At 30.4% G+C, this 57,671-nt stretch carries 54 protein-coding genes and 1 other annotated feature (2 of these 55 running past the window's edge); of the genes, 42 read left to right on the top strand and 12 right to left on the bottom strand.

Annotated elements, in window-relative coordinates:
* Positions 1 to 828, top strand: partial view of a phosphotransferase enzyme family protein gene (locus ACSYT2_RS14660; RefSeq protein ID WP_438385096.1) — the 3' portion only. Its footprint begins 279 nt before the window's first position; 828 of the gene's 1,107 nt are visible here — the last part of the coding sequence; its start codon lies off the left edge, out of view; it ends in the stop codon at positions 826 to 828.
* An 86-nt stretch (positions 829 to 914) separates the two neighbouring features.
* On the opposite strand, the gene ACSYT2_RS14655 is transcribed toward ACSYT2_RS14660, so the two are convergent.
* Positions 915 to 1,874: an LCP family protein gene (locus ACSYT2_RS14655; protein WP_438385095.1), complete on the bottom strand. Its 960-nt coding sequence runs from the start codon at positions 1,872 to 1,874 to the stop codon at positions 915 to 917.
* A 171-nt stretch (positions 1,875 to 2,045) separates the two neighbouring features.
* Here ACSYT2_RS14655 and galE point away from each other — a divergent pair, with 171 nt between their 5' ends.
* The 6 genes from galE to ACSYT2_RS14625 all read left to right on the top strand — a co-directional run bounded on the left by galE (position 2,046) and on the right by ACSYT2_RS14625 (position 10,891).
* Entirely contained in the window at positions 2,046 to 3,056 is a 1,011-nt protein-coding gene (gene galE / locus ACSYT2_RS14650) for a UDP-glucose 4-epimerase GalE (RefSeq protein WP_438385094.1), read from the top strand.
* 65 nt (positions 3,057 to 3,121) lie between these two features.
* Positions 3,122 to 4,309 (top strand): DegT/DnrJ/EryC1/StrS family aminotransferase, encoded by a 1,188-nt coding sequence (locus tag ACSYT2_RS14645; RefSeq protein ID WP_438385093.1) that lies wholly within the window; start codon positions 3,122 to 3,124, stop codon positions 4,307 to 4,309.
* A gap of 132 nt (positions 4,310 to 4,441) precedes the next feature.
* Positions 4,442 to 5,629 (top strand): DegT/DnrJ/EryC1/StrS family aminotransferase, encoded by a 1,188-nt coding sequence (locus ACSYT2_RS14640; protein ID WP_430856891.1) that lies wholly within the window; start codon positions 4,442 to 4,444, stop codon positions 5,627 to 5,629.
* Positions 5,630 to 5,640: 11 nt separating this feature from the next.
* A complete protein-coding gene (locus ACSYT2_RS14635) occupies positions 5,641 to 6,957 on the top strand; it encodes a nucleotide sugar dehydrogenase (RefSeq protein ID WP_430856890.1) in 1,317 nt (438 codons plus the stop codon).
* Between the two features lie 32 nt (positions 6,958 to 6,989).
* Positions 6,990 to 7,880, top strand: coding sequence for a UDP-3-O-(3-hydroxymyristoyl)glucosamine N-acyltransferase (locus ACSYT2_RS14630; protein WP_430856889.1), 891 nt, complete (start codon positions 6,990 to 6,992; stop codon positions 7,878 to 7,880).
* Between the two features lie 140 nt (positions 7,881 to 8,020).
* Entirely contained in the window at positions 8,021 to 10,891 is a 2,871-nt protein-coding gene (locus ACSYT2_RS14625; protein ID WP_438385092.1) for an N-acetylmuramoyl-L-alanine amidase, read from the top strand.
* Between the two features lie 39 nt (positions 10,892 to 10,930).
* On the opposite strand, the gene brnQ is transcribed toward ACSYT2_RS14625, so the two are convergent.
* Positions 10,931 to 12,178 carry a branched-chain amino acid transport system II carrier protein gene (brnQ, locus tag ACSYT2_RS14620; RefSeq protein WP_430856887.1) on the bottom strand — a complete coding sequence of 416 codons (1,248 nt, stop codon included), beginning with the start codon at positions 12,176 to 12,178 and terminating at the stop codon, positions 10,931 to 10,933.
* A gap of 312 nt (positions 12,179 to 12,490) precedes the next feature.
* On the opposite strand from brnQ, the gene galU reads away from it, so the two are divergent.
* A complete protein-coding gene (gene galU / locus ACSYT2_RS14615; protein ID WP_430856886.1) occupies positions 12,491 to 13,357 on the top strand; it encodes a UTP--glucose-1-phosphate uridylyltransferase GalU in 867 nt (288 codons plus the stop codon).
* Positions 13,358 to 13,415: 58 nt separating this feature from the next.
* On the opposite strand, the gene trpS is transcribed toward galU, so the two are convergent.
* Entirely contained in the window at positions 13,416 to 14,423 is a 1,008-nt protein-coding gene (gene trpS, locus ACSYT2_RS14610) for a tryptophan--tRNA ligase (protein WP_438385091.1), read from the bottom strand.
* A gap of 172 nt (positions 14,424 to 14,595) precedes the next feature.
* Here trpS and ACSYT2_RS14605 point away from each other — a divergent pair, with 172 nt between their 5' ends.
* The 3 genes from ACSYT2_RS14605 to ACSYT2_RS14595 all read left to right on the top strand — a co-directional run bounded on the left by ACSYT2_RS14605 (position 14,596) and on the right by ACSYT2_RS14595 (position 18,217).
* Entirely contained in the window at positions 14,596 to 16,446 is a 1,851-nt protein-coding gene (locus ACSYT2_RS14605) for a winged helix-turn-helix transcriptional regulator (protein ID WP_430856884.1), read from the top strand.
* Positions 16,447 to 16,457: 11 nt separating this feature from the next.
* On the top strand, positions 16,458 to 17,390 hold the full coding sequence (locus ACSYT2_RS14600; RefSeq protein ID WP_430856883.1) for a DMT family transporter: 933 nt from the start codon (positions 16,458 to 16,460) through the stop codon (positions 17,388 to 17,390).
* A gap of 266 nt (positions 17,391 to 17,656) precedes the next feature.
* The gene (locus tag ACSYT2_RS14595; RefSeq protein ID WP_438385090.1) at positions 17,657 to 18,217 is read left to right on the top strand and encodes an ECF transporter S component; all 561 of its coding nucleotides are present in this window, start codon (positions 17,657 to 17,659) and stop codon (positions 18,215 to 18,217) included.
* Between the two features lie 47 nt (positions 18,218 to 18,264).
* Here the strand turns inward: ACSYT2_RS14595 and ACSYT2_RS14590 are convergent, their stop codons facing one another.
* Complete coding sequence (locus ACSYT2_RS14590) at positions 18,265 to 18,426, bottom strand: zinc-ribbon domain-containing protein (protein ID WP_430856881.1); 162 nt, start codon at positions 18,424 to 18,426, stop codon at positions 18,265 to 18,267.
* A 185-nt stretch (positions 18,427 to 18,611) separates the two neighbouring features.
* Positions 18,612 to 19,679, bottom strand: a complete 1,068-nt coding sequence (locus tag ACSYT2_RS14585; RefSeq protein ID WP_430856880.1) for a GerAB/ArcD/ProY family transporter — start codon at positions 19,677 to 19,679, stop codon at positions 18,612 to 18,614.
* Positions 19,680 to 19,791: 112 nt separating this feature from the next.
* Between ACSYT2_RS14585 and ACSYT2_RS14580 the strand changes: the two genes are divergently transcribed.
* The 8 genes from ACSYT2_RS14580 (at position 19,792) to ACSYT2_RS14545 (ending at position 28,754) form a co-directional block, all read left to right on the top strand.
* On the top strand, positions 19,792 to 21,213 hold the full coding sequence (locus ACSYT2_RS14580; RefSeq protein WP_438385089.1) for a spore germination protein: 1,422 nt from the start codon (positions 19,792 to 19,794) through the stop codon (positions 21,211 to 21,213).
* Positions 21,194 to 22,309, top strand: a complete 1,116-nt coding sequence (locus ACSYT2_RS14575) for a Ger(x)C family spore germination protein (RefSeq protein ID WP_430856878.1) — start codon at positions 21,194 to 21,196, stop codon at positions 22,307 to 22,309. Before ACSYT2_RS14580 ends, ACSYT2_RS14575 begins: the two co-directional genes overlap by 20 nt.
* Before the next feature lie 164 nt (positions 22,310 to 22,473).
* The gene (locus ACSYT2_RS14570) at positions 22,474 to 23,553 is read left to right on the top strand and encodes a GGDEF domain-containing protein (protein WP_438385088.1); all 1,080 of its coding nucleotides are present in this window, start codon (positions 22,474 to 22,476) and stop codon (positions 23,551 to 23,553) included.
* Between the two features lie 255 nt (positions 23,554 to 23,808).
* Positions 23,809 to 24,219 carry a hypothetical protein gene (locus ACSYT2_RS14565; protein WP_430856876.1) on the top strand — a complete coding sequence of 137 codons (411 nt, stop codon included), beginning with the start codon at positions 23,809 to 23,811 and terminating at the stop codon, positions 24,217 to 24,219.
* Positions 24,220 to 24,443: 224 nt separating this feature from the next.
* Positions 24,444 to 25,664: a tyrosine--tRNA ligase gene (gene tyrS / locus ACSYT2_RS14560; RefSeq protein ID WP_430856875.1), complete on the top strand. Its 1,221-nt coding sequence runs from the start codon at positions 24,444 to 24,446 to the stop codon at positions 25,662 to 25,664.
* Between the two features lie 129 nt (positions 25,665 to 25,793).
* Positions 25,794 to 27,731, top strand: a complete 1,938-nt coding sequence (locus ACSYT2_RS14555; RefSeq protein WP_430856874.1) for a flagellar hook-length control protein FliK — start codon at positions 25,794 to 25,796, stop codon at positions 27,729 to 27,731.
* A 65-nt stretch (positions 27,732 to 27,796) separates the two neighbouring features.
* Positions 27,797 to 28,060, top strand: coding sequence for an EscU/YscU/HrcU family type III secretion system export apparatus switch protein (locus tag ACSYT2_RS14550; protein ID WP_430856873.1), 264 nt, complete (start codon positions 27,797 to 27,799; stop codon positions 28,058 to 28,060).
* 7 nt (positions 28,061 to 28,067) lie between these two features.
* Positions 28,068 to 28,754, top strand: a complete 687-nt coding sequence (locus ACSYT2_RS14545) for a metallophosphoesterase (RefSeq protein ID WP_438385087.1) — start codon at positions 28,068 to 28,070, stop codon at positions 28,752 to 28,754.
* 40 nt (positions 28,755 to 28,794) lie between these two features.
* Here the strand turns inward: ACSYT2_RS14545 and ACSYT2_RS14540 are convergent, their stop codons facing one another.
* Positions 28,795 to 29,748: a methyl-accepting chemotaxis protein gene (locus ACSYT2_RS14540; protein WP_430856871.1), complete on the bottom strand. Its 954-nt coding sequence runs from the start codon at positions 29,746 to 29,748 to the stop codon at positions 28,795 to 28,797.
* Positions 29,749 to 29,839: 91 nt separating this feature from the next.
* Positions 29,840 to 30,517 carry a DUF2225 domain-containing protein gene (locus tag ACSYT2_RS14535; RefSeq protein ID WP_430856870.1) on the bottom strand — a complete coding sequence of 226 codons (678 nt, stop codon included), beginning with the start codon at positions 30,515 to 30,517 and terminating at the stop codon, positions 29,840 to 29,842.
* Positions 30,518 to 30,663: 146 nt separating this feature from the next.
* On the opposite strand from ACSYT2_RS14535, the gene yjbM reads away from it, so the two are divergent.
* From yjbM to ACSYT2_RS14510, 5 genes are all read left to right on the top strand, one after another.
* Entirely contained in the window at positions 30,664 to 31,458 is a 795-nt protein-coding gene (gene yjbM, locus ACSYT2_RS14530; protein ID WP_430856869.1) for a GTP diphosphokinase, read from the top strand.
* Positions 31,459 to 31,787: 329 nt separating this feature from the next.
* On the top strand, positions 31,788 to 32,567 hold the full coding sequence (locus ACSYT2_RS14525) for a hypothetical protein (RefSeq protein ID WP_430856868.1): 780 nt from the start codon (positions 31,788 to 31,790) through the stop codon (positions 32,565 to 32,567).
* A gap of 15 nt (positions 32,568 to 32,582) precedes the next feature.
* Positions 32,583 to 33,665 carry an AAA family ATPase gene (locus tag ACSYT2_RS14520; RefSeq protein WP_430856867.1) on the top strand — a complete coding sequence of 361 codons (1,083 nt, stop codon included), beginning with the start codon at positions 32,583 to 32,585 and terminating at the stop codon, positions 33,663 to 33,665.
* 8 nt (positions 33,666 to 33,673) lie between these two features.
* Entirely contained in the window at positions 33,674 to 35,011 is a 1,338-nt protein-coding gene (locus ACSYT2_RS14515; protein ID WP_438385086.1) for a vWA domain-containing protein, read from the top strand.
* 70 nt (positions 35,012 to 35,081) lie between these two features.
* Positions 35,082 to 35,735, top strand: a complete 654-nt coding sequence (locus ACSYT2_RS14510) for a hypothetical protein (RefSeq protein WP_430856865.1) — start codon at positions 35,082 to 35,084, stop codon at positions 35,733 to 35,735.
* A 54-nt stretch (positions 35,736 to 35,789) separates the two neighbouring features.
* Here ACSYT2_RS14510 and ACSYT2_RS14505 read toward each other — a convergent pair whose 3' ends face one another.
* Positions 35,790 to 36,119 carry a HesB-like protein gene (locus tag ACSYT2_RS14505; RefSeq protein ID WP_430856864.1) on the bottom strand — a complete coding sequence of 110 codons (330 nt, stop codon included), beginning with the start codon at positions 36,117 to 36,119 and terminating at the stop codon, positions 35,790 to 35,792.
* Between the two features lie 215 nt (positions 36,120 to 36,334).
* Between ACSYT2_RS14505 and ACSYT2_RS14500 the strand changes: the two genes are divergently transcribed.
* Positions 36,335 to 37,096 carry a methyltransferase gene (locus ACSYT2_RS14500; RefSeq protein ID WP_438385085.1) on the top strand — a complete coding sequence of 254 codons (762 nt, stop codon included), beginning with the start codon at positions 36,335 to 36,337 and terminating at the stop codon, positions 37,094 to 37,096.
* A 36-nt stretch (positions 37,097 to 37,132) separates the two neighbouring features.
* On the opposite strand, the gene leuS is transcribed toward ACSYT2_RS14500, so the two are convergent.
* The 3 genes from leuS to ACSYT2_RS14485 form a co-directional block, all read right to left on the bottom strand.
* Positions 37,133 to 39,583, bottom strand: coding sequence for a leucine--tRNA ligase (gene leuS, locus ACSYT2_RS14495; protein WP_438385084.1), 2,451 nt, complete (start codon positions 39,581 to 39,583; stop codon positions 37,133 to 37,135).
* A gap of 76 nt (positions 39,584 to 39,659) precedes the next feature.
* Positions 39,660 to 39,865, bottom strand: a binding site (T-box leader).
* Between the two features lie 63 nt (positions 39,866 to 39,928).
* Positions 39,929 to 40,678, bottom strand: coding sequence for a hypothetical protein (locus tag ACSYT2_RS14490; protein ID WP_438385083.1), 750 nt, complete (start codon positions 40,676 to 40,678; stop codon positions 39,929 to 39,931).
* Positions 40,679 to 40,686: 8 nt separating this feature from the next.
* Complete coding sequence (locus ACSYT2_RS14485) at positions 40,687 to 41,223, bottom strand: sigma-70 family RNA polymerase sigma factor (RefSeq protein ID WP_438385082.1); 537 nt, start codon at positions 41,221 to 41,223, stop codon at positions 40,687 to 40,689.
* 151 nt (positions 41,224 to 41,374) lie between these two features.
* On the opposite strand from ACSYT2_RS14485, the gene ACSYT2_RS14480 reads away from it, so the two are divergent.
* Positions 41,375 to 41,737, top strand: coding sequence for a YccF domain-containing protein (locus ACSYT2_RS14480; protein ID WP_430856859.1), 363 nt, complete (start codon positions 41,375 to 41,377; stop codon positions 41,735 to 41,737).
* A 237-nt stretch (positions 41,738 to 41,974) separates the two neighbouring features.
* Here ACSYT2_RS14480 and ACSYT2_RS14475 read toward each other — a convergent pair whose 3' ends face one another.
* The gene (locus ACSYT2_RS14475; RefSeq protein WP_430856858.1) at positions 41,975 to 43,306 is read right to left on the bottom strand and encodes an amino acid permease; all 1,332 of its coding nucleotides are present in this window, start codon (positions 43,304 to 43,306) and stop codon (positions 41,975 to 41,977) included.
* Positions 43,307 to 43,568: 262 nt separating this feature from the next.
* Here ACSYT2_RS14475 and ACSYT2_RS14470 point away from each other — a divergent pair, with 262 nt between their 5' ends.
* The 16 genes from ACSYT2_RS14470 to ACSYT2_RS14395 all read left to right on the top strand — a co-directional run.
* Complete coding sequence (locus ACSYT2_RS14470; protein WP_430856857.1) at positions 43,569 to 44,114, top strand: NADH peroxidase; 546 nt, start codon at positions 43,569 to 43,571, stop codon at positions 44,112 to 44,114.
* A gap of 100 nt (positions 44,115 to 44,214) precedes the next feature.
* The gene (locus ACSYT2_RS14465; RefSeq protein ID WP_438385081.1) at positions 44,215 to 45,123 is read left to right on the top strand and encodes a helix-turn-helix transcriptional regulator; all 909 of its coding nucleotides are present in this window, start codon (positions 44,215 to 44,217) and stop codon (positions 45,121 to 45,123) included.
* Positions 45,124 to 45,185: 62 nt separating this feature from the next.
* Positions 45,186 to 46,271, top strand: a complete 1,086-nt coding sequence (locus tag ACSYT2_RS14460) for a pyridoxamine 5'-phosphate oxidase family protein (RefSeq protein ID WP_438385080.1) — start codon at positions 45,186 to 45,188, stop codon at positions 46,269 to 46,271.
* 154 nt (positions 46,272 to 46,425) lie between these two features.
* Complete coding sequence (locus ACSYT2_RS14455; RefSeq protein WP_430856854.1) at positions 46,426 to 46,971, top strand: NADH peroxidase; 546 nt, start codon at positions 46,426 to 46,428, stop codon at positions 46,969 to 46,971.
* A gap of 225 nt (positions 46,972 to 47,196) precedes the next feature.
* A complete protein-coding gene (gene cls / locus ACSYT2_RS14450; RefSeq protein WP_438385104.1) occupies positions 47,197 to 48,630 on the top strand; it encodes a cardiolipin synthase in 1,434 nt (477 codons plus the stop codon).
* A 155-nt stretch (positions 48,631 to 48,785) separates the two neighbouring features.
* Positions 48,786 to 48,917, top strand: coding sequence for a hypothetical protein (locus ACSYT2_RS14445; RefSeq protein WP_430856853.1), 132 nt, complete (start codon positions 48,786 to 48,788; stop codon positions 48,915 to 48,917).
* A gap of 106 nt (positions 48,918 to 49,023) precedes the next feature.
* Positions 49,024 to 50,037, top strand: a complete 1,014-nt coding sequence (aroF, locus tag ACSYT2_RS14440) for a 3-deoxy-7-phosphoheptulonate synthase (protein ID WP_430856852.1) — start codon at positions 49,024 to 49,026, stop codon at positions 50,035 to 50,037.
* A gap of 18 nt (positions 50,038 to 50,055) precedes the next feature.
* The gene (gene aroB, locus ACSYT2_RS14435; protein WP_430856851.1) at positions 50,056 to 51,120 is read left to right on the top strand and encodes a 3-dehydroquinate synthase; all 1,065 of its coding nucleotides are present in this window, start codon (positions 50,056 to 50,058) and stop codon (positions 51,118 to 51,120) included.
* Positions 51,120 to 52,418, top strand: coding sequence for a 3-phosphoshikimate 1-carboxyvinyltransferase (aroA, locus tag ACSYT2_RS14430; RefSeq protein WP_438385079.1), 1,299 nt, complete (start codon positions 51,120 to 51,122; stop codon positions 52,416 to 52,418). The genes aroB and aroA overlap by 1 nt, the downstream gene beginning before the upstream one ends.
* Positions 52,396 to 53,490, top strand: coding sequence for a chorismate synthase (aroC, locus tag ACSYT2_RS14425; RefSeq protein ID WP_430856849.1), 1,095 nt, complete (start codon positions 52,396 to 52,398; stop codon positions 53,488 to 53,490). The genes aroA and aroC overlap by 23 nt, the downstream gene beginning before the upstream one ends.
* Positions 53,478 to 54,614: a prephenate dehydratase gene (gene pheA, locus ACSYT2_RS14420; RefSeq protein ID WP_430856848.1), complete on the top strand. Its 1,137-nt coding sequence runs from the start codon at positions 53,478 to 53,480 to the stop codon at positions 54,612 to 54,614. Before aroC ends, pheA begins: the two co-directional genes overlap by 13 nt.
* Positions 54,615 to 54,622: 8 nt before the next feature.
* Complete coding sequence (gene aroE / locus ACSYT2_RS14415; RefSeq protein WP_438385078.1) at positions 54,623 to 55,432, top strand: shikimate dehydrogenase; 810 nt, start codon at positions 54,623 to 54,625, stop codon at positions 55,430 to 55,432.
* Positions 55,433 to 55,481: 49 nt separating this feature from the next.
* The gene (locus ACSYT2_RS14410) at positions 55,482 to 56,000 is read left to right on the top strand and encodes a shikimate kinase (protein WP_430856846.1); all 519 of its coding nucleotides are present in this window, start codon (positions 55,482 to 55,484) and stop codon (positions 55,998 to 56,000) included.
* Positions 56,001 to 56,006: 6 nt separating this feature from the next.
* On the top strand, positions 56,007 to 56,441 hold the full coding sequence (aroQ, locus tag ACSYT2_RS14405; protein WP_438385077.1) for a type II 3-dehydroquinate dehydratase: 435 nt from the start codon (positions 56,007 to 56,009) through the stop codon (positions 56,439 to 56,441).
* A 147-nt stretch (positions 56,442 to 56,588) separates the two neighbouring features.
* Entirely contained in the window at positions 56,589 to 57,602 is a 1,014-nt protein-coding gene (gene aroF, locus ACSYT2_RS14400) for a 3-deoxy-7-phosphoheptulonate synthase (RefSeq protein ID WP_430856844.1), read from the top strand.
* 11 nt (positions 57,603 to 57,613) lie between these two features.
* Positions 57,614 to 57,671, top strand: partial view of a prephenate dehydrogenase gene (locus tag ACSYT2_RS14395; RefSeq protein WP_438385076.1) — the start only. The gene runs 779 nt beyond the window's last position; the window shows 58 of its 837 coding nt (coding positions 1–58); it begins with the start codon at positions 57,614 to 57,616; its stop codon lies off the right edge, out of view.

The following is a 57,671-nucleotide window of genomic DNA, read 5'->3' as shown; positions in this document are numbered from 1 at the left end:
TTAATTAAAACTAGGGATGATAAATTATATTATAAAACTGAAAATGGAGATTGTTTTAGAGCATATCATTTTATTGAGGGTGCAAAAACATATATGAAGGTTGAGAACCCTAATGATTTCTATAAATGTGGTAAGGCTTTAGGAAAGTTCCAAGAACAACTTTCTGATTTTCCGGCAGATACAGTATTTGAAACTATTCCGGATTTTCATAATACCTATAAGAGATATGAAGCATTTATGGAGGCAGTGAAAAATGATCCATTTAACAGAGTTAAAGACGTACAAGCTGAAATAAATTTTATAAGATCAAGAGCAGAAGAAACTAGTAAATTAGTAGACTTATTAAATGAAGGAAAACTTCCTTTAAGAGTTACTCATAATGATACTAAGTTTAATAATATAATGATTGATAATAAAACTGGTGAGGCTATATGTGTAATTGATTTAGATACAGTTATGCCAGGGCTATCATTGTATGATTATGGAGATTCAATTAGATCAGGGGCAACAACAGCTTTAGAGGATGAGGCAGATTTATCAAAGGTGAACTTTGATATTAATTTATTTGAACTATTTACTAAAGGATTCCTAGAATCTTGTGGTAAATCATTAACAGATACAGAGATAGAGTATCTGCCATTTTCAGCAAAACTTATAACTCTTGAACTTTCAATGAGATTTTTAATGGATCATATAAATGGAGATAAGTACTTCCAAATACATAGATCAAATCACAATCTAGATAGAGCAAGAAATCAACTAAAACTAGTTAGTGATATGGAAGATAGAATGGAAGAAATGAAGGACATAGTAAAAAAATATAGCTAAATTAAAGGGTAATTCAAAATAATTGTTTATTTTGAATTACCCTTTTTAGTAGTATCTTTTATAAGTCTATAATCTGTTTAAGTAAATTATTTATCTTCAAAAATATAATTACTAATTTCAGTAGCAGTTTTATCTATATCAAATACATAGTAGTAAACTCCACCTATCATTTCACCTTTTCCAACATTATCTTTAGGGAACCTTGCTTGTATTAAATCATTAGATGATAATGAACTTACATCCATTGCTAGTGATAAGATTTCAGATGTACTTAAATTAGTATCCACTAGAGGAAGTAAATCATTTAATATGGATGGATAGGAAGCAACAGATAAAGATTTAAACTTATTGAACAAAGCAGTTAAAACAGTTCTATGTCTATGGCTTCTCTCAAAATCCCCACCTTCTGTATATCTTATTCTTGAATATGCAAGTGCTTGTGTACCATCCACTTTTTGTTTTCCAGCAGTAGTTATATGTGATGAATTAGTAGAATTTGTTTTATTAACTCCATCTATATAAGAGTTTATATATTTAAGTTCATCATTTGTAATGTTTAATTCAATTCCCCCAACAGCATCTATTAACTTTGGAAGGGATGAAAAATTAACTGAAACAAAATCTTCTATATTAAGATTGAAATTTTTATTTAAAGTTCTTATTGCAAGTTCTGGACCACCAAAGGCATAGGCATGATTAATTTTGTCTTTACCTTCTCTATCTGGAATTACTACATATGAATCTCTTATTATTGAAGTTACTTTAAGTTTATTATGAGTTTTATCAATAGTAAGGATCATGATGGAGTCAGAACGACCAGCTTCACCATCTGAAGCATCAATACCAAAAAGTGCAATGTTTTTTACATTATTAGTATTTTCTATTTCTGTATTTATATCTAGATTATCCTTATTTATTTCCACGTTATTCATCTTTCCTAATACAGAACTAATATAAGCATAGGATCCTACCCCTAGGATTAAAAGTATGGATGTTATTAGTAATAATACTTTCTTCCACAATGCCATTTTTTTTCTTTCTTTCATATGTATCACTACCTTTCATTATCAAAATATTAACACTATACATTTGAGAAGTAAATATATAGTGTTACCTTTGATAAATTACTGAAAAGATTTTTAGTTGTTAATCGAAATATTTGTTATATAATAGAGTTATAGAGGTTTTATAGTTTTAATTGAAAAGGAGATAACAAGATGGCAGTTTTAGTAACAGGTGGGATGGGGTATATAGGAAGTCATACGTCTATAGAATTATTAAATGCAGGAAAAGAGGTTATTATTATTGATAATCTTTGTAATAGTGATGAGATAGTTAAAACTAAGATCGAAGAGATAGCAGGTAAAAAAGTTAAGTTTTATAAAATAGATTTGTTAGAAAGAGAAAAAATAGAAAAAGTTTTTGAAAAGAATAATATTGAAGCTGTTATCCATTTTGCAGCATTGAAAGCTGTTGGAGAATCAGTACAAAAACCACTAGAGTATTATAGCAATAATTTAATAAGTACACTAATAGTATTAGAACTTATGAAAAAATATAATGTTAGGAATTTTGTGTTTAGCTCATCGGCAACAGTATATGGAAGTTCGGAGGTTATGCCAATATTAGAAGAATTTCCGTTGTCAGCAACTAATCCGTATGGAAGAACTAAGTTAATGATAGAGGAAATTTTAAGCGATTTGTATAAGTCAGATACTTCATGGAATATAGCTATACTTAGATACTTTAATCCCGTAGGTGCTCATGAAAGTGGATTAATTGGGGAAAATCCAAAAGGGATTCCAAATAATCTTATGCCATATATTACAAAGGTAGCAGGTGGTGAATTAAAGGAAGTAAGTGTGTTTGGAAATGATTATGACACTGTTGATGGGACAGGGGTTAGGGATTATATTCATGTCGTAGATTTAGCTAAAGGGCATATTAAAGCATTGGATATACTTGAAAAGAAGCCGGGAATAGTGGTATATAATCTTGGAAGTGCAAAAGGATACAGTGTTATAGAATTAATAGAAGCGTTTTCGAAGGTATCTAAAAGAAAAATACCGTACAAAATTGTTGGTAGACGAGCAGGAGATGTTGCGGTATGTTACGCAGATCCATCAAAAGCAAATAAAGAACTAGGATGGTATGCAGAGAAAGATATATATGATATGTGTAGAGACTCATGGAATTGGCAGATTAATCATTCAAATAAGAATAGTTAATAATATAGTAAATTAGTATTATATTAAATCGAAATATAATGCTTTTAATGAAAGGATGTAATGAAATGAAAAAAAATAAGAGTATACCATTCTCTCCTCCAGATATAACTGAAAGAGAAATAGATGAGGTTTGTAAAGTTTTAAGGTCTGGATGGATTACATCAGGGCCAAAGCTTGCTGAGTTTGAAGAAAAGATAGCAGAATATTGTAGATGTAATAAGGCAGTGGCAGTAAATAGTGCGACTGCTGCTATGGAATTAATTTTGAAAGTATTAGATATTAAAGAGGGAGATGGAATAATTTCAACTCCATATACATATACTGCAACTTCAAGTGTTGCTATTCATAGAGGAATTAAGCCAGTATACGTTGATGTAGCTAAGGATTCATTTTTTATGGATTATGAAAAACTAGCAGATGCAATTACTGAAAAAACTAAGGTTATAATGCCAGTTGATATTGCAGGAGTTCCATGTGATTATGATTCTATAAAAAAAGTATTAAAGGATAAGAATAGGGAGGATATAATGATTCTTTCTGATTCAGCTCACTCTTTTGGGGCTAAATATAAAGGTGAAATGGTAGGTACTCAAGCAGATTTTCATTCTTTTTCATTCCATGCAGTAAAGAATTTAACTACATCAGAAGGTGGAGCATTAGTATTTAATAATAATAACTTCTGGGGTAAAGAGAATATTTATCAAGACTGTAAGTTTACAGCGCTACATGGTCAGTCAAAGGACGCATTAAGCAAAATGAAGGCTGGTTCATGGGAATATGACATAGTTACTGATGGCTTTAAGTGTAATATGACTGATATTAATGCAGCCATTGGACTTGTTCAACTTACTAGATATGAGGAAATGTTGAAAAGAAGAAGAGATATTTTTGAAACATATACTAATATCTTAGAAAAAGAGGATTTTGCAATAATTCCATTTGCAAAAGATGAGAATGGAACAGAAACATCATATCATTTATATTTATTAAGAATTAAGGGATTCGATGAGTCTAAGCGAAATAAAGTTATAGAAGACTTGGCTGAAAAGGGAATTGCAACGAATGTGCACTATAAACCATTGCCGATGCTAACTTTATACAAGAATTTAGGATATAAAATTGAGGATTATCCAAATGCTTATGCTCAATATGCAAATGAGATTTCACTACCTGTATATAGCACTCTAAAATTAGAAGATGCAGAGTATATAGCTAAGGAAGTTGTTAAAACAGTTAAAAACTATATAGTATAATTGGATAAGGAGTATTTAGGCATATCTAATACTCCTTGCTTTATATTAAAGATAATAAAAAAGTTTCTTTATTTATGCAATTGTGATAAAATGTAAATGTTATTTTTGTAATACAAAAGGGAGCGATAATAAATGAATATTCCATTAATAGATTTAAAGGCTCAGTATAATTCAATTAGTGAAGAATTAAATAAAGCAACATTAGATGTTTTGTCTTCAGCAGGATATATAATGGGTAAAAATGTTACAGAGTTAGAGAGTAGATTTGCAGAGTATACAGGATCGAAATATGCTATTTCAGTAGGAAATGGAACAGATGCCCTAGTTATTGCATTGAAGGCTCTAGGAATTAAAGAAGGGGATGAAGTTATAACAACACCATTCACATTCTTTGCAACAGCAGAAAGTATTTCAGCAGTAGGAGCAATACCAGTATTTGTAGACGTAAGAAAAGATACATTTAATATAGATACAACAAAAATAGAAGAAAAGATTACAGATAAGACTAAGGCCATAATGCCAGTACATATATTTGGGCAAAGCGCGGATATGGATGAAATAAATGAAATTGCTAAGAAGCATAATCTAAAGGTTATAGAGGATGCATGCCAAGCAGTAGGTGGAAAGTATAAAGGAAGAAAAATAGGAAGTTTAGGTGATGTTGCTTGTTTCTCATTCTTCCCAACCAAGAATTTAGGCTGTGCAGGAGATGGTGGAATAATAGTTACATCTGATGAAAATGTAGCAACTATAGCAAGAGCACTAAGAACTCACGGAAGTGGGGAAAATGGTCAAAAGGCTTATAATTTATTGAATAATATAGAAGAAGATATAGCAAAGGCAGAAGGTGCAGATGATACTGTTTATAACCCACTTAAGTATTATAATTACTTAATAGGTCATAACTCAAGATTAGACGCAATGCAAGCAGCTATATTATTAGAAAAGATAAAGCATATTGATAATTGGAATGCTAAAAGAAGAGAAGTAGCTAAGATTTATGATAAAGAATTAGCAGATACTGATTTAGTTACACCATTTATAGATGAAACAAATGAATCGGTATATCATATGTATATATTGCAGTCAGAAAATAGAGAAGAAATATTAACTAAGTTAAAAGATAAAGGTGTAGCTACAGGAGTTTATTATCCAGTACCATTACACTTACAAAAAGTATATAAGGATTTAGGTTATAAAGAAGGAGATATGCCAGTATCTGAGTATTTATCTCATAGGACATTTGCAATTCCAGTATATCCTGAGTTAACAGAAGAGCAAATAGGTTACATTATAGATAGTATTAAGGAAGAATTTTAGGAGGTATAGATATGTCAGATTTAAAAAGACAACTTATAGATAAAATCAATAACAAGACTGCTAAGGTTGGGGTAGTAGGCCTTGGGTACGTTGGATTACCTTTATCAGTTGAAAAAGCAAATGCAGGATATAAAACAATTGGATTTGATATTCAAGATAGTAAAGTTGAAATGGTTAATGAAGGTAAGAATTACATCGGAGACGTTGTAGATACAGAATTAGCTGAATTAGTTAAAACAGGAATGTTAAAAGCAACTACAGATTTTAGTGTTGTAGCAGATGTAGATACAATTTGTATTTGTGTTCCAACACCACTAGACCTTTATAAGCAACCAGATTTATCTTATGTGGTAGATTCAACTAAAAGTGTTGCTAAGTACTTACATAAAGGAATGCTTATAGTCCTAGAGAGTACAACTTATCCAGGAACAACTGAAGAAATATTAAAGCCAATATTAGAGGAAACAGGTCTAAAGTGCGGGGAAGACTTCTTCTTAGCATTCTCTCCAGAGAGGGTAGATCCAGGAAATAAAGACTTTAATACAAAGAATACACCAAAGGTAGTTGGTGGATGTACTAAGGAATGTACGGAAATAGCTGCAGCTTTATATAGAAATATATTAGAGGGTGAGATACACACAGTTTCATCACCAGCAGTTGCAGAGATGGAAAAGATATTAGAAAATACATTTAGAAATATTAATATAGGTCTTGCTAATGAAATGGCTATACTATGTAAGAGAATGGGAATTGATGTATGGGAAGTTATAGATGCTGCTAAGACTAAACCATATGGATTTATGCCGTTTTATCCAGGTCCAGGACTTGGTGGACACTGTATACCACTTGATCCTTTCTACTTAGAATGGAAGGCAAAGGAATATGACTATCATACAAGATTAATAGAGACATCAGGAGAGATAAATGATTCAATGCCTGAATTTGTATTAGATAATGTAATGAAGATATTGAACGAACAAAAGAAGGCTTTAAATGGAGCTAAAGTTTTATTATTGGGATTAGCTTATAAAAATGATATAGATGATTATAGAGAATCACCAGCATTTAAGGTTATAGAGCAATTAGAAAAGAATGGAGCAGATTTAACTGTTAATGATCCATTCTGTCCAGAAGCTAAATATAATGGGAAGATGTACTATTCAGTTGACTGGAAAGAAGTTATAGATGAATCAGATATAGTTGTTATAACAACAGCTCATAATTGCTATGACTATGAAGAAATAGTAAGTAGAGCAAAGGTTGTATATGATACAAGAAATGCTACTAAAGATGTAGTTAACAATAGAGAAAAAATACACAAACTATAAAAATAGTTTTATGGTTGTTTAAGGAGAATAAAATGAAAATAAGCGAAATATCTTCAAAAATTGAGAATTCAGAGGTATATAGAGAAGGATCATTTGAAACACTAGGATTAAGTATTTCCAAAAGTGGCTGTAAAACACTTAGCTTTATTGATAGTGAAAAGTATGTTGAAGCTATAAGTAAAGATATCTCCTGTGTGATAACGACTAGAGAATTAGCTGATAAGTTTAATGGAGAGCTAGGTATTTTAATTTGTGATGAACCTAGAGTATCTTTCTTTAAGTTGCATAATGAGCTATGTGGTGATATTAACTATACTGGTGTGCCAAAAAAGACAATTATAGGTGATAATTGTAAGATAAGTAAACTTGCTTCTATAAGTGATAATAATGTTGTTATTGGGAACAATGTAGTTATTGAAGAGTTTGTGGTTATAAGAGATAATGTTGTCATTGGTGATAATTCAATTTTAAGAGCTGGAGTTATAATTGGTGGCGAAGGATATGAATGTAAGAGAGAGGATGATACTATATTTACAGTAAAACATGCAGGTGGAGTTGTAATAGGTAAAGATGTAGAAATACAATACAATTCATGCATAGATAAAGCTGTATATCCATGGGATAATACAAAAGTAGGGGATTATTGTAAAATAGATAACTTGGTACATTTAGGTCATGCATGTAAAATTGGAAGAGAAACAATGTTAGCTGCAAATTCTCTTGTTGGAGGCAGAACTGTTATTGGAGAAAAGTGCTGGGTTGGTATTAGCACTACTATATCCAATGGATTATTTATAGGTGATAATGTTAAAATGAATATTGGATCTGTAGTAACTAGAAATGTAGAAGATGGAGCTAGTGTTACTGGTAATTTTGCAATTGAGCATTCAAAATTCATAAATTTCATAAAAAGTATAAGATAAATTTTATAAAAAACATATATTTATTTAAATATATGTTTTTTTATTTTTAAAATCCTGTATTAACCTAGATTTACCATGTAAAAATACTATGTTATAATAAGGTGGACTTTGAAAAATATAAGGGAAAGGAGGATATAATAGTGAAAAAAAGATTAATTGCGCTAGTACTAGGAGCTACTTTATTTCTTAATTATATTCCAGTAAATATTGTACAAGCATATGAAGCAAAAAGTACTATATCAGCAGAGACTAGGTCCAATAATTCTATTGTAGATATTGATATAATATCCTCATCTGCAGTAAATGTTGAACAAGCCAAAGCATGGGCTAGATCAAGAAATGCAACTCAGCAATTTATAGATTTAGCTGAACTATTTTGGAAATATGCGCCGAAACATGGTGGTATAAATCCAGCGATAGCATATGTTCAATCAGCAAAAGAAACAGCATATGGTAGATTTGGTGGAGTACTAGATGCTACATATTATAATACTTGTGGAATGAAGAATAGTGGTGGAGGGGGAGATTATGATCCTAATGCTCATAAAAGATTTGATAATTGGGAACATGGTGTACAAGCTCAACTAGATCATCTTGCCTTATATGCAGGGGCATCAGGATTTCCTAAAGGAGTAATAGAACAAAAATTCAAAGGAGATTCTTCAGGAACAAGTTATACATATGATGTAAGACATTTTTCTAATCTTTACGGTACAGCAAAAATGGCAACTCAGCTTACAGGAAAGTGGGCAGGTGGAACCTATGGCTTTGATATTGTAGAGATGCATAATACTTTGATGATTTCAGCAGGAGTTAAAAAGACTGGTTGGAATAATGAAGCAGGTAAATGGTACTATCTAAATGCAAATGGAAAGCTTACTAAGGGATGGTTTCAAGAAGGAGATAAGTGGTATTATTTAGATGAGAATGGAGTAATGAAAACAGGTTGGTTAACTACTGGAAATACAACTTATTATCTTGATGCTAGCGGAGTAATGAAAACAGGTTGGCAGGATATAAATGGCTCTAGATATTACTTTAATAAATTTGGACATATGTCTAAAGGTGATTGCACAATAGATGGAAAAAACTATAGCTTCGATAGTAATGGTAAGCTTATTGGAGAAGTAGGCAAGATTGGTTGGGTAGAAAGTAATAATAACTGGTATTACTATAATAACAAAGGGGAAATGGCTAAAGGTTGGTTACAGCTAGGTTCAACTTGGTATTATCTTAATAAAGATGGAATAATGCAGACTGGTTGGCAAGTTATTGGTGAATCTATTTACTACTTTAAATCTTATGGAGCAATGGTAACGGGAACGCAAAAAATAGGGGATAAGACATATGAATTTAGTAGTTCTGGATATGTACGTACAGCTGATTGGTATGATATAAATGGAAAATGGTATTATGGAAAAACTGATGGGGCAATTGCAAAAGGTTGGCTAAGGTTAGGAAATACATGGTACTATTTAAATAATAATGGTGAGATGGTTACTGGATGGCAAGATATAGATGGAGCTAGATATTATTTTAAGAGTTATGGTGCTATGGTAACAGGAATTAACACCATAGATGGATTAAAGTATGAATTTAGTTCAAGCGGTGCACTTGTAGGGGAAATTGGAAAAAGTGGCTGGATTAAAGAAAATGGTAAATGGTATTATCTTGATAGCGCAGGAAAGAAGGTACAAGGTTGGAATAAGGTAAGTGGAATCTGGTACTATATGGGCAAGGATTCTGTTATGGTAACAGGATGGCAGATAATAGATAGTTCTATATATTATTTTCAATCATCTGGTGCAATGGTAACAGGAACACAAAAAATAGATGGTAAAACTTATGATTTTAGTTCTTCTGGATATGTTAGAACAGCTGACTGGTATAATATTAATGGAAAATGGTATTATAGTAATACTAACGGAGCAATTGCAAAAGGTTGGTTGAAGTTAGGAAGCACATGGTATTATTTAAATAATACTGGTGAGATGGTTACTGGATGGCAAGATATAGATGGAGATAGATATTACTTCAAGAGCTATGGTGCTATGGTAACGGGGAGATATACCATTGATGGAAAGCCATATATGTTTGCTAGTAGTGGAAAGCTTTTAAAGGAGAGTTGGGTAAAAGAAAATAATAAATGGTATTATTATAATCAAGATGGTATTAAATGTAGGGGATGGTTATACGATGATACTAAATTTTATTATCTAAATGAAGATGGAAGTATGGTAACTGGAGAAAAGATTATAGGTGGTAAAACCTATTATTTCTTCTCAGATGGTCATATGGCATCATCTGAATGGGTAAATAATAAGTATTATACTCCTGATGGAGAGTATAAAGATGGGACCGGTAAAAATCCATATATAATAGTTATAGATCCAGGTCATAACTATGGTGGTGATGATGGAGCATATGCAACACATAATGGTATTCAGTACTCTGAAAGAGAGTTAAACATGCAGATAGCAATTAGGCTGCAAGCTATACTTCAAAGTAATGGATATAGGGTTATTATGACCAGAAAGCCGGGAGAAATAGAATACTTATCTGCTACTGAAAGTTTAGGGAAGCGTGTTGATTTAGCTAATTTAGTAAAAGCAGACTTCTTTGTAAGTATACATCATGATTCTTTCAATAAGCCTTCAGCAAATGGAATGAGTGTGTTCTATGATACATATAGACCAGGTATTGAAAGTGTAGGATTATATGAAGATAGTGTTGGAAATACACATGATAGTAGTCCTCAAAATGTTGCATTAGTATCTAAGAAATTTGCAGAGGAATTTATACAAACTACATCAAGTAGTGTAGGATTCTATAATAGGGGTGTTCAATCAAGAAACTTCTATGTTACAAAAAATACTAATATGCCATCTGTGTTGATTGAATGTGGATTTATAACTAGTCCAGATGATATTGTAAAGATAACAAATTCTTCACATCAACAAAACATGGCACAGAATATAGCAAATCAATTAAATAAATTCTTTAAAAAATAGTCAAAAGGCCTAATGGATTAAAACCATTAGGCCTTTTAATTATTCTTTATTAAAAATTAGGTATCCAATGAAGATTGAAATTACTGTTGGTAAAACCCAAGCAAAACCAAGATTTGAAAGGGGGATAAAGCTAAGGTTTATTGCAGGTATCTCACCTAATATTCCTAAGAATAATGAAGTGTATATACCTAATCTAACTGCTTTTACATTAGTTAAAAACTTATCTAATAATGTAGTGATAATTAAGGTAATTGCAACTGGGTAAAGAATATTAAGTATTGGACCAGAGATTACAATTATATTGTCAACACCTAAAGATCCGATTATTATGCTTATTAATGATATTAATAAAGCATTGAATTTATAGGATAATCTACCCTTAGAGACTTTTTCAAAAAATTCCGAACCAGCTGTTAACAAACCTATAGATGTAGTTAAACAAGCTAAACTCATAGCAATACCAATTATGGTGGTACCAATATTACCAAGTATTTCTTTGGATATTATTAGAAGTAAGGAAGTTTTACCAATATCAGGAGAAGTTAAAGTTGTGGTTTGAGCTCCTAATATAGTTAGTCCTCCATAAACAAATGCTAAACCTATTACTGCAACAAAACTAGCTTTAAGAGTCATTGGAACTATTTCTTCCTTTGAATATCCTTTAGCAGATATACTAGCAGTTATAATAGTTGCAAATAGTAATGAGGCTAGAGCATCCATAGTTTGATATCCCTCTATTAATGAGTTAGAAAATACAGAAGTTGATCCACTAGAGATAATTTCTCCAATTGGGAAAATAGCACCTTTAATTATTATGAATGTTAATATTACTATTAAAGTAGGGGTAAGGTATTTACCGATAGTATCAATTACTGTAGATCTTTTTAATACGAAGAACAAGTTTATTGCAAAATATATTACCATAGATATAAATGGAGATAAATTAGGGAACAATGGGTTTAATGCAATTTCATATGTAGTTGCAGCAGTACGTGGAATTCCAACCATTGGACCTATAGCTATAAATAGTACTGTAGCTAAAATAATAGAAAATTTAGGACCTATCTTAGATGCCATTGTTTCAAACGTACCATCCCCTTTAGAACAAGCTAATATAGCTAGAAGTGGTAGACCAACTCCAGTTATAATAAATCCTATCATTGCGACTATATATTGGTCTCCTACTGCGTGTCCTAAGTAAGGTGGAAATATTAAATTACCAGCTCCGAAGAACATTGCAAACAGTGCAAAACCAATTACTAAAAAATCTTTCGTACTTTTTTTCACGTTAGTTACCTCTCTTTAGTTAAATTTCTATTTGTCAACAAAATCTATCAAAAATAATAAAAATTGAATTAATGAACATAAAAAAAAATAAGTTCATCAACAATATTAACATCATATGCATAGTTTATCAACAAATAAAAACATGATAAGACAATAGAAGTTGTAAAAAAATAAGAATATATTATGATTTTATAAAAAAATAATAATAAAAGTAGTAGGTAATAATACAATATAAATATGTGTTAACAATTGTAATAATTTATGTTAAGATATAATTATTGTCAAACGTTATTTTAGAAGGGGAGACGAAAAATGAAAGTTAAAAAGGCCATAATACCAGCAGCAGGATTAGGAACAAGATTCTTACCTGCAACAAAGGCACAACCTAAGGAAATGTTACCAATAGTAGATAAGCCTACTATACAATATATTATAGAAGAAGCTATTGCTTCAGGTATAGAAGAGATACTTATTATAACTGGGAGAAATAAGAAGTGCATAGAAGATCACTTTGATAAGTCAGTAGAACTAGAGATGGAGCTAGAGAAGTCAGGTAAGTCAGAATTACTAGAGATAGTTAGAGATATTTCTGATATGGTAGATATACATTATATAAGACAAAAAGAACCAAAGGGATTAGGCCATGCAATACATTGCGCCAAGACATTTGTTGGTGATGAACCATTTGCAGTCTTATTGGGAGACGATGTAGTTGATAGTGAGGTTCCATGCTTAAAACAATTAATCGATTGTTATTCAGAATATAATACAAGTATTTTAGGTGTTCAAACTGTAGATGAAAGTCAAGTTAATAAATATGGTATTGTTGATGGAATTCATATTGAAGACAGAGTGTATAAGGTTAAGGATCTTGTAGAAAAGCCAGCAATAGATGAATCACCAAGCAATGTAGCTATACTTGGTAGATATATAATAACTCCAAAGATATTTGAAATATTAGAAAATACTGCACCAGGAAAAGGTGGAGAAATTCAATTGACAGATGCATTAAAGACTTTAATAAGTCAAGAGGCTATGTATTGTTATAACTTTGAAGGAAAAAGATATGATGTTGGAGATAAATTAGGATTTTTACAAGCTACTATTGAATTTGCATTAAAGAAAGATGAATTAAGGGATGATTTCATTTCATATTTAAATGAAAGACCATGGGAATAAATTATATAGAAAAAGACAGCTAATTATTATCATTAGCTGTCTTTTTTTAGTTCAAGATTTATTTTGGAATAAATCCGATTTTCTTTTGCATTTTTCTCAATGTTTTATTAGCAATATAAGAGGCTTTTTGAGCACCTTCCTTATATATAGATTCTAAGTAAGTCTTATTTTTTATAAGTTCCATTACTTTATCTTGAATAGGTTTTAGTTCTGATATTATTGCTTCAGCTGCATCAATTTTTAAATCTGAATACCCTTTATCTGAATAATAGCTAACTAACTCATCAGTGCTAGTTCCATTTATCGCAGAAAGAATATTCAATAGATTTTTTATACCAGGTTGATCATCCGAATAATTTATTATACCTATGCTATCAGTAACAGCTCTACTAACTTTTTTTCTAATAACATCAGGTGGATCCATTATAAGTATATATGAATTTGGATTATCCGATGATTTGGACATTTTCTTTGTAGGCTCTTGTAAATCCATGATTTTTGCACCTGCCTTAGGGATATATCCTTCAGGAATCTTAAATGTTGGACTATAAGTACTATTAAATCTAGTTGCAATATCTCTAGTTAATTCTAAATGCTGAGTTTGATCTTTTCCTACAGGAACTAAATCCGTATTGTATAAAAGAATATCTGCAGCCATTAATGATGGATAATTAAATAGTCCAACTCCTATTGAGTTTCCAAGCTTGGATGACTTATCTTTATATTGAGTCATTCTACTTAGTTCACCCATATAGGTGTTACAAGTTAAAAGCCAAGAGCATTCAGCATGTGCAGAAACATGTGACTGTATGAATAGTGTATTTTTCTCAGGGGATATACCTGAAGCTATATATATTGATAATAATTCTAAGGTTCTACGTCTTAAATCTGCAGGAGTTTGACGTACTGTTATTGCATGTAAGTCAACAACGCAGAAGTAACAATCGTATTCATCTTGTAGCTTAACCCAATTTTTTAGAGCTCCTAAATAATTTCCTAGAGTAAGATCACCGGAGGGTTGAATACCACTGAATATTACTTTTTTATTTTCTGTATTAGTTTCCAAATAAATTACTCCTTTCAATGAGCGATATATCTAATATTATAGAATTACCAAATTTTTATGTCAATAACAACATAAATTGAAAAAAATAAGAATTTATAATTGCTAGTAAATGAAATATGATGTAAAATAAAGTTAGTGTTCAAAAAATGAACGGGGTATATAGGAGGGTATTATGGAGAAATTTAAGTTATTAAAGTATATTGCAGAAGATGGTGGTATGAGCCAAAGAACTATCGCAGAAAAAGTAGGAGTTTCTTTAGGGAAAATAAATGCAATAATTAAAGAATGTATACATAATGAAGAGATAGATATGATAACGAATAATGGAGAAACTAAGTATTTATTAACAGATAAAGGTTTTAAATCACTACAAAGTGACCTTAAAGATTTAAAAGAAACAATGGTGACAATAAATCAAGAGGAAATATTTCCAGTAAAGCAAGCTGTTATATTAGCTGCAGGAAGAAAAAAAGACTTTGATATACCGGTAGCAGGGTTAAAACTAGAAGATGAAACTATAATAGAAAAGAACATAAGAATATTAAAGGAAAATGGAATAAAAAAAATAATTGTAGTAGCTGGTTATAATTACGGATTTTTAGCAGATTTACTAAAGAATGAAAGCAACGTTGTACTTGTTAATAATGAACGCTATAATTGGACCGGAAATATGACATCACTAGCGTTAGCAAGTAATCATGTAGAGGAAGATTTTCTATTAATTGAAGGAGACTTAGTATTCGAGAGTACTGCAATAATAAAGTTGTTAGAAGACCAAAGAAGAGATGTGTTATTAATAACAAATGAAAGTGGGTCTGGGGATGAGGGATTTGTTCAATTAAAAGATGGTTATTTATTTAAATTAGCTAAAGATATTCATCAATTTAATAGAATTGATGGAGAAATGATAGGTATTGCTAAAATATCGTACAAGCTTTATAAAATGATGTTGAAAGAGTTTGAGGGAAATATAAATCCTTACCTTAATTATGAATATATGATATTAGATGTAGCAAGAGATTATAAGGTACCTTGTTTAAAACTCGATGATTTAGCTTGGAGTGAAGTAGATACTGAAGAACAGTACAAAAAGGTTTCTAATTATATATACTCTAAAATAAAAAGAAGAGAAAAAGAAAAGTCTTGTGAGAATATAAGAAATATAGTGCATGAATGTTTAGATATACCATATGAAGATATAACGGAGGTTATAGTTGCAGGTGGTATGACTAATAAGAACTATAAGGTATGTATACGTGGGGATTACTATATATTAAGGTTACCAGGCTTAGGAACGGAAAAAATGATTTCAAGGAAATATGAAATGATTAATTCAAAGCTGGGAGCTGATGAGGGAATAAATGTAGATGTTCTTTATTTTAATGAAGAATCAGGAATAAAAATTTCTAAGTTTATAGATGAAGCTGAAACTTTAACTGGAAGAAGTAGTAAGAAAGAAGAAAATATGAAGCTAGTTGCAGGAATATTAAAGAAATTGCACTATTCTAAAATAAATTTAGAAAATAGATTTAATGTTTTTGAAGAAATAGTATCTTATGAAAATATATTAAAAGAGTTAAATGGGGCAATGTATGATGATTATTCAATAATAAGGCCTAGAGTAATGAGAATACAGGAATTAATAAAAGAGTATGGAGAAAAGCTAGTTCCATCTCATAATGATACAGTGCCAGAGAATTTTGTGAAGGATAGAGAGGGAAGGATATATTTAATAGACTGGGAATATAGCGGCATGAATGAAGAAATGTGGGATTTAGCAGCCCATTCTTTAGAATCTGATTTTTCAGAAGAAGAGGAAGAGCTATTCTTAACATATTATTTTGGGGGCAAAGTAAAAAGGGAAGATAAGATAAGAGTATTAATGAATCAAATATGTCAGGATTTTTTATGGTCAGTATGGACCTTGATTAAGGAATCAGAGGGTGACGATTTTGGTAATTATGGAATTGATAGGTACAATAGGGCAAAGAGAAATCTAGATAAGCTAGATAAGTTAATTTAGGGGGAATTTATATGAATTTATTTAAAAAGTTTAATTCGGGGGTAGGTAATGGAGTTGTTTCAGCCATAGCATGGGGTGGCGATACAGTTATGATGGGAATAGTTCTTTCTATGGTACCATTTATAGAAACTGAACAAGCTATATTATTAGCGCCTATAGTAAGTGCATTTTTACATGATTCATTTTCTGCAATATGGGTATTTATATATTTGGGAACGAAGAAGAAGTTAGGTACACTATTTAAATCTATTAGAACTAAGAGTGCATTTTATGTGGCAATGGGTGCATTACTTGGTGGTCCAGTAGGAATGACGGGATATTTATTATCTATAAAATATTTAGGACCATCATATACAGCAGCTATATCATCATTTTATCCAGCAGTAGGAGCTATATTAGCAACTATTGTTTTAAAGGAGAAGGTGAAAAAAAGAGCTTGGGCTGGATTGGCAATAAGTATTAGCGGTATAGTAGCATTAGGCTATTCTAAAGGAAGTAATATGGAGAGCCTATTAGGATTTTTATTCATAGCAATGTGTGTAATTGGTTGGGGAACAGAAGCAGTTGTATGTGCTTATGGAATGAAGGATGATGAAATTGATTCTGAGTGTTCATTACAAGTAAGGCAATTTACATCAGCAGTAGTATATGGATTTTTAATAATACCTATATTTAAGGCTGTACCATTAGTTTTAGAAGGAATAAAAAGTCCAGTAATAGGGGTATTAGCGATAACAGCAGCGATTGGAACAATATCGTATTTATGCTATTATGGAGCTATATATAAAATTGGGGCAACTAAAGCCATGGGAATAAATATTACTTACTTCGTATGGGCAATTATATTAGATACACTTTTTTTAGGAACATCTTTATCATTAAAGACTATTGTATTTGGAACAATAGTAATGATAGGTTCATATTTAGTTGCAAAAGAAGATTAATAAACTTAGCATTTAGATAATTTAGTAAATAATAAAAGGCTGATATTGTATCAGTCTTTTATTATTTATAATTCTTTTTATAAATAAGCAATGAGATAATAAAAAACACAGTAGCAATAGATAGAAGGGCACTAATTGAAAAATCACTATATCCTAATATTAGAATGGAAAACAATATGCATATAAAATTGTAGCGATACATTTGCAAATAGATGATGATGAATAATATAATAACATGTATATAAGTAATAAGGGGGGCACTAGGAATGGAAAATGAAGAAAGAGTTTTATCAACAAGAGATTTGGTATTAACCTCGTTAATGACAGCATTAGTATTTCTAGCAGGAAGTATTATTAAAGTTCCTTCAGTGGGCGGATTTGTTCACATAGGAGATTGTATGGTCTTTTTGTCAGTGATAGTTCTTGGTAAGAAAAAAGGAACAGTTGCAAGTGCAGTAGGAATGGTACTAGTAGATGCTATGGGAGGGTACTACATGTGGGCACCATTTACATTTATAATTAAAGGAACAATGGCGTATATAGCTGGTACTCTGATAGAGAGATTTAATGGTCTAGAAGGCACTGATCATTTCAAAAAGGAGTATATACTTGCATTTATTATAAGTGGAATATTTATGATTTTAGGATATTTCTTAGCTGGTACTGTAATTGCAGGATTTTTAACAGAAAAGATAGGGTTGCTGCAAGGATTTGCTTATGCAGCTAAGGATATAATAGGTAACATAATTCAGGTTACTACTGGAATAGTTATTGCAATACCATTAAGTACCCTTATTGTGGTGGCTAAGAAAAAGGTATTTAATTAGTATATAATAAAAAAGCTCTAGCTTTTATGCTAGAGCTGAAGATTATACTATCTTCTATTATTCATTTTTTCAGCTTTTCTTGCTCTTCTGCAATCAGCACATCTAACAGGATCATTTTCAAATCCTTTTTCTTTGTAGAATTCTTGTTCTCCAACTGTGAAAACAAATTCATTTCCACAATCCTTACAAACTATCTTCTTATCTTCCATTGAAAAAACCTCCTTAAAATTCATGTGGTAAATTGACTTTGATAACGCTAACCTTGCCTGAACTTTAAGGAAAGGAATATTATCTCCGAGAATTACCTAAAACCTTTTCATAAATATTATAGCATATTTTCCATGTTATTCAATAAATTGATTCTAAAAACTTAAAATGATGTTTTTATATACAATTACTTTACTTTCTTTAATTTATACAAAGAAAAGCTTATTAGCGGAATAAGAATAAAAGGTACCAATAAGAATAATTGCAATAACTTTAATAAAGAAAATAAGTAATATTGATTTAGAGTCATATACCATGAGGAAATAAATATGATTATGCTATAACAGAATATGAAAACTTTTTTATTTTTTATTTTATCTTTATATAGTAATAGTATTCCATATGAAGATAAAATATACTTAATAAACCACATACAAACACTTCTAAATATATAAAATATTTCTCCAAATTCAAAGAAATTTGCAATTTGAACTCTTTGAGATTCTACAAACTCTGGATAAAATATATTTCCAGCTCTTTCTGGTCCAAAGAAGGTAATTATTGAGATAAATGAAGTAACTATTAATATACAGCATATTATTAAAGCTAAAACGCTATCAGTGATAAAACCTTTTTTCTTATCTAAAAACTTAAGGTAAGGAAAAGCAATTGCTACTGATGATAGTGAACCCAACAGCAATAGTAAGCAAGACCACTTATTAGAGGACATACCTCCATTAAGTATAGGTAATAAATGACTAAAATCTAAGTACTTTGCTACTAGCGAAATAAGAGCTACATCTCCTAATAGTGTTATACAAACAGTAAGAATAATTAAAATTAATATTGCATTAAATTTCTTGGATAGAACATATGTTGCTGGAATTATGAGAAATAATAAGCAATACCATGTTGGTGTAGATAAAAAATAGTTAGTATGAATGGAACTAGCCTCAACTGAGGCTGATTCAACAGCAGTTAAAAATAAACCAAGGGAAAATATAAATTTAAATGGGATACTGCACCATTTTGGCAGAGCGGATGAGATTATTATATTCATATCGTAGGTATCAGTACTTTTACAGATTTTGAATAGGTATAATACATATAGTAATAAAATCAAAGATGCAAAAAAGGAAATTATCCAAGTATCCCTTCCCCCTAATCGAACAAACACTGAAGAATAGCTTCTAAGAGCTATCATGCAGGTTCCTAATATAAAAAACATATAATGTTTCGAAGATAACTTATTCATATATATAACAGCCTCCTTATTAATTCACCATTAGTATGAACAAAAAAAGGAATATTAAACCTAGAAGGAATATTAAACTTAGATAGAGGGATAATATCTTTAGGTGATGTATATGAATGAAAATATTGAAATTGTAAAAAAAAGATTTGAAGGTGCTTTTGATGTAAAATACAGAGAGATTATGACAAGCCTAGGAATGTGTACTTTGGTTTTCATAGATGATTTGTGTAGTGCTCAATTTATAAGTGAGTATATTGTTACACCTTTAAAAAAGAAAGAATATCCATGCAAAAAAGTAGAGGATATAGTGACCAATGTATTAGATATAAATATTGCTAATTATGCAAAAGATGTCAATGATGCGGTATTACATATCTTATCAGGTGACATAGTATTATTATTTGAGAAACATGAAAAAATAATATACTGTGAAGTTAAAGGTTTTGTAAGAAGAGGAGTATCAATACCTGTTACTGAATCAGTTATTAAAGGCCCCAGGGAAGGATTCACAGAACTTTTTGTAGATAATATATCCCTTATAAGAAGAAAAATAAAAAATTCAGATCTTAAATTTGAGCCTATTTTTGTAGGTGATAAGAGTCAGACAGTGGTATGTATATCCTATATAAAAGGGATAGCACCAGATTATTTAATAAATCATGTAAAAGAAGTTGTAAACAATTTGGATTTAAGTTTTATACTAGATACAAACTATATAGAGGATCAATTACGAGGTAAAAAATCTGTTTTTGATACTGTGGGATATACTGAAAAACCTGATGAAGTTGCAGCAAAAGTACTTGAAGGAAGAGTTGCTGTCCTAGTTGATGGTACACCATTTGTAGTAACAGTACCATATTTCTTTTTGGAAAATTTCCAGGCACCAGATGATTACTATGTGAATAAGTACTTTGCTAATTTTACAAGAATCCTAAGATGGTTTGCATTTGCAATAGCAATGTTTTTACCAGGATTCTATTTAGCTATAATGACCTATCATTTTGCTTTAATACCATCATTATTTGTATTTAGGCTTGCAGTATCTAGGGCTGGTGTACCTTTGCCTACAATAGTAGAAGTAATAATGATGATGCTAGCATTCCAGCTAATAAAGGAAGCAGGGTTAAGGCTACCTCAACCAATTGGAGGAGCTATGAGCATAGTAGCAGCATTAATATTAGGTGATGCAGTTGTAGGTGCAGGTATAGCATCAAGAATAACGATAATAGTAGTAGCAGTCAGTACATTGAGCTATTTCTTAATACCTAAGGTATATGGTGCAATGTCGGTTTGGTCATTGATAATAACTGTTGTGAGTGCTCTCTTTGGATTGCCTGGATTTTTTATAATCACTATGGTATTTATAGTAATGCTTGGTGATTTAGAAACTGGAGGATATTCATACTTATTTCCACTTGGAAGTGTGGGTACTTACAAATTCCAGGATATTGTATTTAGAGGAGACTTAAATAGAATATCTAAAAAGATAATAGGTAGGGGAGGAGTAAATAATAATGGGAAAAAGAGTAGCTAGTTTTCTAGGTATTATATGTTTGAGTTTTAGTATGATTAGCTGCTTCAATTATACAGAGATAAATAAGGTTACCTTTGCTACTTCAATAATTTTTGATAGGGATGAGTATGATAATGTAATATTGTATTTAGATTGTGTAAGGCCTTATAGAAATGCAAATGATAGTTCTGATAAGGGGAAGAGGATAATATTTGAAGGGCGAGGTAAAACATCATTAGAAGCTTTAAGAGATATGGATGTTGCATCTAGTAATAAGCTAGATTTTAGTCAAGTAAGGGCCTATATTTTTACAGAGCAGGCAGCTAGAAATGGAATAAAAAAATATATTGATATAATAAATAATGATCAACAGTTTGGCTTTAAACCATATATGTTTGTGTATTTTGGTGAGGTTAAGCCACTGTTAGATGTAACAAGTAGTGATGAAGAATATTTAGGATTGTATTTAGATGAACTAGTTAATAAAAACAAAGAAAATGGTAAAGTTATTAGTTCGAATGTAAATGACTATATAAGTGATAGCTTAATAGGTAATAACCTTAGCTTTATGAGTGCAATAGAGTTAAAAAAAGATTCCATTGAACAGAAGATAGAGTTAAAGGGTGGAGTAATCATGAAGGATAATCATATGGTTGAAGCTCTAGAACAGAAGGATGTATTAAGTTATAATTTATTAGAGAATAAAGTAAGAGAAGGAACATTCGAAGTTCAAAATCCTGATGAGAATGATAAATTAATTACTCTTGATATATTAGAACATTATACTAAAACTAATATTGAAAAGGTTGATGATGGGTTTAAGTTGAAAAAGAATATTGAACTAAAGGTTTCAATCGGAGAAATACAGGGTAAATTAAAGGTTAATAAAGAAATTATGGATACAATAGAAAGAACAGAGGGGGAAAAGCTTGAGAGATATTTAGAGAGTTTTTACAAGGAATATCAGGAAAAGGGAATTGATATATTAGGTGTTGTTAAATTGGTAAATGAAAAATTACCTAATAGTAATGTAAAAGACATATTAGGTAATACAGAGTTAAATGTAACTATTGATATAACAATTGATGGAAGTAGTCTTGTTAGAGATAGCCTATAAAATATTAAAATAATTAAATTAAAATTATTATTTTAATTTAATTCACAAAATGAATAAATCATGTCTTTTTTCTGTTGATAAATATGGCTAAATAACGTATCATAGTAGGTGATAACATATTTTATTCATATTACAAAAGACTTCCATATAAGGTGGGTGGGGAAATGGAAGATTATTATCTTAAATATGAAAAGTTAAAGAGTGAATATGAAAATTATCAAGCCTTTGTAGAGTTAGAGATACAGAAATTATCTAATAAAAATATGAAGCTTGAGAAGGATATGAACGCTTTAGCTAACATAGTAGAAATAAGCAAATACATAAATTCATTTTTAAGTGACGAAAACCTTATAGCAATGATTAATGATATGGTTTTGGGCTTATTAGGTGTTGCTCATTCTACAATTTATTTGGAAGAGAATGGAAGTTTAGTAGTTAAGGCAACAAATATGAACGTGGAAAATATGGAATTAACTGAAGATGAAAATTATTATATAAAAGAAGGAAAAAGTTATTTAATTAATTCAAAGGACCCAGTTAGGTTTTATGATAAGTATTCACTTGAGATTAGGTCAGCTATGGGAATGCCTATAAAGATAAGAGATAAATATACGGGCTTTATTTTGGTGGAGCATCATTTATATAACTTTTTAGATTTGGAACATGAAAAGTTCCTAAGGGCAATAGCAAATCAGATTGCAATAGCAATTGAAAATTCAATGCTATATAGGGAGATACAAGAGACTGCTAAAATGGATCCTTTATTAGGAATATACAATAGGAGATATTTTTTTAAGGCCATAGAGGAGAATGCAAGAAATAATCAGGATAAACCATATGCAATAGTAATGGTTGATTTAGATGGCTTTAAAAAGTTTAATGATAACTATGGTCATCAATTTGGAGATGAAGTATTAATCAGGACAACAGAAGTTATAAAAAATATGTTGGAGCCTGATGATATTTTAGCACGTTATGGTGGTGAGGAACTTATAATATATATTAGTAAGGTTGATAGTGTACGGAGTGTATATGATAAGATAGAAGCCATTAGAGTGTGCATTGAAAAAAATATAATTGTTAAGGATAATATATCAAAAAGTATAACAGCTAGTTTTGGGATAGGATATTTCCCGGAGGATGGAAAAACAATTAATGAGGTTATTAAGACTGCTGATAAATTCCTTTACAGAAGTAAAGCATTAGGTAAGAACATGGTTTTAATATCTGATTTTGTAGTATAGTTAGTTTGGCACACTGTAATATTTTAATTATTATAGTGTGCTTTTTTATTTTATGAATTTATAGAGGTTAGAAAGGTTCAAGTTAGGATAAGTTATATATAATTTTAAATAAAGATTTAAATAATAAATATTTTAGAATAAAGAGAATATATATATTAAAGAGGAGGGAAGTTAGTTTCTGATAGTATAAAGATGATTTTAATGATAGTTAATACTATCTTTTAAAAATAAATAAATGAATAAGGAGTGGTCCTAATGATTCAAGTATTCTGTGATAAGAGAGGTTCAGGAAAGACTAAGAGGTTGATTGATTTAGCGAATGCACAGTTAACTAAAGCTAAGGGAGATTCAGTATATATAGATGATGATTCGAGCTACATTAGGCAAGTGGACAGGAAGATAAGATTTATATCAACAGAGGATTTAGATATATCTGATTGTGATGGATTTTACGGATTACTATGTGGGATTATTTCAGCAAACTATGATATTGAGAACATCTATATTGATGGTGTTTGTAATATTATATCTTGTAGTATTAGAGAAACATCTTATTTATTTAAAAAGATTTATAATTTATCAAGGAAATTTAACTTTAACCTGTATATGAATATTAATTACGAACAAGAAGAGGTTCCGGAATTTATTAGGGATTATGTTGCATGAGTTTGAAAACAATTACTGTTTATTATAGATAAAATAGAAGCCGAAGGGCTTCTATTTTGCATTAAAGGGAGAATTTTTAGTAAATGTTTATTGTAAGTAATCCTAATTATTTATGTTATTTTAGATGGTATGATTAATTATTCACAAGTTGATAATTGGATATAATAAGGTTATACTATTAAATATATAGGCAAATTTAAGGAACAAATATTGGAGGTATAATTATGGCTAATGTATTGGATGAGTTATTGGACCGTGGATACATAAAGCAATTCACTCATGAGGCTGAGACTAGAGAATTGCTAGAAAAGGAGAAAATAACTTTTTATATAGGCTTTGATCCAACAGCAGATAGTTTACACGTAGGACATTTTATTGCAATGATGTTTATGGCACATATGCAAAGAGCAGGACATAGACCAATTGCATTACTTGGTGGGGGAACCGCTATGGTAGGAGACCCAAGTGGTAAGACAGACATGAGAAAGATGCTTACTAAGGAGCAAATTCAACATAATGTTGATTCCATAAAGAAGCAAATGGAAAGATTTATAGATTTTTCAGATGATAAGGCTTTAATTGTAAACAATGCAGATTGGCTATTAGGTCTTAACTACGTTGATTTCTTAAGGGAGGTAGGAACTCACTTCTCTGTTAATAGAATGCTTAGTGCAGAATGCTTTAAGCAAAGATTAGAGAAGGGACTATCTTTTTTAGAGTTTAACTATATGTTAATGCAAGGATATGATTTCTATGTTTTAAATCAAAAATATGGTTGTAAAATGCAATTAGGTGGAGATGATCAATGGTCAAATATGATTGCAGGTGTTGAGCTTATAAGAAGAAAGGCTCAAGGGGAAGCTTCTGCCATGACTTGTACTTTATTAACTAATAGTCAAGGCCAAAAGATGGGAAAGACTGTTGGTGGGGCATTATGGCTAGATCCAGAAAAGGTATCTCCATTTGAGTTCTATCAATACTGGAGAAACGTTGATGATGCAGATGTTGAAAAATGTTTAGCGTTATTAACATTCTTACCAATGGATGAAGTAAGAAGATTAGGTGCCTTAGAAGGCTCAGCAATAAATGATGCTAAGAAAGTGTTAGCTTTCGAAGTGACTAAATTAGTTCATGGAGAAGAAGAAGCTACGAAGGCTCAAGTAGCAGCAGAAGCATTATTCTCTGGTGGTGCAGATATGAGCAATGTTCCAACAGTTTCAATATCAAGAGATAAATTAGGTGAAGAGTTACTTCAAGTTTTAGTTGATAATAAGATCATACCATCAAAGGCTGAAGGAAAGAGATTAGTTCAACAAGGTGGATTATCATTAAATGGAGATAAGGTAACTGACTTCAAGAGAACTATAGTAGAGGAAGATTTTAAGGATGGATCTGCTTTAGTTAAAAGAGGAAAGAAAAATTATAATAAGATTGAATTAAATTAGTGTTAGAATAGATAAAAAGAGATTATTGCTTATGCAGTACTCTCTTTTTTTATTATATAAATGAGGTTAATTTTAGAATAAAGAGTACGATAAATAAAGTAGCAAAGATGGATTAAGGAGTAGGTTATTATGCCAGCAATTTGGAATTTAAATAATGGTTATAATGTCAATAATAAAAAGGTATCTAGTAAGCTTACATTTGAAGTAGGAGAAAAATTCAATGGTAGAATAGTAAATAAGGGACAGGGGAAGGAAGTTGTAGTAAAACTTTCTGACGGGTGGCAGTTTGCAGCAGAAATAGATGGTGAATTCAATCCAGAAGATCAAGGAATGGTAAGATTTGAAGTAGAAGGCTTCGAGGATGGTAAGCTTAAATTAAAGATAGTAAGAAGAGAACAAGGTGGAGAAACTTTAACTAAAGATAGTATAGGGGATATTGTAAACAAAGAAGGATTAAGCAAAGGGGATGAATCCCTTCTTAGGATGATGGTGAAACATAATATTCCTTTAACAAAAGATAATATAACCTTTATAAAAAGTTTAACTCAATTTAACAGCAAAATTAATGAAAATCCTGAGGAAATGGATAAATTTATAGAGAAATTTTTAATTGGAAAGGGAGTATCAGCTACCAGCGAAGAAGGAAAGAATATAAGAAATATGTTAACAGAATTTTTCAGTAGCTTTAAGACTTTATCAGAAGATGATATATTATTATTTTTAGAAAATAATATTGAATTAAATAAAGAGAATATAGAAAGTTATAATAAGCTTTTTAAAGGTGATGGGACAATTAAAGAGTATTTTGATGATATAGCTAAGAACCTTACTGAATTAGATGTGGAATCTCCAGAGGTATTTAAGAAGGAAATACCTCTGGAGAATAAAGATATACAAGGTAAGGGAGTTGAAAATAAGGAATATTCAAAAGTAGTAAATAATACACTAGCCTCTAAAATATATGATTCTAATGATACCTCAAAGAGTAAAGTTAGTATGCTATCTTTGTTAAAGTCTATGCTTGGTAGTGAAACAGAGTTAATTAAGGAGCCGTTGAAAGATGTACTAACAGCAAGGGTTAATGAATTTACAACTAGTGAATATAATAAAGCTATGACAAGACTAAATAATTTATCAGAGGATAAGTTATTTGAAATAATAAAACAGAGTATCATTGGTGATAGTGAAGTAACAAAGGAAAGCTTAAATAAGGTTTTATCACAATTTCTAGGAAAAGATGTGGAAGTCACGGAGGGGGAATTTAATAAATTCAAAGATATTTTAAACTTTAAGTTTAATGATACTAAAATAAGTGATGGTGCTAATTTAAACAAGGAAATTAATGTAAAGGAACCTGGGAATAATGGTAATTATAATAATGAAGAAGTAGTTCAAAATAAAATTATAAGTGAAGATAAGGTTGTAGAGGGAATAGCAAAGAAAGAGGGAGCTAATATAAGTAACTTAAAAGAAGATCTAACAAAGGAGGTTATAAATAAAGAAAAAATAATTTTAACATCAAAAGATATTATTAGAGATGATATAAAAGCTAAAGTAGAAAGCATGAAAGATGTAATTAAAGATCTTATTGCTCATACAGAAATTAAGGGGCAAGGTATTGAAAAGGTAATGGAACTCCTAAAAGGAAGTATAAATGATTTTAAATTATTAAATTCAATAAGCAATGAATACTATTATTTAGATATCCCAATAACACAAAACCAGCAAGAGTACCCATGTAAACTTATAATTAAAGATAACAGAAAAGATGGTAAGAAAATAGATAAGACTAATGTTAAAATGGTTGTATCAGTTAAAACAGTAAATTTAGGTACAATAGATGGATATTTAAGTATTAGGGAAAAAAGACTTGATGTAGATTTAAAATGTGATGAGAAATTTGTTAAGCCATTAAATATGGGGAAGTCTAAGCTAGTTGAAGGATTGGAGAAAATAGGGCTTTCAGTAAATGTTATAGTTACAAAAAAAGCAGAAGAAGTTGGATTGACTACCTGTAGGGATTTCTTTAATGATCATAATACTAGGGCAATTGATACTAAGGTATAGATAGGTGATTGACCTAGAGAGCTAAAGGAGATAATATTAAAGGTGGTAAAGATAGGAGGGATAACATGAAGCAAAGAAGAAAGGCAGCTGCTTTAAAATATGAGCAAAACTTTGATGCACCAGTAGTTACAGCTGCAGGGATGGGACATATAGCTGATAAAATTATAGAGAGAGCAGATGAAAATGATGTTCCTATAGTTTATAATAAGGAGCTTACTGATCTTTTATGTAATGTTGATGTTGGTGATTCAATACCATCAGAGTTATATGAAGCTGTTGCACATGTTATTGCCTATGTTACAGATTTAGATAAATTAATAGAAAGGTGATTAAATAATGGCACTTTATGCTATATCAGATTTACATTTAGCCTTTAATGCAGATAAACCTATGGATATATTTGGGGAAAAGTGGAGTAAACATGATGAGAAAATAAAAGGTAATTGGCTTAGACTTGTAAAACCAGAAGACACTGTTCTTATCGCAGGAGATATATCTTGGGCTATGAAGGCGGAAGATAGTCTTTATGATTTAAATTGGATAAATGAGCTTCCAGGAAAGAAGATAATTTCAAAAGGAAATCATGATTATTGGTGGGGAAGTATAAGTAAGCTAAATAAAATGTATGAATATACTAAGTTTCTTCAGAATAACTTTTATATATATGAAGATTATGCAATATGCGGTACAAGAGGGTGGATGTGTCCAGGAACAGATAAGTTTACTGAAAAAGATGCAAAGATTTATTCCAGGGAGCTTTTAAGGTTGAGACTTTCTTTAGAAGTAGCTAAAAAAGCTGGATATAAAAAGTTTATTGTTATGATACACTATCCACCAACTAATGAGAGATTCGAAGAATCAGGGTTCGTTGAGATTTTTAAAGAGTATAATGTTGAAAAAGTCATATATGGACATTTACATGGTCCAGCCCTAGGGAGGGTTCTAGATGGAAATGTAAATGGAATAGAATATATTATGACCTCTGCAGATTATGTTGATTTTTGCCCAAGAATAATATTATAAAAAATGATGTAGGATAAATCCTACATCATTTTTTATAATATTATTCTTTTATTTTTGTTGCAAGTGAAGAAAGTGTATCGTTAAATTCTTCAATTCCACTTGCTTGTACATCTATAGTAGCAGCAATCTCTTGTGCTAATGCAGTATGTTCTTGTGAGATAGTATTAGCCTTTTGAACAGCCTTAAGTACATCATCTTTTTGGGCAGCAGCCATAGCTAAATTTTCAATACAATCATTAATTTCAGTTGTAGCTTCATGAATAGAGCTTTTAATACTTGTAAAACTATTTTTAGTTTCACTTAAAGTTGATTGCTGAATAGCTATTGCTTCATTACCACGATTCATTGCAGTAGAAGCATTTATTATATCTTTCTTTATTTCATCAAGTATAGTAGTTATACTATGAACAGCTTGTTTAGAATTTTCAGCAAGTTTTCTAACTTCTCCAGCAACTACTGAGAAACCTTTACCAGCTTCACCGGCTCTTGCAGCTTCAATAGCAGCGTTTAAAGATAGAAGATTAGTTTGGCTTGCTATTTGACTAATTGAATCAGTAATGCTATTAACAGATTCTAATTTAGAAACTAGCTCATTAACTGTTGAGCTTGAAACAGTAAATGCACCTTGTAAATCATTTAAAGATGAATCTAATTTTTCAATAGAACTTATTCCTGAGTTAGATACATCATCTGTATCATAAACCTTAATTTGAACATTAGTTATATTATATGCTAATTTTTCCATACTATCGCTAAAGTCTGTTAGTATAGTAGCAGCTGTATCTATTTCTTGGCTTTGAGTAACAGTAGCTTTACTTAGAGTGTTAACTGACTGGCTTACCTCATGAATTGATAGTGATATGTTATTACTTGTATTTTCCAAAGAATTAATTTGATCAATTACATCTTCAGAAATTTTTGAGACATTAATCTCTTCGATTGGTTGAATATCGATAGCCTTGTTATCAGAAGTGTTTCTAGTAAATAGTCCCATAAATAAATCCTCCCTATTTTATCTTATCCCATTTGATTATATTTAATTTAATTATATCACAAAAGTGCAAAAAAAATAAATTTTGACAATTTTATTTATAATTCCCCTCTTTTATGGAATCCTTTCCATTTCTAGCAAGTTCCTTAACTCTTTGTGATGCGCCTACAGTAGTAATTACTTTTGAATACCATTTTAATGCATCTTCGTGGTTATTACATCTTCTATTTAAATCGCCTATTAGATATGATAAGGAATCTCTTTGCATCCCGTATATTGGAAAATCTTCAAGAGCATATGCATCTGTTAATGTATTTAGGGCTTGATTTAAAAAATCTTGTTCTCTAGAATCTTCTAGTAATCTATACATCCAGGATATTTTTAATAGAATCATTCCTTTAGTGCTATTAGGTTTTTCCATTGCGATTGCACTAAGTAGGGCTAATTTATATCGCTCTACTGCATTAGTTGGTGTTAATACATCAGGATAAGTTCTAGGATTCCATTTTTTTGTTATAGTATTTAATATAAGATCCCTATGAAAGGATTTAGTTTTTAAAAAATCAGCTTTCATTGCAGCGTAGCCGCAGTTGTTACATAACCATACATCGTATAAGTAAGGATTAGCTACTGAATATCTTATAAAAAGGTCAGAATCCTTAGAAGTTATTCTAGGGGAATTAACCTTTACAACTTTAGTTTTAAATTTATTATTACATATAGGGCAAACTATTTCTTTATCAAAAATATGTTTGTTAATATCTATATCCATTACATATCCCCCTCTTTAGTGTGTTAATATTTAATTCCATATTAAATTATAACATAATTTAATATGGAATTAAATTAAAAGGATATCTACATAATAGTAAGTTTTTGATATAATAGATTATGAAGGACTTTGTAAGGGTGGTTTTTATGGCAGTAAATAATTGGAAGAGTTTTCTAATGCCCTATGAACAAGCGGTAGAAGAACTTAAAGTAAAGCTTAGAAGTATAAGAAAAGAATATAGAAGAAAGAATGAATATTCTCCTGTTGAATTTGTAACTGGGAGAGTTAAGGAGGTTTCTAGTATTCTAGAGAAGGCAAATAAATTTGAGATACCCATAGATAGAGTTGCATATGAACTTGAAGATATTGCAGGTATAAGAGTTATGTGCCAATTTGTTGATGATATAGATACTGTTGTTGAGATTCTAAGGGGTAGGAAGGATATGCAAATCCTTTATGAGAAAGACTATGTTAAGAATGTTAAAAATAGTGGATATAGAAGTTATCATATGATAATAAAGTATCCGGTTAATATGGCAAGTGGTCCAGTTGAAATATTAGCAGAGTTTCAAATAAGAACATTAGCTATGAATTTCTGGGCAACTATAGAACATTCTTTGAATTATAAGTATAAGCAACAAATCCCTCCAGAACTTAAGGGGAAATTAAAAAGTGCAGCAGATGCAGCTTTTAGATTAGATGAAGAAATGCTTGAAATAAAGGATGAAATTAAGGATGCACAAAAGTTATTTGAGGTTAAATCAGATATTATTTCAAATATTATGAATAGAATTTTAACCCTTAGTTCATTAGGGCGAGTGGCAGAGGCAAGTAGATATGAAAAGTCCTTAAATAAGTTAATAGAAGAAGGGGAAGTTTGGGAACTTAATAGTTTATTATTTTCTATTAAAAGGGATATAGAAAAGTTTAAGGAGAATTAGTGTAGATAAGATTATATAGGAATATGTAATTGCTTATAATTACGTATTTCTATTATGAATAAAATAGTAAAATTAAATACTTTTAATGTATGTAATATATTAAAGAAGGTTAACTGAAATATAATGGTAAATTAAAAAAATAAAATCTCTTTGCTGGAAGAATAGAAGTGAATATATAATCTCAAGACATTTATTTGTTTTGAGATTTTTTTTAAATATAAGGATAAAGATATAAATTTAAATATAACAAATAAAAAATATTACTATTACTTGATAATCATTATTGAATAATATAATATATAAGTATACTAATGTATAGGAGAAAGATTATGGACGATAGATTATTATTAAAACAAGTTAGAGAGAATCCAATGATTCTAGAAGATATAGATAATCCAAGTGAAGAAGTTATTAGGGCTGCCATTAAGAAAAGTGGTATAGCTATTAAATTTATAGAGAATCCTTCATTTGAATTAAAGAAGGAAGCAATAGAGAGCAATCCTCTTGCAGTAGAGTATATGAATGAATTAGAAGAAGAGTTAGCTTTATTATCTGTAAGGCTTTTATGGAATTCCTTAAAGTTAATAAAGAACCCATCTTATGAAGTTCAGAAAGAAGCTGTAAATACTAAGGGATGGGCTATACAGTATATTAACAACCCCACAGAAGAATTATGTTTAATGGCAGTTGAAAAGGATTATGATGCTATTAAGTATATAAAGAATCCATCAGAGGATGTTCAATTAAGAGCCATAGCTAATTATTGGGGAGCAATAAGGTTTATTAATAAGCCATCCTTGGAAGTTAATAGAGCAGCTATAAAGAGTCATGAAGAGGCTATTCATTTCATACAAAATTATGATTTAGATGAGCTTAAGATATTTATGGGAGATAATATAAATATAGTAAAATATGTTTATGAAACTATAGATCCTGACTTAGTAGTAGATGTAATAGTAGAGAAGTTAGAAAATGATAATTTTACAGATAAATTTATTATAGACTTTTTAGAACTTGAAATTTTAGAAATGGATAAAGGAGAGCTTGTATGGGAGCATGGTAGCAAGAGAGCAAAGAAAATTGTTGTAGACCATACTCTTTCAAAGTAGCAGGAGGAAATAAGAATGAAATTTTCAGAAGTATTAGATACTATTAACTTAATCATTGAAGCTGGAGAGGTACCTCTTGTAATAGGAGAAAGTGGAATAGGGAAGACAGCATTAGCTCATAGATTAGCTAATAACAATAAATACGAGTTAGTTACAATAGATGCAAACCTTCTAAAAGAAGGTGAAATTGGTGGATTACCAACGGTACAAAATGGTCAAACAATTTATGCAACTCATCATAAGTTAGTAGAGGTAAGTAATCTACTTAAAAATAATAGTGAAGTACTATTATTTATAGATGAGCTTAATAGATGTGAGCATACAGTTCAACAAGAACTTATGAACCTAATATTAAATAGAGAAATAAATGGATATAGATTGGGTAATGAAGTAAAAATAATTGCAGCCATGAATCCATCAAATAAATATGAAAGTTATGAAAATAGTGATTATCAAGTAGTAGATATGGATCCAGCTCAAGAGGATAGATTTGTATGGATTGAAATGGAATCAGATATAAAAGAGTGGATTAGATGGGGTATGGGTAGCGGAAAAATACATGAAGATATAATAGAGTTTTTATCATCATTTCCGAATTATTTGCATACACCTAATTCAAGAGAAAGTTTAAAGGCAACTCCAAGAAGCTGGGAGAGGATATCAAAGGCATATACTATTTATAAAATGCCAGGCTCAAAGTATTCTATAAATACTTTTTTAAATGTAGTAAGAGGAAATGTTGGGGAAAGTATAACCACTGATTTTGCAAATTATATCTCTAATATGAGGAAGCCATTAATATCTATGGAAGATTTATTTAGTTATGAAGTTTTACCAATAGAATTAAGAGAAGATTTAAAAAATGAATCTCACTCAAGGTTATATATACTTGCAAAGAATTCCTTAAATTATATAGATGGAAGTAAAAAGGATAGGGATATTAAATTATTCTCAGAATTGTTAAAGATTTATCCAAGAGATTTAAGGTTAGGAATTATGAAAGAAATCAAAAAAGACTATTCAAATGAAATTTATAATAGATTATTAGATTGTGATGAATTTATAGAAGCCTTTTTTGAAATTTATGTGCAAATATAGGTGATGATATGACATTTTTAGAAAAGAGAGACGCCCTTCTTGAAAGGGCGTTGTTATTAAAAAGTAATGAAGATTTAACTGATGATTTCAAAAGGGAATTTTTTGATTTAGTAAGTACAATTATAATAGGGATGCTAGATAGTGAAGATAATTTTTTTGGTGGGTTTATGATAAAAATAGAACGGGGGATACGTCTAGATATTACATGGCCCCTTGCAACTATGCCTAAAATGGATGGTTTCTTAATGTATTTCAATCCTATTTTATTCTTGCAAAATGACAAAAAAGAAATGGCTGCATTATTCAAACATGAAATATACCATATGATGTATTCTCATTATGATAGGGAGAAATCATTAAAAGATAGTTTTAGTAATGAGGCTATATCAATGGCATTAGATATTTCTATTAATCAATATATTAAGAATATGCCAATGGAGGCACAACGATTAGAAACTGTAAGTAGGGAATTAGATGTTGAGCTTAAAAGCAATAGGGCAATAGAGGAATATGCAAAGGAAATCCAAAAAGCTATAAATAAAAGAATAGATAAATCAAAGAAGGATAAAAATAGTGATTCAGTTGCAAGAGAGATAGATATATCAAAAGCTCATGAAATTTGGGAGGATATTGATGTAAGCGATAAAAGTATTAAAGAGAATGTTAAGAAAATAGCTATTAGTCTTAAAGATAGTAATAAACCTGAGGACCTTTACAAAATAATTAGTGCTTATGAGCAAAAAGAAGAACTATCTTGGGAAGAAATCCTTAAAAGATTAATTCCATCCATGAAGTCAGGATATAAAAAGACAATTACTAGAAGAGATAGAAGACAGCCAGATAGAATGGATTTGAGAGGTAAACTATCTAATAATATACCAGAACTAATAGTTGCCATTGATATAAGTGCTAGTATGACAGATGAAGATATAAAAAAGATAATGATAGAGATATTGGCTATAACTAGAAATAATGATACAAATATAACTGTAATAGAGTGTGATAATGAAATAAGAAGAATATATAAACTAAGAACACCGAAGGATATTAAAAGTAGGAGCGAAAAAAGTGGATCAACTGCTTTTGCCCCTGTATTTGAGTATATAAAAGAACACAATTTAAGAAACAATATATTAATTTATTTTACGGATGGAGTAGGAGAAAAAGAACTAATATCAAGGCCAATAAATAAAAAGACAATATGGGTTCTTACTGGAGATGAGGAACTTTCATTGAATAAGCCCTACGGAGAAGTTAAGAGAATTAATAGAAAGGTTAAAAAGGATAAAGGAAATGGATCAGCTCTAGATTATGTTAGAGAAGTAATTACTGATTGGGCTAGGTAAAATCAAGGGAAAATTTTACATAGTCTATATGTAAAACTTATGGTAATATATATAGAGTGGGGGGGAGTTCATGAGTAAAAAAGCAAGAAAACCTGGAGACTATATGTTATTCGTAGTAGGAATACTATTTATAAGTTTTATGGTAAACGTTTATATTTCTGCAAGTAATTACAAATCCCAATATAGGGTAGGTATGGAATCATATAAAAATATTGAAAATATAAGATTTACAAATGAAAGTAATATTGGGATATTAGATACTGCAATAGAAATTGGGAGCATCGATAATATGGATGTTTTGAGGTTATATAAAAATTATGGAGATATTTCAGATAGCACTATTAATCTATGGGATGATTATTCATTTTACAAAGGAAATAAGTCCTTATTTAAATTTAAAAAAAATATAGAGACTAATAAAAATACATTAGTTGATATAAATGGGAAGATAGAAGAGTATTTACTATCTATTTTAGATAGAGAGATGAAGACTCAGTCTTCTAAAATTGTACTTAATGGAGAAATTCTAAAAGTCTTCGAAAGAATAAAGAGCCTAGCGGAAGAGATTAATACATATTATACTGAATTTTACAGCATGTATTTAAGGGATGTTGTAGATGAAGAGAGAATGAAAAAGATAATTAAAAAATATTATTGGATAGATATGCTTGAAGGTGTTAATGATATTAATGAGAAATATATTGATATGAACTTTACAAGTTAATAAAAAAACAGACTATATTCTTCAGAATATAGTCTGTTTTTTTAAAATTAAGAATTAGTGACATCCACCGCCACAGCTTCCGCATCCACCTTCAGATTCGATAACTGGCTTTAATGAAAGACCTCTTCCTTGGTTTTCTTCACTTGAAAGGATTATAAATCCACCGAATTCATCGATTAATGTTTTCTCAACGATGAATGTAATATCATTAACAACTTCTGTTACATCAGCATCAGTAGCTTCGCTTACTGATATGTTAAAAACAGGACCACTACAAGCACTACCAGCAAAGTTAATTCTTATATTATATCCGTCAACTTTATTTTCGTCTAAGAATTCCTTGAATTCTTTATATGCATCTTCATTTATTGTTATATTTTTCATATATTACACCTACTTATAATTTTTATTAATTGATAACTTGTATCATTACATATAGTATAACACATCTCCTATTATTTTCAAGAAGTTTTTATTAGAATACTGTTCAGATTGAACTCTTACGGGTATAATGATAACATAAATAGTGTTACACCAATGAAAAAAATTATTCTAAATTATAAAATAACTATTAATTCTAAGATAAGGAGTAGTTAAAGATGAAGCCATATAATGAAAAATTTATTATAGATAAAATAAAAGAATACAGCATAAATATTAAAGTAGATGAAGTAGGTAAATATAAAATCATTAAGAGGGATGGACTTCAAGGAATTATAGATGGATATCTTTATGAGAGTAAAGGAGAACTTAAGGTATCTATACCTGAATTAATAGGAGAAGAAAGAGTTTGGATGAGAATAGGTCCAAAGGAGATAGAAAGCTCTTATGAGGCAATAAAATTTGCAAAGGGTAAAGTTGGGGTAGTAGGTCTAGGACTAGGTTATGTAGTTCAGGAGATGGCAAAGAAAAAGGAAGTAAAAGAAATAGTAGTATATGAGATTAGTCAGGATGTAATAGATTTATATAAGAGAAATTTTAAAAATAATAAAAAAATTAAAGTAATTCTAGGTGATGCTTATGAAGCAAAAAGGGAAAAGTTTGATTTCTTTTATGTAGATATATATGAGTATAAACTTTCATTAAAGGTAGTTGAGGATTATATAAAGTTTAACGATCTTCATGATATTGAAAACTATACTTTCTGGGGGATGGAGCACTTTCTTTTAAGTTGTAGCTATGATGAAATCGTTTGGGTATTCATACCAGAGATATGGATGGATATGAGTAAGGATATATCAAATAATTTGGATAAATCAGGATATATTAAAGATTATAAAAGGTTGGATGAAGAGCTAGTTAGTGAGGTTCTTGCAGCTTTTAAAACTATACTTAATGAAGGTGAAGAAGAATTTATATAATATTTACTATAAAAAAAAGTGGCTAAGCCACTTTTTTTATTTTACAACTATATTAACTAATCTACCCTTGATAACAATAACTTTAACAATATTCTTACCTTCAGTATTTTCTTTGATAATTTCATCATCTAAAGCAGCAGCTTTTATACCTTCTTCATCAAGATCAGAAGGAACATTAATTCTATTCTTAATCTTACCATTAACTTGGATAGCTATTTCAACTTCATCCTTAATTAAAGCAGTAGGATCAAATACTGGCCACTTTTCATTAAATACAGAAGTAGTCATACCTATTAAGTTCCATTGCTCTTCTGAGAAATGAGGAGCAAATGGTGCAAGTAATCTTATAAAGTCTAATACAACTTCCTTTAAGAATTCAGGATTTTTAATATCCTCCTGTTGATACTTAGATAGAGCATTTACAAATTCCATCATTCTTGCAATAGCAGTATTGAATTGCATTTTATCTCCATCTTCGGTAACACCCTTAATTGCTGTATGTCTCCAGAAGTTTAATTCTTTTTCAGCCTTATCAATTGTAGCTTTAGTATTTTCATCACTATTTATAGAAGCAACAGACATTTCTAGAGTTCTTTCAATTCTATCTACGAATCTAGCAACTGACTTAATTCCATCGTCACTCCAAGCTCCACCTTCAACATAAGAGAAACCAAACATTAAGTACATTCTAAATACGTCTGCACCATATTGGCTGATATAAGTATCAGGAGAAATAGTATTTCCCTTAGATTTACTCATTTTTAATCCATCTGGTCCTAAGATTAATCCTTGGTGAGTTAATGATTTAAATGGTTCATCAAAGTTTAGGTATCCCATATCTCTTAATGCCTTAGTGATAAATCTAGCGTAAAGAAGATGCATACAAGCATGTTCAGGACCTCCAACATATTTATCAACAGGAAGCATCTTATTTATTAATTCAGGATTAAATGGCATATCAGTATTCTTATTATCAGGGTATCTTAAGTAATACCATGATGAGCATACAAATGTATCTAAAGTATCACATTCTCTAGTAGCATGACCACCACATGTTGGACATGTACAATTTAAGAAAGATTCAGTCTTAGCAAGTGGTGACTTACCATCTGGTGCAAACTCAACATCATATGGAAGTTCAACTGGAAGCTCCTTTTCAGGTACTGGAACAGTCCCACATTTATCACAATAAATCATTGGAATTGGAGCACCCCAGTATCTTTGTCTTGAAACTAACCAGTCTCTTAATCTAAAGTTAACCTTTTGAGTACCTAAGTCTTGTGTAGATAACTTTTCTATTATCTTTTCTTTAGCATATTCAGTTGTTAATCCATCAAACTCACCAGAGTTTACAAGAACACCATATTCGCAGTAAGGAAGTTCAGTATCTTTACCATTTTTAGGAGTAACAACTCTTTGGATTGGTAAATTAAACTTAGTTGCAAAAGCATAATCTCTTTCATCATGAGCTGGAACAGCCATAACAGCACCAGTACCATAAGTTGCAAGTACATAGTCAGAAACCCATATTGGAACTTCTTTTCCGTTGATAGGGTTTATAGCATATGAGCCAGTGAATACCCCTGTCTTTTCCTTTGAAATTGATTGTCTTTCTATTTCAGATTGTTTCGCAGCCATATCTTTATATTCTTCAATAGCAGATTTATTTTCATCAGTAGCTAATACATCAACTAGCTTATTTTCAGGAGCTAAAACAACATAAGTAACACCATTTAAAGTATCAGCTCTTGTAGTAAATACATCAAAGCTTAAATCTGAATTTTTAACTTTGAAAGTTACTTCAGCACCAGTTGATCTACCAATCCAGTGCTTTTGCATAGCTACAGTCTTTTCAGGCCAATCTAATCCATCTAAGTCATCTAGTAATTCATCAGCATAATCAGTAATCTTTAAGAACCATTGAGTAAGCTCTTTCTTAGTAACTTCTGTAGAACATCTTTCACACTCACCATCAAGAACTTGTTCATTAGCAAGAACTGTATTACATGATGGGCACCAATTTACAGGAGCTTTCTTTCTGTATGCTAATCCTTTTTCATATAGTTTTAAGAATAACCATTGAGTCCACTTATAATAATTAGGGTCACAAGTAACAACTTCATTTTCCCAGTTGAACATAGCACCCATAGCTCTTAATTGCTGTTCCATAGTTTCTATATTCTTATAAGTAGAATCTTGTGGATGTATACCAGTCTTTATAGCAAAGTTTTCAGCTGGTAAACCAAAAGCATCAAACCCCATTGGTTGGAATACATTATAACCTTCCATTCTCTTCATTCTAGCCCATGAATCAACAGGACCATAGTTAAACCAGTGACCAGCATGTAGCTGACTTCCAGATGGGTAAGAGAACATTTCAAGTGTATATAGTTTCTTCTCTAAATTTTCAGGATTGAATTTATATAATTCTTCTTTTTCCCATTTGTCTTGCCATTTCTTATCAATAGCAGTTCCGTAGCTTCCCATATTAATTTCCTCCTTAAAATTGAATGTAAATATGCTTTAGTAGTTTTTGGATAATAAAAAAACTCTCGTCTCTATACAAAGAGACGAAAGTTATACTTCCGTGGTACCACTCTAATTAGGATAATAATATCCTCACTCAAATACTATAACGGTGCTAACCGTACCTGCTTCTAACAAGTAAGCTCGTAGACAAGTTCCCATATTTATATCATCATTTTCCACCAACCAATGACTCTCTTAAGATATAAGAAGTATGGTACTACTTCTATTCAACGCTATAACTATATAAATATTAACAATATAAGTAATTATATAGTTTTAGATAAGCAAAGTCAACTAGGTATATTACATTGTTAGTACACCTATAAGGACACTAATCAAAAATAATATTATAGTTATACATATTATAGATGAGATTGAAAAATGTTTTTTATTAGGCTTGAAGGATGGTACGCCTAAAGATTGTAGCTTTGTTAATACTTCCTCTATATCTGTAGTATTTGATGGGGTTTCAGATACTAAATGAAATTCTGGAATAGTTACATTTCTATTATTAACTTCAATGCAAAGGTTAACGTTACTAAAGTAACAGTTATCCTCATGAATATTAGATAAATAAGCATTGGTGATTTTAGAGATAGGAATATTATAACTATCAACAGTTCTAAATAAATTATCTAAATAGTGCAATGTAAGCTGGCTTTTTGTCAAATAAAGTTGAGCATAGAATGGCGTTTTACTCCAAACAGCAGGTAAGGTAACTGATTCATTTCCAGCACCAACATTTAAGAATTTTTTTAGCAAGAGTTCATTTTCTGTAGGGCAGTATTTTTTATCAAAAGCATCCAGAACAAGTTTTTGTATTACTTTAGCATTTTGAGTTAGGTGAAGAGTCTTGTCTCTCTCAGGACCAAGGGAGTTGTATATTGAGTAAATATTATTTAGAGAAGTATCTATATCTAAGTCTGAGTTTGATTTAATACAACGATTTAAATTTATTTTGATAGAACTTCTAATCTTCTTTTTTTGCTCTTCAGTTAAGGATACTTCTGGCAATTTAGATTCCTCTATATCAATTGGATCAAATTTATTCATTCTAGATTTCACTCCTTTATAATAAGTTCTGTTAGCTTTTTCCTAGCTCTTATTATTCGCAAATTAACAGCTTTTGGACTTAAATTATACATTTCAGCGATTTCCTTTAAACTTTTATTCATAAAGAATTGTTGAATAAAAATATTTCGATCTATCTCTTTAAAGTGCGTAATATATTTTTTTACTATTAACAGTTCTTCTTTGGTTATATATTCATTCTCTAGTTCTTCAGTAGAGAATATATTTAAATCTTCATCTGGTACATTATTAAAATGTTTCTTCTCTTTTCTTAATATATCTATAGAGGTGTATTTAGCAATAGCAGCAATCCAATTTTTAAACTTATCCTCTGGATAATCGTAACCATCAATACTAAGCCATACTTTCATGAGAACATCATTTACACATTCTTCACTAAGCTCTTTAGAATTCAAATTCATATAGGCAATTCTATAAATAAGATTACCGTAAATATCTAATATATAATCCAAGGCCTTTGGATTTTTATACTTAAGCTCTTTGAGAAAGTTATTATTTGTAATCATTCTATCCCCCTTCATAAATCTAAGTAAATTTACCCTTCATAGATATATTCGCAATATATTAGAAAAGTCTTCATAAAAAGATAATAAAAAACTTAGACATAAATAAGCTTAACACTATATAATGTAAGAAAGAAATTGTGGAGGAAATAAGATGAGTTGTTTAGGAAATATTATATGGATAATATGTGGGGGTTTTTTTAATGCATTAGGTTGGCTTCTTACAGGATGCTTATGGTGTGTAACAATTGTAGGAATACCAGTAGGCCTTCAGTGCTTTAAGATGGCAGCATTACAATTTGCTCCTTTTGGGAAAGAAGTAGTAACTGTAAATGATGGAGCAGGAAATCTTATATTAAATATTTTATGGATTATATTTGGTGGGTTTGCTTTATGTGTAGCAAATTTAGTTAGTGCAGTTTTATTATGTATAACCATTGTAGGAATCCCTTTTGCTGCACAATGCCTAAAGTTAGCCAAGCTATCTCTAATGCCTTTCGGAAAGGAAATTAGATAATTTCTTATAACATATTAAACTATAGATGTGATGAAATCTAGCACAAGGAGTCTCATATATCCTTTCAAGTCTACTAGCTCTTCGAGATGTAGCCTTCTAAGAAATATGAGACTCCTTGTGTTTATTTTACAAAAGATAGAAATGTTCCACGAAATCAAACTAGTTCAGGTGGAATAAATTCATTAAAGATGTTTTTAGTTTATATAACATCTATAGTTAGTTACCTCTTGGTGCTATTTAATTTTTCTCCTGAAGTTTCTTATATACGTAGAAAGGTATTCCTATTAACATAAGAATAAATATCCACATAGCTGAAACTGAACCAGAACCGTATATTATGTAGATTGCATAAATAAAAGCTAAAAGTGAGAAGAAGCTATGTTTCATGAATCTACCAAAGGTTAATTTATTACCTGACTTATATGTAAGTATTATTTCTGCACAAGCACTTAAGGCATAAGCAGGAATAAATGATAATGTTGCTAGGTTTATCATAAAGTCAAAGGCTGAGGTTAAAGTTGAAATATAATTTGCAATTAGTAATAGATTTGTGCAAATTGTAGATATAATTAATGCTGTTGTTGGTGTTTTAAATTTTGGATGAATTTTCGCAAAGAATTTTGGGAATAATCTATCCTCACCAGCAGCATATGCAATTCTACCCGTTGTCATAATCCAACCAGAAGCAGCTCCAGCAGCAGATATTACTACACCTAAAGATATAAAGGCTCCTCCCCAAGTTCCTCCAGTTATACTGTTTATTATTGCAGATAATGGTGCATCAGCTGAGGCTAACTCTGCTTGAGATAGACCACCCATAGATAAAACAGATAAAATTAGATATATAATAGAAGCAAAAATTGTTCCAAGTATTGTACTTCTTCTAATATTCACATGAGGATTTTTAATTTCCCCACCTGAAACAACAGCACTTTCTAATCCAACAAATGACCATAGTGTTACAGCAATAGCTGATGGCAATGATCCTAAGCCTTTAACATCAGGTGAAGAGTAAGTTTGTAGATACTCTGGATTAAATCCATAGACTGCTATAATTAAAAATACTAATATTACTCCTAGTTTTAGAGTTGTTGTAATAATTCCAACTATACCAGCTTCTTTAACACCTCTATAGTTAATATAAGTAAGTACCCATAGAAAAGCTGAAGAAACTATGAAAGCCACTAAACCATTCTCTGAAAGAATAGGGAAGAATGGTGTAAGATATCTAATAATCGCAGTGATTATTGCTGCATTTCCTATCCATGAGCCAATCCAAAAGGTCCAAGCCACTAAGAAGGCGGTAAATTCACCAAAAGCTTTATTTGTATAAACTATAGGCCCTCCAGTTGAAGGGTATTTAGTACCTAAATTAGCGAAGCTTAAGGCCAGAAGAACGGAACCTATACCAGTAATAATCCAAGCTAAAGCTGTGGTTAAAGGATTTGAAACCTGAGCTAAGCTTTGTGGGGATGTGAAAATTCCTGAACCAATCATATTACCTATAACAATAGCAGTTGCTGCTACTAGACCAAGTTCTCGTTTCAAATGTTCATTATTATTTTCCATATTTTTCTCCTTCATATAGACTAATTAAATAGATAACAATAAAATTATAATAAGGTAAAAGAAAAAAGTCTATTAAAAGAATTTTTTCGAAGGAATAACTTTATTAATGTAGAATATATTTAGGATAAAAAATAATAAAAACTTTTTAAAAAGGACTTTACAACTAATAATAATTATTATATAATAACAAATGTAGACAAGAGAAAACAAAAGATAAATATAAAAAGTAAATTATTTAGTTAAATATAGGGAGGATTTTATTATGAAGAAATTTGTATGTACAGTATGTGGATATATTCACGAAGGAGATCAAGCACCAGAAAAGTGCCCATTATGTGGAGTAGGTGCTGATAAGTTCATAGAACAATCAGAAAATATGGCTTATGCTGACGAACATAGAATCGGGGTTGCAGCGGATGTTGATCCAAGAATTATTGAAGGGTTACAAGCTAATTTTATGGGTGAATGTACAGAAGTAGGAATGTACTTAGCAATGTCAAGACAAGCTGATAGAGAAGGATTCCCAGAAGTAGCAGAAGCTTATAAGAGAATAGCTTTCGAAGAAGCAGAACATGCTGCAAAGTTTGCTGAATTATTAGGAGAAGTTGTTGATGCTGATACAAAGACAAACCTTCAAAAGAGAGTAGACGCAGAACATGGAGCTTGCCAAGGTAAGAAAGATTTAGCTACATTAGCTAAGCAATTAAACCTAGATGCAATTCACGATACTGTTCATGAAATGTGTAAGGATGAAGCTAGACATGGAATGGCATTCCAAGGTCTATTAGAAAGATACTTCGGTAAATAATATAGTATATAAAAGCTATCAAGTTTAAAAACTTGATAGCTTTTTTTCTCTGTACAATTTTCTGACCATATATTATATTTGGATGTAATGGGGTGAGAATATGAAGATTGATAGGCTTATAAGCATAATAATGACTTTAAATAATAAAGGACGTGTTAATGCTAAGGAACTAGCTAATAGATATGAAGTATCAATAAAAACAATACAAAGGGATATTGAGGCAATTGATAGGGCAGGAATTCCCATTGTGTCTTTTAAGGGGCAAGATGGTGGCTATGAAATAATGGATAATTACAAAATAAATAATACTGTAATGAATAAAGGTGATATTTATCTTATAGCAACATTGTTAGAGGGATTAGGTAAATCCTATGATTCACAGGAAATAAATAGTTTGAAAGAAAAGTTTGAGGTAGTTAATGGTAAAAGGTATGATGATAAAAATATTAGACTTATTGTAGATTTTTCAGCATGGGGAAATGGAGATAAGACCAGAAACAAGCTGAGTATTATAGATAGAGCCTTGAAAGAATCTAAAAGGTTAGAATTTTATTATAATAATTTAAATGGAGAATCATCACATAGAACTGTAGAAATAATAAAATTAATATTTAAGGGATTTAATTGGTATGTTTACGCATATTGCCTTAAAAAAGAATCAGGAAGATTATTTAAGGTTAGAAGAATGAACAATTTAATAATAAAGGATAAGTATAATGAAGATAGAAATATAAATTTGGATGATTTATTTAGTAATAGAGAAGATAATATTATAGAGATTAAACTGAAATGTACAAATGAATTTTGTGAGAAGATAGACGATTACTTTGATGATTATAAAATTATTAAGGATAAAGAAAAAAATATTGTTGAGGTTTCATTACCAGAAGATCAATGGTTATATAGTATGTTATTAGGACTTGGTGATGAGGTTGAGGTAATGGAGCCCTTAGTACTAAGAGAACTTATTAAGAATAAAATATATAAAATGTATAGTATTTACAAATAGGACATGCAGGTGTCCTATTTGTAATTTATAATTTTATTATAAGAGTTTTTAGGGGTGAGAATATGGGGATTAATAATAAAATTGGTTTAAATAAAGATAATAATGAATTAATTGATAAAGAGGCTTGCAAAATAGAAAAGGTTTTTTGTAAAAAGTCATATTATATAACCTTAGATGGTGAAGGTGATTCTAACTTATCAGGAAGATATAAGGAAGGGATAGATGTTTTATATACGGTTGCATATGCTTTGAAAAATCATTACAAATTAAATAATAAAGATTTTTTAATCTCTAATTTAAATGTACTATGGTGGGTTAATGATAATAGGGATTTTAAAGATGAATCTCAAGAAGAGTGGAAATGGAGACTTATGATGGAGATGCCTAGCTTTATAAGTGAGGATATATTTGAAGAGAAACGTAAGGAAATCTTTAATAAAAATAATATGAATATAATAAATGAAGTACTACAACGAGAAATGAATGAAGGGATATCATTTCAAGTGGAGCATGTAGGCTTATATAAGAAAAAAGAAAAGATACTTGAAATGAATGATAGGATTAATACAGAGGGATATGTTCCAAGAGGTTTTTATCATGAAATTTATTTGGATAATCCAACAGAGGTTGATAAGAAAAATTTAAAAATAATTATTAGGCAACCGGCATTTAAGGAGGTAGAAGATAAATTAGATTTTAATAAAGTAAAGGAAGAATTTTTTAGAAGTATTGGGGATACAAAGATAATGGTACTTGCTACTACAGATAGCCAAAAAGTAAGTGCTAGAAATATGAGTATTGTAATAAATAATGAGAAGTTTTACTTTCAAACGGATTACAACTTTGATAAATGTAGAGAAATAGAAAAAAATAAAAATGTAGCACTGTGCGTGGATAATATACAGATAGAGGGTAAGGTAACCTATATAGGAGATTTTTATGATAAGAAGTTTGAAGAATTTAAAAAAGTTTTCAAGTTAAAGCATAAAAGCTCTTATGAAGGATATTCAAAACTTATGGATAATAAGGTCTTTGAAGTAATACCTACAAAGATATCTTTATATAAGTATGATGGCTTAGATGTATATAGGGAATTTATAGATTTTATTAAAAGGAGTGCCTATAGGAGGTATTATTTACGGAATTAGGAGAATATAATTGGAAATGTAGGAAAATAAATAAAAAGCTCTTTACAAATAATAATTATTATTATATAATAATCTTAAGGAAAAGAAATCAACTAAAGAAAAGTCAGATAATTAAATTTAAATAAATAAAATGGATTTTAGGGAGGATATTAAAATGAAGAAATTTGTATGTACAGTATGTGGTTATGTTCACGAGGGAGATCAAGCACCAGAAAAGTGTCCAGTATGTGGAGTAGGTGCTGATAAGTTCGTAGAACAATCAGGGGATATGGCTTGGGCTGATGAACATAGAATTGGAGTTGCAGCAGATGCAGATCCAAGAATCGTTGAAGGATTACAAGCTAACTTTATTGGAGAATGTACAGAAGTAGGAATGTACTTAGCAATGTCAAGACAAGCTGATAGAGAAGGGTTCCCAGAAGTAGCAGAAGCTTATAAGAGAATCGCTTTCGAAGAAGCAGAACATGCTGCAAAGTTTGCTGAATTATTAGGAGAAGTTGTTGATGCTGATACAAAGACAAACCTTCAAAAGAGAGTAGACGCAGAACATGGAGCTTGCCAAGGTAAGAAAGATTTAGCTACATTAGCTAAGCAATTAAACTTAGATGCAATTCACGACACAGTTCATGAAATGTGTAAAGATGAAGCTAGACATGGAATGGCATTCCAAGGTTTATTATCAAGATACTTCGGTAAATAGTATATAAACAAAATTAAATAAAGGGATGAAAATAAATGAAGATTTATTTTCATCCTTTTTTATTATATGGAAAATAATAAATGATATTGAAATAAAAAAATGAATAAAATTTTCAGTGACGTTAATTGAATAATTAAATATAGCTATAGGGCAAGTAATATTTGCTTAAAAAGCTTAAAAATTATATAATTTTAGGTAATTATTAAAAGGGAGGGGAAAAATATGATGAAGGTATTTATAGCTATAGGTATATTAGTTGTATTAATGAATATGATATTCTCCTTTTCGTTGATATTTATTGAAAGAAAAGATCCAACCACAACGTGGGCTTGGCTATTAATAATGATTGTATTGCCTGGAATAGGATTCATAATATATCTTCTTCTTGGTCAGAATCTAAGTAGGGAGAAGATTTTTAAGGAAAAGAAAGAAATAGATGAAAATAAAAGGCGGGAATTATCTAGTAGATTTACTGAAGATAAAGAAGGTCATCATGGTAGTGATCAGTATTTTGACTTAAGAAAGATGAACTTTAATCATTCTGGAGCAAAGTATACTACAGGAAATGAACTTGATATTTTTTATGATGGAGAAGATAAATTTAGGCAATTAATAAAGGATTTAGAAAAGGCTAAAAAATTTATTCATATACAATATTACATATTTAGAAGAGATAATATTGGAAAAAGAATAATAGAGATATTAGAAAGAAAAGCATTAGAGGGAGTGGAAGTAAGATTTTTAGTTGATAGCATGGGATCACATAGTTTAACTAAAGGATCATTAAAGTCATTTATTAATAATGGTGGGAAGTTTGAAATATTCTTTCCAGGAATTTTACCACATATAAATACTCGTATAAATTATAGAAATCACAGAAAGATGGTTGTAATAGATGGTGAGTATGGATATACTGGTGGATTTAATGTTGGTAAGGAATATATAAATCAAGATAAAAAAATAGGCTTTTGGAGAGATACCCATATAAGAATAAGAGGTGAAGCAGTTAATGATTTAACTGATAGGTTTCTCTTGGATTGGTGCTATGCATCTAAAGAAGATATTGAGGACTTCTCAAAGTTTTATCCTAAGAGACCTTATAATGATGGAGATGTAGGAATACAAATAGTAACAAGTGGTCCTGACCATGATGAGGAATATATTAAAAATGCGTACATTAAAATGATAAATAATGCAAAGAAAAATGTTTATTTGGAAACTCCTTATTTTGTTCCAGATGAATCTATGCTTGCATCACTTAAGCTATCAGCATTATCAGGAGTGGATGTTAGAATCATTATTCCAGGTAATCCAGATCATATATTTATGAGTTGGGCTGCAAGTGCATATATTGGTGATCTTATAGAGGCAGGAGCTAAAATATATACTTATCAAAATGGATTTATTCATGCAAAATCAATAGTTGTTGATAGCCAAGTATCGACTATTGGAACTGCCAATATGGACATTAGAAGTTTTAAACTTAATTTCGAGGTAAATGCTTTTATATTTGATGATAGAATTGCAAAGGAAATGGAGGATCAATTCTTTAGAGATATTGATGATTCTGAATTAATTACAAAGGTAGAATATAATAATAGAAGTAATTGGATGAAAATAAAAGAGTCTATAATAAGATTGGTTTCACCAATTTTGTAAAAAATTATAAAAAGATATTGACACTTGATCTCAGTCTGATATAATTATTAAAAAAGAATAATATTTATTTTAAATTGATACAAATAACATTCTAGAAATATTATTTTGTTAGCTAGAATGAGAAAATGTTAAGAATATGTTAATAGGAGGACACTATGAAAGGAATTATTGGAACAATAGTAGCAAAATTATATAGCTTCTTTTACTTTACATTCTGGGGCTTTTATTTTAGCGCTGGCTATTTCTTCTACCAAAAAAATAATAATTCGTTTCTAATGGGTGTATAATTTTTATAAGCATATAAAGGTATTTTATGTAAAAGGGATTATCTTAGAGAGCTCATTATAGGGCTCTCTTTTTTATTAAATTTTTAAATATTAAGGGGGCAAAATCATGATAGTAATTTTAAAAGCAAATACAGAAAAAAGGGAAATTCAAAATTTAACAGAAGAGCTTCAAAAGAAAGGTGTAGAGGTTAATCCAGTTATAGGAAAAGATCTTATAATATTAGGATTAGTTGGTGATACAAGTAATATTGATGCAACTCAAATTGAAGCCAATAGGAATGTTGAGAAGGTAATGCATGTAGCAGAACCTTTCAAAAAGGCTAATAAGATGTTCCATCCAGAACCAACAATAGTTGATGTTAAAGGAAATAAAATTGGTGGAAATAAATTAGCTATGATAGCTGGACCATGTTCAGTAGAAACAGAAGAACAAATCATTTCAATTGCAGAAGATGTTAAGAGGTTAGGGGCAAACTTCTTAAGAGGCGGAGCATTCAAACCTAGAACTTCACCATATGCATTCCAAGGACTAAAGTATGATGGATTAGAATTATTAAAGATCGCTAGAGAGAAGACAGGTCTTCCAATAGTTACAGAAATAATGTCACCATATGATATAGAAGTATTTGAAGAAAATGTTGATGTAATTCAAGTTGGTGCAAGAAATATGCAAAACTTTGATTTATTAAGAGAATTAGGGAAGACTAGTAAGACAATTCTTTTAAAGAGAGGGTTATCTGCAACAATAGAAGAATGGCTAATGTCTGCTGAGTATGTTATGGCAGGTGGAAATGAAAATGTAGTTCTTTGTGAAAGAGGAATAAGAACCTTTGAAACTTACACTAGAAACACATTAGATTTAAGCGCTATACCAGCAATTAAAAAATTAAGTCACTTACCAGTAGTAGTAGATCCAAGTCATGCAGCAGGAAAATGGTGGATGGTAGATCCATTAGCTAAGGCAGCGGTGGCAATAGGAGCAGATGGATTAATAATTGAAGTTCATAATGATCCAGCTAAGGCTTTATGTGATGGACAACAATCAATTAAGCCAAGTGTTTATGGCGAATTAGTTGAAGAGTTAAGAGTAATTGCAAAGGCAGTTGGAAGAGAAATTTAATAATAAAGGATGATATAAGTGAGAAAAGAGTTATATGTAGATTTAAAAGAGAATAGTTATAATATCATTATTGAAAAAGGCTTATTAAGCAAGTTAGGTGAAGAGATTAAGAATATATATAAAGGTAGTAAAATCTTTATTATAACTGATGATAATGTAAATAAGTACTATGGAGATAGGGTTACAAAGTCTCTAGAAAAAGTAGGATTTATAACTAAGACTATGGTTTTAGAGCCAGGTGAAGAGACTAAATCTTTCAATACTCTTCCAAAAATATATAATGAATTATTAGATTTCAAATTAACTAGGAAGGATCTTATTATTACTCTTGGTGGTGGAGTAATAGGAGACTTAGGAGGCTTTGCAGCCTCTTCCTTCTTAAGAGGGATACCATTTATACAAGTACCAACATCTTTATTAGCACAGGTGGATAGCTCTGTAGGCGGCAAAGTAGCAGTTGATTTAGAAAGAGGTAAGAACCTAGTTGGAAGTTTCTATCAACCTAAGGCGGTATTTATTGATCCGGAGGTATTAGATACATTAACTGAAAAGTTCTATAAAGATGGAATGGCTGAGGTAATTAAATATGGTTGTATAAAAGATAGAGAATTCTTCTACATGCTAAAAGGGCTAAATAATAGGGTTGAGGTTATGGATAATATAGAGCATATAATCTATAATTGCTGTTTAATCAAGAAAATGGTAGTTGAAAAGGATGAAAAAGATCTTGGAGATAGGATGCTTTTAAACTTTGGACACACATTAGGCCATGCTATAGAGAAGTATTATAATTTTACAGGATATAGCCATGGGGAAGCCGTTGGTATTGGAATGTATAATATTACTTTAAAGAGTGAAGTAGAGGGGCTAACAAAAAAAGGTATAGCAGAGGAAATTAAAGAGATTTTAATTAATTATGACCTACCTTATGATGTTGATTTAGATGATAATCAAATAATAGTTGATACAATAGCTTTAGATAAGAAAAACTTAGGAAGTACACTAAAAATAATTCTTATAAAGGATATTGGAGAAAGCTTTATATATGATACTACACCTATGTTTTTTAAGGCGGTGAGATAATGGGAAATTTAAAACTTTATCCAAAGATGCTTAAAGGAGAGGTGAAGATACCACCCTCAAAAAGCATGGCTCATAGAGCTGTAATATGTGCAGCTTTAGGTGAAGGGATAAGTAGAGTTGCTAATATAGATTTTTCAGATGATATGATAGCTACAATTGATGCTATGAGGGCACTGGGAGCGGTAATAGATGATAAGGATGAATATTTAGAAGTAAGAGGAATAAAATCTAAAGAGTTAATTTCCAATAGAGACTATGAGAGAGTGATTGATTGTAATGAATCTGGGTCTACTTTAAGATTCTTAGTACCTATTTCTTTAGCATTTGAGGGAGTTACTAGATTTGTAGGTAGGGGTAATTTAGGTAAGAGACCTTTAAATACTTACTATGATATATTTGATGAACAAGGCATAGAATACTCTTATAAAGAAGGAGAACTTGATCTAGTAACATCTGGATTACTAAAATCAGGAGAATTTAAGATTAAGGGAAATATAAGTTCTCAATTCATAACAGGACTACTATTTACATTACCTTTATTAGAAGGAGACTCAAAGATAATAATAACTACGGAATTAGAATCTAAAGGATACCTTGATTTGACATTATCAGCTATGAAAGACTTTGGTGTTGAAGTAATTAATAATAATTATGAAGAGTTTATTATTAAGGGTAATCAAAGTTATAATAGTAGAGACTATAGAGTTGAGGGAGATTATTCTCAAGGAGCTTTCTTTTTATCAGCAGATGCATTAGGGGCAGAGGTTAAAGTTTTAGATCTTAAGGAGAACTCACTTCAAGGAGATAGAGAAGTTATTGATATTCTTGAAAGAATGAATGTATCTATTATTAAAGAGAATAGTGGAATTAAATGTAAGGTAAGTGAGCTTAAATCTACATTAATAGATGCATCTCAATGTCCAGATATAATTCCAGTGTTATCAGCAGTTGCAGCTCTAAGTAAGGGCAGAACAGAGATTATTAATGCAGGAAGATTAAGAATAAAGGAATGTGATAGATTAAATGCTGTTACCTTAGAGCTTAATAAATTAGGAGCGAGAATAGAAGAAAAAGAAGATGGGTTAATTATTGATGGAGTAGATGAGTTTAATGGTGGTGTTGAGGTATGGAGTCATAAGGACCATAGAATTGCAATGACCTTAGCTATAGCCTCTATGAGATGTAAGGAGCCTATTATAATAAAGGATTATGAATGTGTTTCAAAATCCTATCCACAATTTTTTGAAGACTTTAAGATGTTAGGAGGGAGATTTGATGAGTGGAGTATGGGGAAATAATTTAAAAGTATCTATATTTGGAGAATCCCATGGAAATGCTATTGGAATTACTATAGATGGACTTCCTTCAGGAATTGAGCTTGATTTAGAGAAAATAGATGCTGAAATGAAGAGAAGAGCTCCAGGGCAAAGTAAATTAGCTACAGCGAGGAAAGAGGGAGATGTTCCTGAAATTTTAAGCGGATATTTCAATGGAAGAACTACAGGAACTCCAATTTGTGCAATTATAAGAAATAGTGATACTCGTTCTAAAGATTATGGAAATTTAAAGGATTTAATGAGACCAGGACATTCAGATTATACTGGATTAATTAGATACTCAGGTTTTAATGATTATAGAGGTGGAGGACATTTTTCTGGAAGAATTACTGCACCATTAGTATTTGCAGGAGCAATATGTAAGCAAATACTTGAAAAACAGGGCATTGAAATAGGTGCTCATATAAAAAGAATAAAAAATGTTAATGATAAGGCTTTCGATTATACGAATATTTCAAAGGATGAGTTAACAGAGATAAAGAAAAAAGAAATGGCATTAATAGATTCTTCTGTTGAAGAGGAAATAAGAAAAGTCATTTTAGATGCTAAGCATAGTGGAGATTCTGTTGGTGGAGTAATAGAATGTGCTGTTGTTGGGATAGATGCAGGTATAGGAGATCCATTCTTTGATTCTGTTGAATCTACATTATCTCACTTATTATTTTCAGTGCCTGCTGTTAAGGGTGTAGAGTTTGGATTAGGATTTGATGTTGCAGACCTTTATGGATCTGAATGTAACGATGAATTCTATTATAAAGATGATAAGATTATGACTAGAACAAATAACAATGGTGGAATATTAGGTGGTATTACAAATGGTATGCCAATAGTGTTTAAAGCTGCTATAAAGCCTACAGCATCTATTATAAAAAAGCAAAATACAGTTAATATAAAAGAAAAAACTAATGATACATTAGTAGTAGAAGGAAGGCATGATCCTTGCATAGTTCTAAGAGCTGTTCCTGTAATTGAAGCTGTTACTGCAATTGGAATTCTTGATTTAATAAAGGGGAGAGACGGATGGAAGCTTTAGAGGATTATAGAAAAGAAATAGATGAGATAGATAAAGAGCTTACTCAATTATTTGAAAAAAGAATGGATGTTGTTTTAAAAGTAGCTAAGTATAAGAAAGATAACAGTGTTGGAGTACTTCAAAAAGGAAGAGAAGATGAAGTATTAAAAAAAGCTTTAGATAATCTTCAAAATAAGGATTACTCAGATGAGTTAATAAAATTTCTAAATGCTACTATGGAAATTAGCAGAGGTCTTCAGAAGAGAATGATTGATTTAGATAATAAACTAGCAGATATCAAAGTTACAAGGGAAGCTATAAATAAAAATAGCAGAGTAGGCTTCCCAGGAGTGGCAGGTGCATTTACAGAAGAGGCATTACTTAAATTCTTTGGTGAAGAGTGTAATAGAACAGCTTATGAAGAATTTGAGGATGTATTTCAAGCACTACAAATAGGTGCTATTGATTATGGAATTATTCCAATAGAGAATTCTTCTACTGGAGCAATTTCAGATACTTATGATCTTTTAAGAAAATATGGATTCTATATTGTGGGAGAAGAATGTATAAGGATTGAGCAACATTTAGTTGGTATTAAAGGATCAATTATCGAAGAAATAGATGAGATATATTCACATCCACAGGGAATAGAGCAAAGTAGTGATTTCTTAAAGCAATATCATCATTGGAAGTTAATTCCTTTCCACAATACTGCAATTAGTGCAAAATTAATTGAAGATCTTGGAGATACAACAAAAGCTGCAATTGCAAGTAAAAGAGCAGCAGATATTTACGGTTTAGATATTATAAAAGAATGTATTAATAATCAAAAGGATAATTATACAAGATTTATTATAATAGCTCCAGAATTAAAGGCGGAAAAAGAGGCTGATAAGGTGAGTGTTGTATTTTCACTTGAAAATGAGGCAGGAACTCTATTTAGATTATTAAGACACTTTGCAGAAAATAATATTAATATGATTAAGATAGAATCAAGACCAATGAAGGATAGTTTTTGGAAATATTTCTTATATGTAGACTTTGAGGGTGATATAGAAAGTAATGGAGTACGTAACGCTTTAGAGTTAATTGAAAAAAATTCAGCCTACTTTAAGTTACTAGGATCATATAAGAAGATAAATTAGGAGGAAATATGGATTTTTATGGTGTAGTAGGAGAAAAGCTATCACATAGTCTTTCACCAAGGATTAATAATAGATTATTTGAACTTTTAGGCATAGAAGCTGCCTATAAATCATTTGAAATACCTAAAAATGATATTTCGAAACTAGGAGATTCATTAAAGTTACTAGGAATAAAAGGGGTTAATGTAACTATTCCGTATAAACAAGAAGTTTTGAAAGATCTTGATTTTATAGCACCAGAGGCTAAGGCTATTGGGGCTGTTAATACTATATTACTTAAAGATAGCAAGTTATATGGTTATAATTCAGATTATTATGGATTTGGTAGTATGCTAAAGAATAGTAATATTGAAGTAAAAGGGAATATTGCTGTAGTACTTGGAGCAGGGGGAGCAGCTAAGGCAGTAATGGCTTATCTTTTTGATGAAGGAGTTAAAGAAATTTATTTAGTAAGTAGAGATAAGACATCTAATGTAGATGTTGATAATAGAGCTATAAGAATAGATTATGATGATTTAAAGAATATAAGTGGAGATATATTAGTAAATACCACACCAGTTGGCATGTATCCTAATGTAGGCAAATCTCCAGTATCAGAGGAAGTAATAGATAAGTTTAAAGCTTTAATAGATCTGATTTATAATCCACAGTGGACAGAATTTTTAAGGATTGGAAAAAGCTTTGGAAAGAAAACCTGTGGAGGTTTATATATGTTAGTTGGTCAAGCTATAAAGTCTCAAGAAATATGGCAAAATCAAGATATTGGTAAAGGGGTTTTAAATAAAATTTATGAAGAACTTGAAAAGGAATTTAGCTAATATTAAATAAATAGATTATTAAATATAACTAGTTAAGGGGGTGTAGAGATTGGTAAAAGCCTTAAAGGATAAGGTTGTTTTAATAGGGATGCCAGGATGTGGCAAAACGACTATAGGAAAAGTCCTAGCTAAGGAACTAAACTACAATTTCTACGATATGGATTCTTATATTGAGGAGATATCAGAAAAGACTGTAAAAGAACTTTTTGTTGATGGGGAAGAAGTATTTAGAGCTTGGGAAACAAAAGCTTGTGAGGAACTTTCAAAAAAGAAGAGAGCAATTATTTCATCTGGTGGAGGAGTTATTAAAAAGTGTATAAATACAGAGATACTTAGAAAAGAAGGAATTATACTTTTTATAGACAGGCCAATAGAGATGATATTAGAAGATGTAGATGTTAATTCAAGACCATTATTAAATGGTGGGAAAGAAAAGATTTATGAATTATATGATGAGAGGTATGAATTATATAATGCTGCAGCAGATGAAGTTATTGCTAATGAAGGTTTTTTAAGAGATACAATAGACGATGCAATTAAAACCCTTAAGAATAAAATTAAGGAGTAATGGGATATGAAGCTAATGGTTATAAATGGCCCTAACTTAAATATGCTAGGGGTCAGAGAAAAAAGTATATATGGAACAAAGAATTATGAAGATGTATGTAAGTACATTCATGAAGAGGGAAGTAAAAGAGGCCACGATATAACTCTTCTTCAAAGCAATATTGAGGGAGAAATAATTAACTATATTCAAAAAGCGTATTTTGAAAAATATGAAGGAATTATTATAAATCCAGGAGCCTATACCCATTATAGTTATGCAATTCATGATGCTATAAAAGGTAATGATATACCAACAGTTGAAATTCATTTATCTAATATTCATGCAAGAGAAGAGTTTAGAAAAGTTTCAGTAACAGCTCCAGCATGTATTGGACAAATATCTGGCTTTGGAGAGTTTGGATATATAATGGCAATGGATGCTATAAGTAAGGTTAATAAGTAAAAGTTAAGTGGTATTCACAGAAAAATATCTGTGATAGTAGGATAGTAGGATTGTTTAGTTACCTTTGTGGGATTATAATCTATGATAGATTATAAATTTTATAGCAAAGGTGGTAATAAATATTTGATTAGTACAGGAGGAATAGAAATGATAATTATAATGAACCATAAGTGTGGGGAAGAACAAGTAAACAAAGTTAAAAATATAGTAGAGGGTAAGGGATTACAAACAAACTTATCGAAAGGATCTACTAATTTTATAATAGGGTGTATTGGAGATACTTCAATACTAGATCCAGACAAGCTTTTAAGAGTAGATGGTGTTGAGAAAGTATTAAAAGTTCAAGAACCATTCAAAAAGGCAAATAAATTATTTAGACCAGATCCGACTATAGTAAATGTAGATGGAACTAAGATTGGTGGAACTAAATTAGGAATAATGGCAGGTCCATGTTCAGTAGAAAGTGAAGAACAAATTATAGAAGTTGCTGAAAAAGTAAAGGCTGCCGGTGCTAACTTCTTAAGAGGTGGGGCATTTAAACCAAGAACATCACCCTATAGTTTCCAAGGATTAGAGCTTGAAGGGCTACAATTATTGAAGCTTGCAAAAAGAGAAACAGGGTTACCAATAGTTACGGAAATAATGTCAACAGATTATATTGATGATTTTGTTGAAAATGTAGATGTTATCCAAATTGGTGCAAGAAATATGCAAAATTTTGATTTATTAAAACAAATTGGTAGAACTAATAAGCCTATACTTTTAAAGAGAGGTTTATCAGCAACTATAGAAGAATGGTTAATGTCAGCTGAATACATAATGGCTGGTGGAAACGAAAATGTAATTCTTTGTGAAAGAGGGATAAGAACTTTTGAGACTTACACAAGAAATACATTAGACTTAAGCGCTATTCCAGTAGTAAAGAGATTATCTCATTTACCTGTTATAGTTGATCCAAGTCATGCGGCTGGATACTGGTATCTTGTAGAACCATTAGCTAAAGCTGCTATAATGGCAGGTGCTGATGGATTAATGATAGAAGTGCATAATGATCCAGAAAATGCTTTAAGCGATGGTCAACAATCTATTAAACCAGAAAGCTTTAAGACATTAATGGATAAGATTAAGGTATTAGCTAAAATGGAAGGGAAAGAAATATAGGGGGATAATAGATGAATATTGTTATTGTAGGCCTTGGGGTAATCGGTGGGTCATTTGCAATGGCACTTA

This window comes from Clostridium zhoujianii (assembly GCF_051590805.1).
Classification (GTDB): Bacteria; Bacillota; Clostridia; order Clostridiales; family Clostridiaceae; genus Clostridium.
This window is presented reverse-complemented; position numbering and strand designations above follow the sequence as displayed.

Excerpts from the sequence above, each read along its gene's own strand:
- ACSYT2_RS14645 (WP_438385093.1), top strand. The coding sequence starts at position 3,122 with ATGAAAAAAAATAAGAGTATACCATTCTCTCCTCCAGATATAACTGAA.
- ACSYT2_RS14605 (WP_430856884.1), top strand. The coding sequence starts at position 14,596 with ATGGAGAAATTTAAGTTATTAAAGTATATTGCAGAAGATGGTGGTATG.
- aroC (WP_430856849.1), top strand. The coding sequence starts at position 52,396 with ATGAGTGGAGTATGGGGAAATAATTTAAAAGTATCTATATTTGGAGAA.
- galU (WP_430856886.1), top strand. The coding sequence starts at position 12,491 with ATGAAAGTTAAAAAGGCCATAATACCAGCAGCAGGATTAGGAACAAGA.
- aroE (WP_438385078.1), top strand. The coding sequence starts at position 54,623 with ATGGATTTTTATGGTGTAGTAGGAGAAAAGCTATCACATAGTCTTTCA.
- ACSYT2_RS14635 (WP_430856890.1), top strand. The coding sequence starts at position 5,641 with ATGTCAGATTTAAAAAGACAACTTATAGATAAAATCAATAACAAGACT.
- aroF (WP_430856844.1), top strand. The coding sequence starts at position 56,589 with ATGATAATTATAATGAACCATAAGTGTGGGGAAGAACAAGTAAACAAA.
- ACSYT2_RS14515 (WP_438385086.1), top strand. The coding sequence starts at position 33,674 with ATGACATTTTTAGAAAAGAGAGACGCCCTTCTTGAAAGGGCGTTGTTA.
- ACSYT2_RS14470 (WP_430856857.1), top strand. The coding sequence starts at position 43,569 with ATGAAGAAATTTGTATGTACAGTATGTGGATATATTCACGAAGGAGAT.
- leuS (WP_438385084.1), bottom strand. The coding sequence starts at position 39,583 with ATGGGAAGCTACGGAACTGCTATTGATAAGAAATGGCAAGACAAATGG.
- ACSYT2_RS14505 (WP_430856864.1), bottom strand. The coding sequence starts at position 36,119 with ATGAAAAATATAACAATAAATGAAGATGCATATAAAGAATTCAAGGAA.
- ACSYT2_RS14545 (WP_438385087.1), top strand. The coding sequence starts at position 28,068 with ATGGCACTTTATGCTATATCAGATTTACATTTAGCCTTTAATGCAGAT.
- ACSYT2_RS14655 (WP_438385095.1), bottom strand. The coding sequence starts at position 1,874 with ATGAAAGAAAGAAAAAAAATGGCATTGTGGAAGAAAGTATTATTACTA.
- ACSYT2_RS14630 (WP_430856889.1), top strand. The coding sequence starts at position 6,990 with ATGAAAATAAGCGAAATATCTTCAAAAATTGAGAATTCAGAGGTATAT.
- ACSYT2_RS14490 (WP_438385083.1), bottom strand. The coding sequence starts at position 40,678 with ATGAATAAATTTGATCCAATTGATATAGAGGAATCTAAATTGCCAGAA.
- ACSYT2_RS14555 (WP_430856874.1), top strand. The coding sequence starts at position 25,794 with ATGCCAGCAATTTGGAATTTAAATAATGGTTATAATGTCAATAATAAA.
- ACSYT2_RS14500 (WP_438385085.1), top strand. The coding sequence starts at position 36,335 with ATGAAGCCATATAATGAAAAATTTATTATAGATAAAATAAAAGAATAC.
- ACSYT2_RS14570 (WP_438385088.1), top strand. The coding sequence starts at position 22,474 with ATGGAAGATTATTATCTTAAATATGAAAAGTTAAAGAGTGAATATGAA.
- ACSYT2_RS14540 (WP_430856871.1), bottom strand. The coding sequence starts at position 29,748 with ATGGGACTATTTACTAGAAACACTTCTGATAACAAGGCTATCGATATT.
- ACSYT2_RS14585 (WP_430856880.1), bottom strand. The coding sequence starts at position 19,679 with ATGAATAAGTTATCTTCGAAACATTATATGTTTTTTATATTAGGAACC.
- ACSYT2_RS14510 (WP_430856865.1), top strand. The coding sequence starts at position 35,082 with ATGAGTAAAAAAGCAAGAAAACCTGGAGACTATATGTTATTCGTAGTA.
- ACSYT2_RS14590 (WP_430856881.1), bottom strand. The coding sequence starts at position 18,426 with ATGGAAGATAAGAAGATAGTTTGTAAGGATTGTGGAAATGAATTTGTT.
- pheA (WP_430856848.1), top strand. The coding sequence starts at position 53,478 with ATGGAAGCTTTAGAGGATTATAGAAAAGAAATAGATGAGATAGATAAA.
- ACSYT2_RS14520 (WP_430856867.1), top strand. The coding sequence starts at position 32,583 with ATGAAATTTTCAGAAGTATTAGATACTATTAACTTAATCATTGAAGCT.
- ACSYT2_RS14565 (WP_430856876.1), top strand. The coding sequence starts at position 23,809 with ATGATTCAAGTATTCTGTGATAAGAGAGGTTCAGGAAAGACTAAGAGG.
- ACSYT2_RS14455 (WP_430856854.1), top strand. The coding sequence starts at position 46,426 with ATGAAGAAATTTGTATGTACAGTATGTGGTTATGTTCACGAGGGAGAT.
- tyrS (WP_430856875.1), top strand. The coding sequence starts at position 24,444 with ATGGCTAATGTATTGGATGAGTTATTGGACCGTGGATACATAAAGCAA.
- aroQ (WP_438385077.1), top strand. The coding sequence starts at position 56,007 with ATGAAGCTAATGGTTATAAATGGCCCTAACTTAAATATGCTAGGGGTC.
- ACSYT2_RS14465 (WP_438385081.1), top strand. The coding sequence starts at position 44,215 with ATGAAGATTGATAGGCTTATAAGCATAATAATGACTTTAAATAATAAA.
- ACSYT2_RS14460 (WP_438385080.1), top strand. The coding sequence starts at position 45,186 with ATGGGGATTAATAATAAAATTGGTTTAAATAAAGATAATAATGAATTA.
- galE (WP_438385094.1), top strand. The coding sequence starts at position 2,046 with ATGGCAGTTTTAGTAACAGGTGGGATGGGGTATATAGGAAGTCATACG.
- cls (WP_438385104.1), top strand. The coding sequence starts at position 47,197 with ATGAAGGTATTTATAGCTATAGGTATATTAGTTGTATTAATGAATATG.
- ACSYT2_RS14480 (WP_430856859.1), top strand. The coding sequence starts at position 41,375 with ATGAGTTGTTTAGGAAATATTATATGGATAATATGTGGGGGTTTTTTT.
- ACSYT2_RS14600 (WP_430856883.1), top strand. The coding sequence starts at position 16,458 with ATGAATTTATTTAAAAAGTTTAATTCGGGGGTAGGTAATGGAGTTGTT.
- ACSYT2_RS14445 (WP_430856853.1), top strand. The coding sequence starts at position 48,786 with ATGAAAGGAATTATTGGAACAATAGTAGCAAAATTATATAGCTTCTTT.
- ACSYT2_RS14535 (WP_430856870.1), bottom strand. The coding sequence starts at position 30,517 with ATGGATATAGATATTAACAAACATATTTTTGATAAAGAAATAGTTTGC.
- ACSYT2_RS14595 (WP_438385090.1), top strand. The coding sequence starts at position 17,657 with ATGGAAAATGAAGAAAGAGTTTTATCAACAAGAGATTTGGTATTAACC.
- ACSYT2_RS14580 (WP_438385089.1), top strand. The coding sequence starts at position 19,792 with ATGAATGAAAATATTGAAATTGTAAAAAAAAGATTTGAAGGTGCTTTT.
- ACSYT2_RS14485 (WP_438385082.1), bottom strand. The coding sequence starts at position 41,223 with ATGATTACAAATAATAACTTTCTCAAAGAGCTTAAGTATAAAAATCCA.
- ACSYT2_RS14640 (WP_430856891.1), top strand. The coding sequence starts at position 4,442 with ATGAATATTCCATTAATAGATTTAAAGGCTCAGTATAATTCAATTAGT.
- yjbM (WP_430856869.1), top strand. The coding sequence starts at position 30,664 with ATGGCAGTAAATAATTGGAAGAGTTTTCTAATGCCCTATGAACAAGCG.
- ACSYT2_RS14575 (WP_430856878.1), top strand. The coding sequence starts at position 21,194 with ATGGGAAAAAGAGTAGCTAGTTTTCTAGGTATTATATGTTTGAGTTTT.
- ACSYT2_RS14550 (WP_430856873.1), top strand. The coding sequence starts at position 27,797 with ATGAAGCAAAGAAGAAAGGCAGCTGCTTTAAAATATGAGCAAAACTTT.
- aroF (WP_430856852.1), top strand. The coding sequence starts at position 49,024 with ATGATAGTAATTTTAAAAGCAAATACAGAAAAAAGGGAAATTCAAAAT.
- ACSYT2_RS14525 (WP_430856868.1), top strand. The coding sequence starts at position 31,788 with ATGGACGATAGATTATTATTAAAACAAGTTAGAGAGAATCCAATGATT.
- aroA (WP_438385079.1), top strand. The coding sequence starts at position 51,120 with ATGGGAAATTTAAAACTTTATCCAAAGATGCTTAAAGGAGAGGTGAAG.
- ACSYT2_RS14475 (WP_430856858.1), bottom strand. The coding sequence starts at position 43,306 with ATGGAAAATAATAATGAACATTTGAAACGAGAACTTGGTCTAGTAGCA.